The organism is Pseudomonas asuensis, from assembly GCF_014646755.1.
Classification (GTDB): domain Bacteria; phylum Pseudomonadota; class Gammaproteobacteria; order Pseudomonadales; family Pseudomonadaceae; genus Chryseomonas; species Chryseomonas asuensis.
This window is the reverse complement of record NZ_BMNW01000009.1, coordinates 170,571-223,156: the sequence shown is the minus strand read 5'-3', so window position 1 is coordinate 223,156 and position 52,586 is coordinate 170,571. Positions and strand designations below refer to the sequence as shown.

The following is a 52,586-nucleotide window of genomic DNA, read 5'->3' as shown; positions in this document are numbered from 1 at the left end:
GGGCTTGTCAACCACGCTTCCCTCCTCCGCTACCATCAGGTCTGGACCTGAACGCTACCAGACAGCTAAGTCATTGATTTACAAGACTTTTTGCCGTTCCGTTGCAGCGGAAGTGGGCGCACTATAGGCCCCTGAAGCAGCAGGTCAAGCTTTATTTGAAACCAAGCGGAAGTCCAGCTTTTCTGTAGCCTAGCCTAAACCTATGCCACCAGTGCCTCTAATGCGTGCTTTTTCTTATTTAATCGCCGGCCTTTAGCATGCTGGGCTTTCAGTCGGATCTAAAATCATTATAGAAAGCATCTCAATATAAATCTGGACCAGCATTAGTAGTCGTACCACTCATACTGTAATGCAAGGATTTCTAGCCTACCGTCTTTGAACACATAGAGCATATTTTAGCAATCTACAGTCAGGATGGTTTGCAGTCGAGCTAGGCATTCCCTTACGGAGTATCAGATGGCAAAGGACCAACAGTGGTACCTAGCATGAATGAAAGCGCTTAGAAGAAAATCAAAATTAGAGCAGTTGACAAGTGAGAGCAAATATATGAGACCGGTGATTACCTTAAGTTTCGGTCAATCGTGCGCATGACCTTAAATACTTGCTTGGCGAACGGCTTAAGGTAGTAGGCGTAATAGAGGACGACCGGAGGTTTTATAGGAAGGAAGCATCAAACGTCACTAATCATCTGTAAAGCTCGGGAATTTAATTAAAGTGGCAAACAGAGTGTCGGCGACTGACTCAAGCGGGCCCGCTTTGACAATGCTAAGAAGGAGGTCTGAATAAGGATGCGCCGCCCGCCCCTAAAAATGAAAAAAGCCTAGCGCGACCATAGTAGGCTCTGAGCATTGATCTTTGGTCGGGACGGAGTGATTCGAACGCTCGGCTCCTTGCACCCATGCCAGCAGGAGGTATCAAACCTAGCCAAACCGCAGTATCTACGGGCGCTCGCTGCAATCTGATGCCTATAGATGCCAACAAATGCGTGAGAATGTCACTCAAAAGTTACACAGCTCACTCTTGCGCCGACTCAAAATGCTGTTGAGCGACCTCTTCAGCATGTTCTGGTACTGACCGGGCTCTATGGCCATTAATCTGCTCATCAGCCCATGCCCTCCACTTTCCCCTCTTTACAGCTTTCTCGCCTACAACCCGGGTTAGCCTCTTCCCACGACCGCTCTACGTTGCTCCTATAGAAGACATAGGGTTCACCTCTATGCGATTCGATAGCGGCTCGTTCTTCCATTGATCTATTAGCATAAGTTGTGGCTCATGGCAGGTCTCCGCATTTGGCGACCATAAAGTACAAAGATAAATCTGAATGATTAGTCTTGACAGCAACAACTGGTTATCTGGGCGCTCAGCTACCACCTTTATATTCCTCATGAGTGGTGCAAACTGTATACCGCCAACTTACGTGAAGTGGATCACAAATGAGCAGTTGCAGCAAAGCCAAACAGGTTATTATCAAAGGCCTGTCGCCACTCAAGATCGAGTTCGATCAAAGGACTAGCGGTAGTCCTTTGATATTTGTCGCTTATGATATAGATGGGCAGCGGCTATTTGAATCGAATACCCTCCCTTCTTCCCTTTGCCAGAATTCGAAATCAGTTGAAATGTTAGTGGCAATGGCGAGGAAGGAATTAACGAAGCAGGGCTTCAAGCTTGGCCCCTAGGATGTAGTCATAAGTCTTAAACGCCTTGCTTGTTGGTCATGGACACAACGCAAGCATTTAAGATGAACAAGAAGATCCGCAACCTACTTCTCCTGTCTGCCGTCATTGGTCTATCGGCCCTCTCATTGATCAACAAGGGCCTGAGGAACGGCTGGTTCTAGATATACAGTTTTACGCTGGAGCAGTGTATCTCCGCGAAATCAACATCTAATGTAAAAATCTTCTGCTATACCTTTTCCCTAGCTGCAGCTCACAACTATAAGTCAACTTGCAATCTCAGGGAGAGCACATGCATAGCAAGCCTGCAGAATACGAAAAGTTCTACTTTTACAACGCATCGTTCGACGCCTTAAGCTTAGTCGAAAAGCATGCAGTATCGGAGCAGCAACCTACCGAAGAATGGCTTACTAATGCGTTCGGCGTATTGATAAACCCAAAGTACCTTCCTGAGATTCTGGCCGGAAGAGAAGGAACAGTAGAAGCACTTCCGATCCCTGCCAACTGGCATTCTGACCTTGCTGAGTTTGGAGCAGTTTTCAGGGCAATTGAGCTGGCCCCAGGCCCGAAATTCACTATGTTCGAGCTGGGATGCGGCTGGGGATGCTGGATGAATATATCTGGCGTAGTGGCGCGACGTGCTGGCCTTGAGTGTAGCTTATATGGAATAGAGGGCGATGAGGGCCATGTAGCTTTCGCCAAGGAATGCCTTGAGAAAAATGGATTTGATAAAACCCAGTCGAAGGTCGAATGGGGTATAGCAGCAGCTAGTAGTGGTTTTGCATTATTTCCTAAGCAAGAAAGAGCAGGCACATCTTGGGGCTGTGAGCCTATATTTGATAAGACTGAAGAGGAAGCAAATGAGCTTGTTGCTTCAGGAAAGTATGAACTTTTACCCCAAAAGTCTCTTGAGCAAGAAGCTCAGCACATAGATCGAATCGACCTTCTCCATATAGATATTCAGGGCGGCGAGCTTGATTTGGTTGCAAAGGCAATCTCTTTCATGAATGAAAAGGTTGCCTACGTCATGATTGGAACTCATTCACGTCAAATCGAAGGAAGCCTTTTTGACCATTTTATTCAGAATGGCTGGGTTTTAGAGATAGAAAGGCCTGCAGTCTTACAGGTTGGAGAGAAGCCGAATGTCCTTGTCGATGGCGTACAGGGCTGGAGAAATCCGCGACTAATATCAAATGCCTATTTGAATAGGGTCTCTGGCATTGGGGATATAACCATCAAGGAATATGCTGCAGAAGTCTCAGCTAGTAGTAGCTTCCAGCTAGAAGTTTATGTGCAGAACGCCTCCAATGATGCATGGAATGGTGATGGTGAATATCCAATCAACCTTTCCTATCACTGGCTTGATAATGAGGGAAATAAGGTTGTTTTGGACGGAGTGCGTACCAAGCTGTGCCGTTCCTGCATCAGTGCAGGCGACTTTGTCATTCAGACATTAACGGTTGACGCTCCTTCTGATCCCGGTGAATACCAACTACAGGTGACTGCAGTTCAGGAAGGCGTGCAGTGGCTTGAGGACTCAGGCCTGAAAACCCATCCTGTTCATATAAGCGTAGCCTAAACAAAAAAGTCTCAAGGAAGAGACTTTACGGCGACTCTAGATGCACTTCTTAGCTGCAGCCAGAATATCTTTCGGGCGGACCGGATTGTTAGCGGACCGCTCGTGAATGCTGATCGAAACTCCGCGTGACGTCCGGTCAACGAATATCACCGCTGCCGTCATGGGTGAGACGAACTGAGGCACAACGATCTTCTTGTGATCAACATTCCCTATCACCTCAACTTTTGCTCCTGGAGTCTTTCAGCTCAGGCACCACGCACTGCATATAGGCTTCTAGCGTCTTCCCTGATATAGCATCCATAGAAGGCGGGCGCTTCTCAATCCTCTCTTCGCTTGCGCATCCTGCAAGCGCTGCCGCACAAAAGATCCATAGGTAGCGCATTGCTATTCCTTAAAGATACCTAATGCTCATTAATGCCAGGCCCAGGTCGGCCTGATTCTCCTGCTTCCACTTGAACTAAATATGGACCTGCTTATCATCCCTTATTGCTTCGGCAGGGATATCAACTTTGTACTCTACAGGATTAGACCAGTCCATACGATCTGCATATATATCAGGTAGCTTCACATCGTTCATGTAGACTTCGAAGCTTCGATCTTTAATGCCGTCAAGCAGATAAGGAACAAGGAAAATAATTAGACTCCTTGGATCTTGAGCAGACTTAAACTTAAGGTTTGCGGGAGATTTACTTGCCCATACGTGATCACGCTCGATAGGCCACCAGCTAACATCCGTCATTCGTTGGGCGGTCGATCTGTTCTGTTTATCAGATCGAAACTTAATCCTTGTATCGGCAGGTATAACCGGTATTACCGATTTAAAATCATCGGCTACTAGATAATCTGGACCATCTATAACGCCGTCTTTCCTCATCCAGCTGAAGATTGGCTCATCATACGGAAGCTTTAAAACAGATCTAGCAATAAAATAGTTAATTGCCGGATGATCAACTTTCAGGTATGGAAGCATTTGGCCTGCGTATGGCTGGTTAAGCCCGTCTTCTGCGAGAATAGCTTGCGTAAGATCTATCTTTGGCGACAAGTAAGGATGCTGAACGGCAGTCAACAGCATCAGCAATATAATGGCATTCACTGATTTTGTTGCGGTTATAAAGCTTTTAGCTCTACTCATTACTAAGGTAAAAAATAGAAGCATCTCAGGTATGAATGTATATACCCACTTTGCAACTGGATACCAATTACCGCCTTTGACATGAGCGGTATAGGCGGCCACCAGAATTAATGGAGCAAGCGCTATAAACCCTGCTCCGTGCCAAACAGTCTGCTTGAAATCGATCTTCTTACCCAAGAATTGGACAACAAATAATGCCGCCATTAGCAAAAAAATCCCGATTGGCACGTTTACTATTGCGTCAACGTTAGCGAAATTTACTCCGCGTGCCACCAGCGCTCCGCCGGTTCCTGTGATCCGGAGAGCTGCCATTAAGCCATCAGATGAAAGAAGGACTGCAAAAGTAATGACTGCCCCTGCAGCCGCCAACAATAGACGGGTCGTAAGTTTCTCAGAAGGCAGCCCAATAGCCATACAAGCTAAAGTGGCCATGCACCATATAAAGCCGACCATATGAATCAGGGAGAGAATAACGGCAGACACAGCCATCATGGCAAGCAGGTGCCACTTACCATATCTCGACTGTGCTTTATAGATCAGTACCTGGGCAACTCCCAGGGAAGCTATTTGCGAAATAAAGGAATTTGAGACGATTAGATCTTTAAAACCAAAACACAGATATACAGAGCTAAACAGAAGCCCTAGCAAAACTATCACTTTGGTTGTAAACGATACCTCTCGCCCAGTCATAACCAGACAATATCTCAGGCTGAAAAATACACTAGCCAGAATCACTGAGAGCAGCGCAATAAGGGTAAGCCCCTGTAGATCGCTTATACCTGAAATCTTCGCAATCCAAGCGGATAACTGGTATGTCAGGCGGGGGTAGTATGCAAACTCTCCTAAAGTTTGCTTAATGTTCTCGCTAGAGAAGTCATCATTTACGTATATAGCGTGAGTAGTAGATGCGTGCGATGACCAATCGGCATGAATTGCTGGCATGAATCTGCCAGCTTGTGATTTATATATCTGAATGGCAAACAAGCCAATTACAAGGAGAATCGCAGTGATAAGAAGCGTTTTCCGACTTTTGCTTACCTGATCGAGAGCCTTTCTGAATTCCGTTTCTTTCTTGAGGGATGTCAATTTCTACTACTCGGATGTCAATATGCTGAGACAGGCGAGATGGTAGACGAAAGCGGCAGTCATGCAAAATCAAGTTGACGCATGACGGGCTTCTCACTAGTACCGAGAAGCCCGTCATGTTTACCATGCTCCGAATATTTTCGATGAGTACTCAATCGTTACATGAACAGCGCTGTTGGCCGCTGCGCCCGTTACGTAAGCTCTACTGCCATCTAAAGAGTTAACATTACAGCGGATCGCTTCAGAGCTATTGCCCTTATACGAATTCAGGAAAGCACTGGAACAAGCGAAAGGCAGGAAGCCGAGCAATACCTGATCCACCGGCTTGAGCAGTTAAGGCAGGAGAAGATCTACGGAGTACGAAGGGTACGAACTTGGCGGGATGCAGCAACACGCTTCTTAGTCGAGTTCAAGGATCAACCATCCATAAGCCTATCAGCCACCTACCTAGAACAGCTTGACCCCTATATCGGATACCTCCCCGTTACCCATATCAACGACACGACACTTGCTCCTTTCATCAAGGATAAGCAGAAGTTGACCGTGCTGGAGAGTGGAAAGGTAAAGCCGCCTGTGTCGAACCGGACAATCAACATCGCCCTGCAGCGGGTAGTACGGGTTTTGAACCTGTGCGCTCGGAAGTGGCGGGATGATGAGATGAGGCCCTGGCTGGATACGGTACCCATGATCACGATGATGGACGAGAAGACCAGCCGGAAGCCCTACCCCATGTCATGGGAAGAACAGTCGATTCTGTTCGCAGAGCTTCCGGCGCATCTTCAGACGATGGCGTTATTCAAGGTGAATACGGGATGTCGGGAACAGGAGGTTTGCAAGCTAAGGTGGGATTGGGAGATTGCGGTGCCGGAACTGGGAACGAGCGTGTTCCTAATTCCAGCAAACTTTGGAGGGAGGCATGAAAAGGCAGGAGTGAAGAATGGAGACGAGCGCCTGGTCATCCTAAATAGCGTAGCCAAGTCGATCATCGACAAGCAGCGTGGCCTGAGCAAGGAATGGGTATTTCCTTACAACGGCACCGCAATTCATCGAATGAACGACTCGGCCTGGAAGAAGGCACGCGTCAGGGCTGCCAAGATCTGGCAGGAAAAGAACTTGCGACCCGCTCACCCAGGGTTTCTATCGATACGGATCCATGACTTGAAGCATACGTTTGGCAGACGACTTCGAGCAGCAGGCGTAACAGAAGAAGACCGGAAGGTGTTATTGGGTCACAAGAACGGAAGCATCACAAGTCACTACTCATCTGTAGAGCTTGGACATTTGATGGAAGTGGCTAACAAGGTGTCGGCAACTGACTCACGTGGGCCAGCTTTGACGGTACTAAGAAGGAGGTCTGGATGAGGAAGTCCCGAAAAACTCCCTACAAATGAAAAAGCCTAGTGCGGCTACACTAGGCTCTAAGCATTGAATCTGTTGGTCGGGACGGAGTGATTCGAACACTCGACCCCTTGCACCCCATGCGCTTTTTTGGTGAATTACTGTAGATCAACATGGACTCTTATGGACTCACGAATCCTAGCAAATACGGGACTTACAGGCTATTCTGTTGTCCCATAGCGTCCAGTGCTATCCACCACCAGTCAAGCGATTCGGTGGGGTAAAAGTGGGGTAAAATTCTAAGGCAACCGAATCAGGCAAGGGGTAGAGAGTGGCGAAGTTAACGGCGAAGCAGCTAGACGCCCTTACTTCTGCCGATGACGGCAGAATCCTTCGGGAGGACGGCGGCCTGGTTGCCAGGGTTCGCGCAGGCGTCCGTGGTGTAACAGTGCAGTTTCGTTACGAATTCAAACAAGACGGACTGAAACGCGATCAAAGCCTGGGCAGCTGGCCAAAGAAGTCTCTTGCTCAGATTCGTGCCGAACGTGATGAGGTTAGAGCGACGGCCGCAAAAGGCATCGATCCAACCGCTGCCCGCAAAGCTGCCAGGATCGAAGCTCAAGCTGCAGTCGCAGCGACCATCGCCGAAGCCGAACGCCAAGCGGCCGAAAACAAGACGGTGGCGGACCTCTTCGACGAATGGACTCGCGACGGCGTCTCCCGCCAGGATGGCAATGCCGAACTGATCCGCAGCTTCAAGAAAGATGTCCTACCGCTGATTGGCCAGAAACCACTGCGCAACCTGACCGAAAAGGATCTGCTCGCAGTGCTGCGCTCAGTCAAAGCCCGTGGCCTGAACCGCACCGTCGTTATCCGCAACAACGACATTGGCCAGATGCTGCGCTGGGGTGAGAAACGCAAACCCTGGCGAGGCCTGATGACTGACGGCAATCCAGCCGACCTTATAGATGTCAGCAAGCTGCTCGATCACGATTATGAAGAACAACGCGACCGCCTGCTCTCCCCCGACGAAATTCGCGAGCTGCGTGACATCCTCGAACGCCTGGAGAAAGACTACGAGGACCTTCCCGCTGGCCAGAAGTATTCCGGCATTCGCCCGGTCAACACGCGAGTCCAGTGCGCTCTGTGGATATGCCTGAGCACCCTCTGTCGTATCGGCGAGCTGCTTAAGGCCGAGTGGCGCTACCTGGACCTGAAGAAAGGCACCTGGTTCATCCCCGCCGAGGCTACCAAGGGGCATAAAGGCAAACGCCAAGATCACCACGTATTCCTATCAGACTTCGCACTTAATCAGTTCAAGCTGCTGAAAAACGAAACAGGGCACACCCCGTTCTGCTTCCCTAGCAAAACCAACGAAAGCCATGTAGATACCAAAACGGTCAGCAAGCTAATCGGCGACAGACAGTGCCGCTTCAAGAATCGCAGCAAACCCCTTACCGGACGCCACCATGATGACTCGCTCGTACTGAGCAAAGGGTCTAAAGGAGAGTGGACACCGCACGATCTGCGGCGCACTGGCTCGACAATGATGCAGGAGCTCGGTGTTACCTTGGAAATCATCGACCGCTGCCAGAACCACTTGCTAAGCGGATCCAAGGTGCGTCGGCACTACTTGCACCACGACTACGCGAAAGAGAAAACCGAGGCATGGGGACTGCTTGGAAAACGCATCGAAACCATATTGGGCATTACATCTTTGCGTCAGTGCTCTTCTAGCCTTGAGCACCAACGACAAAGCTAGCTTTGACGGCGTCCGCCTAAGAGCTAGAAACTGGTTGCTGCGTCTGCCTAAAACGCTTGTGTCACATCTCTCGCTACCGCCACCCTTCCCGTCTTTAGAGTGCCTCGCCTGGATAACAAGGAGGTTCTCCATGTGTACGCAACGCCAATTACTCAACGCATTCTCAGCTCGCTTAGGTATTTGTTCCCTTCCTATGGAGCTATGGACACGAAGATGGAAGTGTTCGGCTCCGTCTCTATGAGCACGGCACGGTTCAAACCCGGCTCATCGCGCTGGCATATCATTTCGCACATCGCAACCAGTCGAGGGATGATTGCCCAGCTTATTCGCGAAATGCGGCACGAGCTCGATTTCATCACTTTCAAACGCTACTTACTCTGTATGGCTATCTCCCACCGGTTTCACATACGGGCTAAAACGCGGCTCAGTGAGCTCAGCATGATCAGGCATTATTTACACTGCACCAGCCAGAGCCGATCAATCCGTGTTGTGAAACTCTGACTCATCATGTCCCGCCGCATGTCCCACTCAAGCGCAGTCGTTACACATCCAGGCCTTTGCGTATTACGTTCCCACTTCGCGTTGATAGCATCGCTGTACTCGCCGCGTTGCCGCAGATCCATCAGAAACACCTCGGCTTTGCTAAACTCGATAAACATGCTCCAGGCCAGCGATAGCCGCACGGGTGATGTATCTGGTGTCGTCGGTGGAGTATGGCAGTTCGCAGATCACCCTTCTTGGCAAACTTGGGCCCATCTGGATTGAACATCTCGGTGCGGATGCTCAACCGTACGCGCTTGCACATGGAATGCTGCGCTCGTATTTTCTCGGCGGCCCGGGCGGCATACGCTACCACAGCCTCCTCGATAGGCTCGAGTTCAAGCAGCCGCTTACCAAACATTCTTGAGCAGAACCCTGCTTCGGCAGTGCGGCTTTTCCGAGACCGAGGCACGGCGTGCCGCGTAGTTCACGGTCCGTTTTCTCTACCACGACACTAAACTACTTACGCAACGTCCAGGCATCAGCAAGTCCAAATCCCAGCCGGTACGGATCCCCGGGAGTTCAGAACCCTATCATTCTTAGCCTACATTGCGCTCCGTCATTGTTCGGTCAATGAAACTGATGTCAAATTGACGCAAGTCTATGCCGCTAGGCCTTCAGCGTTGCGTACCAGATCCGTTCTCTGACCAAGCAAAAGGACGCACTATGACCGATGCTCTCGACACACTGGCCTCCGATTTCCGGCTTCATGAACTTTTTGGTGACGACCAGCTGGCTACCGCCACCCAGATCTGGATTCTTGAAATCGAACGCGCAGCGTCCGCGGAACTGCGGTTCCTCTACGGCCGATCACTGCCGGGTACCCACCAGTCTCACAAGTGGAGCGGCACCTCCAGTAGCAAAACGCCCGTGTATGATGGCTGCTCCGCCAAGACCCATGCCCTGGCGCTGTACACATCAACGCAGCGACTTAAGATCTTCCTGAAGCACTTCCTTTCTGGTGCGACACTGGATGCTGCCAGCCAGCTGGCCGATATCCAACTCGATGACAAACTGAACAGCAAGGTGGGGGCAACCCTGTGGCCCGCCCGGTCATGCACCTACCGACACGAGACTTCTTTCAGTTTCGTACCAGCCGCCTCAGCCCGACTAGCTATGCCAGCGTGGACAGCGCAGCCATTTCGTTCGACAGCAAGACAGAGACCTTCAACATGGCGGAGGGTTTGGATCGAAAGATCGCAGAAGCCGCATGCCAGAGCCTGAACGCAGGTACCGGACTGGACTTCGCGTCACTGGATGCATGGCGCATAGGGGATTTTGAATTCATCTGCATCCCCGGCCAAAATCGCGCGGAAAAGAGTAAGTACAACATTACGTTGAAGGGAGATGACGCCTCTCTCTAGCTTTCCGAGCCACTGACCCAAGACGCGTCCGACCTCTTGGTCGTAGTGAATGCTTATAGTGCCGACAGCGTACTGGCCACCCATACAGCTCGGCTGGACAAGCACGAAAAGTACCCACTGAAGCATGGCTTCAGGCTTGAAGCCTTCGTGAAGCAGATCTGTACATCATTCACCCTGGAAATCTACGCGCTCAGTGGCCTCGGCGAATCCTTCATGGTGCTACAAACCGGTAACTACTTCGTCCGTAGCATGAACCTCAACATGCAGATGGTCGAGCCTATCCGCTCGAATGAAAAGCTGAGCTGGTTGGAGAAACGCGTCCCGCCGAAAGATCAAGCGAAGCTTCAAGCCACCGCGCGAGTAGGCAGGGCGTCAAGAGATTCACGCTCACAGCTGGGAGGCCATACAGCTGACCCTTGGGTAGCTCTCAACAGCGCCACCGAAACAACCATGAAGCAGCTCTGCCCCAAGACTTCCAAGGGGCGCTTCTTCCTTACGCTTACCGACAGTGGTGGCACCAGCCGGATACAACTGACGGAATGGCTCCGTAAGATCTTCGAGAACCACCATGACGCTCAGATTGCCTGGTTCGATCCATTCATGGAGGACGTAGGCATCGATCTGCTTCATCGAATGGGCACCGCAGCAGGCGACTATCTCATCATCACGACCGAGAAAGAGTCGAAGGAAGATAGCAAAGCTGGCGCTGATCAGCCGAACCGCATTCAGAACCTTCTCAACCAGTGCGCTGGGTGGGGCAATGGCTATTTCGGCAATGTTCGCCTCAAAGTGCTCGCCGTACCTGAAAGCAAAATCCATGATCGAATGATCCTGATTCGATCAGCCAGCGGTCGCCCGCTAGCCGGCTATCAGCTTTCCAACTCGATACAACGCGCCAATGATAACTATCCACTGTTAGCAACACCTATCCCTCTGGATGTGATGCCGCACGTTTTCGAGTACTGCGACCAGATCATTCAAAGCACGCTTCATGGTGAGGGCAAAAATGTACCTACCGCCAAGCTAATTTTCGACTCAACTTCCTTCACTAAGTCCAAGAAAGAAGACGAGGAACAGGAGGGCTTGAACCATCGTTCCTGTTTCACTGACGCCCCTCGCGCGGGCGATGTGCTGGCTTGGTGGCTTGATGACCTGGAATTCGCAGGGTTGTCTGGTGCTGAATTGATGAATCAGTTGGAGGCCAAGGGCAAGGTCAAAGATGGGAAGCTCAATCCAGAAATGTTTGAGAGTATCCCTGCCAAGTTCTGGACCGAAGGTCTGCCTCTCGAAGATTTCCACTCGGCTTGGGATGCTCTTGGCTATGTGCTGGCGCACTGCCAAGGGGGTCAACTGTACACAGAGGAGCAAAAGCCCTTCCCGCAGGCGCTGCAGAGCGCCTTGCTCGAACACATTAATCCTGCACGCCAAGGTGCTTTACAGCCAAGGGTACGAAAGGCGCTGCTGGATCTTGAGCACTATCGCTCGCAAGACCTAACCAAGCTGCTGCTTTCCACTGATGATCCCAACGTGGCTTTCCGCTACTCGCCACCCGATACCTCATGGAGTGACTACTATGCCCTCAAGCTACTCTAGTCACATGCACCACAGGCGCTTGTCAACTGGTTGAGCGAAGTATGTGCGCAACCCGTCAAGGGCTTACGTCCTAACGTATTGGTCATTGAGGTCTTCAAGCGCATCTGTCTGTCGCTCGGCTTCGACAAGCACCCAGTACAAATAGAAGCCCTCCTGCACAGTGAGACGAGCATCGTCACCTGGGTAGGTCTGCATGCTTTCAAGGATGCAATCAACAAAGGCGTGTGGGGCGTTGAAACACTTGGCCTTATCGACCAGGTAACACCTGCCAGCGCTCATCGAACCATTCTTTGCTGGCTAATCAACGAAGCGAACTATGATGAGTCGGACGTCAAGCACCATCTGATTGCAAAGCTGACGCAATCACTTGAAAGACCACTGTCTGATCAGGAACTTCAGGACATCCTGCAGCCTGTACGCGGGCGTATTGGAAGGCTGCATCACTTCACGCCTTGGATTCTCGAGTCATTACTTCTTCCCATGCTCGAACAGAAGACAGTAGACACGGCTCAGGTCTCTAGAGAATGGTTCAGCGAGTTGACGAGCCAATGGCGCGGTTCACTGAAAGACAACAACAGCCTTTATTTCAAGCTGGAGGCAGACGGTGCTTTCACTGATGAACTTGCCACATTGACCCGCTATCTGGCTCCAGAAGATCAGAAAGCGATCGTCGCTGAGCTGTGGAAAATCTTCAATGCGCTGGCTCGAACGATTCGTCAACCTTTCAGCGCTCAGGTGAGCTGGCAATCGCACATTCGAGCGCATGAAGTGAACCTCTGGCTCTATGCATTGGCTCGACGTATCGACGCACTGGTTGATGTTGATGCAACCCCATCACTGGCTGAACTTCTGCTTGAGAGCGCTGAGATTATTGATCGGCTTCCCGATACATACCGGGACTATGCCACCAGCACCGAACTACTCACCTACATGAAGGGTGATCCTGACCAACTCAAATCTCATAGCCTGGGCCATACCATCACAAGGCTATTACTAGCGGCCAGTAAGAAGTAGCTGCACGGCAGGTGCCTCGCTCTACAGAGGCACTTACCTACCCGACGCACTGCAACAGCCCTTTGCACTCATTCCTCAAACAGTCAGCATGGGAGTCCGAAGCAATCAGAGTTCTGCTCCTCGGTCGCCTTCAAGAACCCCCGCGATGAACACCATCAGCACTGCCGCCGACGTGTGCCCGGTTAAAGCTGCCAGCCAGGCTCTGAGCACTATCGACGAAAGGTGTGGCCCCGGTGTCAATGGACACTGAAGATTGCCGACGACCACTCTGATCCGTATCAGAAATCGTCAATCGTGATCGATCACGCACCCACCGCGGCTGGCGTCAAACTTCGGAGCATAATACAAACATTCAGCTCTGAGACTACCGTAGTAGAGCCCTGTCAAAATGTTTTTGGGGATCCGGACAGCCTTTAACGGCTCGCCCCGAATCAACGCAGGCGCGTGATGCCGTGATCGGCTCGGCCCAAGGCGATCGGCATCGATCATCCACCTTGTCTGCCCAATGAACCATTCCACCTCGGCCAGTCCGACTAGCAGGACGTTAAACCGAGTGCATTTGGGAGCTTGGCCGATGGCGATACAGGATTTCCGGCCTTTGGATGAGCAGGTTAAGGCGGCGGACGTGCTTTCCGAGGAAGCTCCGCCGGAACACGCGCTGCACATCCCTAAGCTCCAGGTTGCAGCAGGGTAGAACTCAGTCAGCACATGAAATTGCTTTATTATTGATTTCCCTTCCTTATGGCCCTATATAGACAATGGGACGAAGGGTTAGGACGTCATCCACATATTTCATCGGGCCTCTAGGTCTATTCGTTTAACGAACTTACTGGTTCTGAAGAAACCATTCGGCGGAAGTCGTCAGGTGCTAGGCATTGGGTCGTAACGTTTAAAGACGAAACCCTTGATGTTGTTGCACGGGCTGGTGAGGTCGTTGCCTCTAGACTAGCCGTGGCATCACCGCTTGAAGCTTTGCTATCACCTGACACAGATAGAGGGCTAACCTACTGAAGGGCTCCAATGGGTCGACTGGCGCCTGTCGTGACAGGCAACACCCGGCTGATTTCTGCTGGTATCTCAGGGTTGCTTTGGGCCGGTAGGCGCCTGTCACGAGCGGCAGCAACCGACCCATTTCAGCCCTTCGGCACCGGCAGAAACCGGCCAGAAGCGGTCTATCAGTTCTTCAAATTGCGAACATCAGTTCGTCATATCTTCCAAGGTAAGACCAGAAGTCTCGAATGAAGCTTTGAGCTTAGTCCTGTTCTCTCTATTCCAGTCGGCTTCGGGGTGACGAATTATCAGTTCTTCTTCAAGGTAATTTCTGAGCGACTCAGTGTGGACTTCAATCCAAGCGATCTCTACCGTTCCACCGTCACATGCATGTGCTAACACCTGGGCCAACTTCGACCCTGTCTTCTCGTGCTTTCGGAAAAGATGGTTAGTGATCCTTTGTCGCGCTAGCTTCTTGGTAGTCTTTCCGAGATACCTGAGCGAACATTCTGCTGCACCGGATGCACCGGTAAAGATGGCGTATAGGTTTGCAGATCCTGAAACGCTGTCCAGTATCGACTTATTGATGCGAGCCAGCGCATCACCGTCCCAAGGTATAATTGCGGTGATTGGGAACGACACACTTACTCGCCGTTCTGGGTCTAAGAGACGTCTTTCAACTTGAGAAAGAAACTCTTCCAATGACGAAATCTGTTCGTAGTGCATAGCGACAATAAAGTCTCCTGAAATCTGAGGATTAAGCTAACGCACAGGCAATAACCCGCTCACGAAGGACAGCTTTGGGTCGCTTGTGCCAGTAGAGGCAGGCAGCTAACGACCCAGGCTGTATAAAAACGTTTTTGAGCGCAGAGACAGTCTAAAACAGGGCTCAAAACCGTGCTCCTGTGCGAAATTTGAGTATTCACCCGTCACTTAGCCTCAGATTTTGCGTAGGGGCGCGCCTAGCCCGATGATCACCGCTGCCAATCGATACAAACATCGCCTCTGGCTACTGCTGAATGCTCAGAGGTTCCATGCACGTTACGCCCTGCCGCTCCGAAACCCGGTCGAGCGCGCCACCCCCCATGATCCCAAGCGCTGTGAAGCTCAATCGCTTCGGCAGTCGGATGCCGAACTCGAGCCTTGCCGTGTTTGTTGTTCGGGCCAAACGAATAGACCAGCTTGGAATTCTTCGCTTGGGGATGCGGTATGGGAACATCGATGCTTGCGCTCCTAAGTCGCGCCCCATGATGAGGAACAAGCAAACCAATAGGCGCTTTTGCCTGAAGATGCTTAAAGAAGCGGTAATCACAATCACCCGGCAAAATAATGCTTTGCTCCACAGGTATGGAGCACTCTACTGCGGCCACAAGTCCGGAATCGTTCCTGTCCCGACCTGTTCCTTGCGCCCATCGTAAAACGCGACCTCCAGCAAGCGGAACTTCTTGAACGGCCGATGAAGGGGGACTCAGCAGAACCAGCCGCCCGCCATTCGCCTCAATATTTTTGGCGAAGGCGACGTGTCGTGGCCCGACGACCTGATCCGGCGCATACCATGTCTTCGTCAACAGCGAATCCGCCCCTGGACGCGCCAGCATAGCCCCAGCCCAGTGATCGGTATCCCAATGAGAGAGGAAAACCGCTTTCGCACCGCCAGCCTCCAACGAGAGGCCTGGCGGACGAGTGTTCTGATTGGCATAAACACCGGCCCCAGCGTCAAAATAGATCTCCGGCGTACCGCCTACTTTTGCAGCATGTGCGTTGCTTGAGATCGAAGCACTGGCACTACCCTGTCCTACGTCAAATACGACTACATGATCGCACTCAACATTAGCGAACAAAGCTAGATCAGCCGGCTCGAATTGCTTCTGACGAACGCCGGGCAAGGTGAAAATTTCGCTCAACATTTGTTGCTGCTGAGCCGCAAGCTGTAAGTGGACTCGCACCTTCTCAGGCTTTGAGAAAAGTCCACTGTAAGCCGTGGCTAGTCGGCCAACAGAATTAGAGCTTTTGACTATTTTAAACCAGCGGGAGGGGTCAGTATCACCGCCCTGACTGCTATCGCCGTATCTATCTGACCTTGATTTTCGCAGGAACTCAACGAGAATCGAGTAATTTCTGCATGAGTATGGATAGCATAGCTCACACGTAAGGTCACCACATCGATTGTCCCTTACCCGCCGCAGGTTCGTGGTCGAAAATACTACCTGCAAATGAAATAGAGGCATGCGATCAAAATCAGGAGTGGAATCGACGCGATAATCCCTTCCGCCTCTGGCCTTGCTGTGGTTCCTATCAATAAAATCTGCATCCACTACGTCGAAGCTGACACGTGCAGTTCTGCCGCTTCGACTGATTTCGACATCATCTACTCGGGCGTAACCAGCGCTTGGGAACTCGACAGCTTCTCCTTCCCCAAATCGATTGAAATGATTGTTCATGCGCCCTCAGATTATTTAGACAACACAGTCAAACTCACCGGTGGCAAGGATATACGAGTAGCCTTGGACATTGCTGCTTCGGGAATACGGACGCAGTACACGATGCTGGAACGAAGCTACGCCCCGCGATCTTTTTGCGAGATCTGGCTCGCGAGCCAATCGGTCCGATCGTTACAATTAGCTCAGATAATACGAGTGGTTCTACGTGCATCAGATATTCGCTCGGTCACAAGCTCTGACGGAAATCTCCCTGTGAGCCACACTGCTGCTAAGGAGTTTCCACATCTATCAAAGTTGCAATCGAAGCCGCCGTGGAAGGCAGCTATGGGTCGATTGCTGCCTGTTATAAGCACGCGCTACGAGGTAAGGATGTCCGGTCAGCGCCCCCAGCACATTGCTCATGTTTTACAGGTACGAGAACCAGTAGGCACGATCACATGCACCCTGGATACGCACTTCCGAGACTTGCCACTAGGCGTAGCGTTTTTTTGATCGATAGGCAAATTTCTCGGCAGTTGACTGACTAGCTTACGTCGCCACAAAATTCGCGTATTTACCATGAATAGGAAGGTACCAGCAGGTGGAGCAGAACGTCAAAAGTAAGCCGCATGCACCTGATCGCGTACGGCAATAACTTTTCTTCACACAGCGTCCGCCTGTCGCTACATTGCCATAAATTGCGTTCTTTCATCTGGACTCGAAAGAATCTCAGTCCTACATCACTGCAATGACATTGCCACCCTTGGAGTTTTAACCATGTCATTGCGATGCCCTTCCTGTAACTCAAATCAAATCGGCTCCCTTCGAATCGCTATGAAAGTCGGTGCCGCTGTCGGTACGATCGGCGGCGCAGCGCGCGGCATTAGTGGAGCGCTCGCCGGGTCTGAAGCAGGTGCTGCCATAGGCGCTATCGCTGGACCGATTGGTATCACTATCGGCTCGATATCAGGTGCCATACTCGGCGGACTTGCCGGCGGCGTTGGCGGCTGCGCGCTTGGTGCCAAGCTGGGCGATCAACTCGATCGCCATGTACTGGCTAACAACGTATGCCTTGAATGTGGCTATCGCTTCAATCAGTAAGCCAGACCTGCTCTTCTTACTTATCCCTTCTATTTATTAGGCAGAGGCTGCGCGAGGCGTGGCCTTTATGCCGTTACACATCTAAAGGATTACTTTCATGGCACATCTGATCGAACAAATGGCTTATGTTGGCGCTACTCCTTGGCATGGCCTCGGTAATCGCCTTACTGAAAAGCAACCGCTCGAAGTCTGGCAACGAGAGGCTGGAATGAACTGGCATATCCAGGAAAGCCCGGTTCACTTCAAGGCAGACGCTATCGGTGCGCTCGGCACTATCCATACCTTCCCAGAGCAAAAGGTGCTCTACCGCTCCGATACCAAAGCGGCGTTGTCAGTTGTTTCCAACCGCTATCAAGTCGTCCAGCCTCGGGAAGTCCTAGAGTTTTACCGGGATCTCACCGAAGTCTCAGGCTATGAACTCGAAACAGCCGGAGTACTTAAAGGAGGCCGCAAGTTTTGGGCGCTAGCCAAAACAGGACAAGCGGCAACACTGAAAGGTAACGATCTGGTCAGTGGCTACCTGCTCTTGGCTACCTCATGTGATGGCACCCTAGCGACTACCGCTACGCCCACCACGGTACGTGTTGTCTGCAATAACACCCTAACCATCGCACTGGACGGCACCGCTCAGGCCATCAAGGTTCCACACAACACCCGCTTTGATCCTAAAGTCGTCAAGAAGCAGCTGGGCATTGCTGTCTCCCAGTGGGATGAATTCATGTACCGCATGCGTCATCTGGCTGAACGCAAGGTGCAGTGGCATGAGGCGATGGGCTTTTTCATGAACGTACTTTGCGAAGTTAATCCAGCAAATCAGTTGCCTGAAACCCTGCCCAACGAGCGAGCCCTACGCAAGGTACAAAGCCTTTATGAGGGACAGGGTCGCGGAGCTACGCTTGAGTCTTCACGTGGCACGGCCTGGGGCTTGCTCAATGCCGTAACCGAGTACGTCGACCATGAGCGTCGTGCTAGGAGCAATGAGTACCGTATGGATTCAGCCTGGTTTGGCCAGGGGGCTCAGATCAAGCAGCGCGCGCTCGATACTGCCATCCAGCTAGTTGCCTAGAGGCGCTCGCCCCGCGCCTGATGAGCCTTTGCTCATATACCTGGTTCCTGCCGAGAGGCACCAGCCAGTGTTTACCTACTCTCTTCACTCACTACCTCTTTAGAAGCTTCAACGCGATTCGCCTCTAGAGGTAATCCCTTATCAAGAACACCATGACAGACAATGAACTGATTAAGCAGGCTGAACTGCTCTTAGCTAGCGCTAGGGAACTGCGTACCAGTGCGGCCTATGCTGATAACCGTACGGCACGTGACGCCGATCTCCTTGTAGCAGATAGATTTGAGCGGCGCGCCAATGAATTCATGGGGCGCAACAGTCAATACAAGAAAGAGGAACTAGAACGTTACAAGGCCTATTGGGCCAGGCAGCCCCATACCTTTCCCAAACCACCTGAGCATATCCGCCAGCGGCGCCTGGTTATTCAGGCTATGGGTAGACTTGAAGCATTCTTTGGGCAGCCGAGGAAAGCGTTATGACAAACCAAACGCTCGTTGCACTATTGAAGGAGATCCAGGGCGCTGCCCTTCGGGTGAGCTGTGCGGATCGCTATGTAGCTTTCGTCCACTATGACGGTAATGTTCAGTCACTGCTGATCCAAGTCCACCATTCCTGCAGACCTAATTTCGTAGCTGGCAAGCCGCCGCCCCTCATCTGGAGCGATGAAGTTTGGCTGGACCTGGACGATAACCCTCAAGCCAGACTGGAAACCATGCTCAGGCGCTTGAGTAACTTTCTTGAAGCAGTGACGGAGCAAGCCGTATGAGCGCCCAGATTCTTGTCTACCCCAAAACTCCTCCAGAGCTAATCGCTGCACGGAGCTTCAAAGGTCTAACCGCTCGCCTTGAGCGATTGGGATTCAGTTATCTCAAACAGATTCGCTTTAGGCGTCAGCCGTTTCAGAAGAATGGTTTATGGCGTGCCGAAGTGATCATATCTGCTCAACAGCAAGCGCAAGTGCATCTAGGTCTTGCCGAAAGAATAATTGGGCTAAACAACTGACTTTCCCCTAGCAAGCCAACCTCCTTCGCTCTCCCTGTACTCCCTAAACCTTAATTCATTTTCCTTTATGCAGCTGTTGCAGGCCTTCGGCTGCCTGGAGTAAACCCATGTTCAAATCAGAGTCCATAGCAGCGCTAGCCAAAGCACTAGCCGGCGCTCAAGCGGAAATTGAAAATGCCACCAAAAGCAGCGTGAACCCACACTTTCGTAACAAATATGCCGACCTGGCTGAAATCCTTAATACATCCCGGCCAGTGCTTAGCAAGCACGGACTTTCCATTGTTCAAATGCCCTTCTTCGAAGAGGGTAAGGTCGGAGTCGAGACTCTTCTCATTCATGAATCAGGCGAATGGATAGTTAACAGCTTACTCGGACCTTGCTCGAAGCTTGATCCTCAAAGCGTCGGGTCTGCCATCACGTACTATCGAAGATATTCGCTGGCAGCCTTTGCCGGTATTGCTCAGGAAGATGATGATGCCAACGAAGCAAGCGAGCAAGGCACTCCCAAGCGATCCGTGCCACCAGCGGTGACTAGGCAGCAACTGAACCACTTGGAAACGATATTGAATAACTGTAGCCCAAAGGTGATAGAGAAGTTTAGAAGTGATTATCCCGATACAGCTGAGATCACAGCAGACCTCTATGAAGGGCTAATTGTTAGCTTAGATGCGGCCGCAAAGAAGTATCGAGAGCGGCAAAACGCCGCATAATTGGAGATATGAGCTTTTTTGCAATCAGCGCTATAAATTGTCATAGACCCGGGTAGATAGCTTAAAAGCTATCTACCCGGGTCTATGACAATTTATATTTTTCTTTTATTTTAAATGCCATTGAAATTTTTCTAGGTTTAAAGCGATAGCGACGACAGGCCGCCGATTTATAACAACATTCGGAGCAATCTATATATTTTTCATGCCAACTATTCTGGCGGTGGCTATTCAGGAAGAATCTTAAAGTCAGTATTTTTGCTGTCCATAGGCTGGAACTGGACAATTCCAGGTATTCCATTAAGAGCTACGGAAGCTGGGTTAGATGAAAGCAAGAGACTTCGTAATGGCTGCATGATAACTTCCTTGACTGCCTGTTCATCATTTATTTGAGCGAGCCTTACCGTAAATGACCAAGAGGGATCTTCAGGATTGGAGTCCCACACCATAAGGGTATTGTGCTCTAAATGAGGTGGGTCCTCTTGATCAAGGGGGAATCCCATGCAGAATTCTTTATCACTGCTGAACGCCACCGCCCCATTCCAAAAGCCAATGTAGATTAAAGGCTCAGTGTTACCCGACGCATTGATTCTTTTGCCAGCAAGGCTAATTTGGAAAAAAACATGCTTTCTATCAGCTGACTCTCTTTTTTTATCAAACTCAGCCAAAGAATGCTCCCCAACAAATGCCACTTCTTGAGACCATGCTATTGAGTGCAGCATATGGCCGCCGTTAGGCGAGAGTTCTCGAGCGCTCTTCCAGTTCCCAATTGCCTGATATTTAGCTCTCATCTGTGGCTCTACTAACAGCTCGCTAAATTGCTCTTTGAGCTTTTCGCATAAATGATCACATTCCACGTATAGCAAATTTACATAAGCCATACAGTCACTAATCATCTTGGCCGTGCTAGACATTATTTTGGCTCTCTCTACAGCTGTAAAATGAGTTGCTCGGTTTATAACGGTACGATTAGCACTGGTCGGAGCCATTCTTCCAAAAGACCCAAAGAGGTGTTCCTTCTAATTGGGGCTGTTGAGCTGCTACAAAACCTGAAAATGGGGTGATTTGTAAACGATTGAGCAGAGCGCCTACCTGCTCGGCCCAGCGGCAGAGAAGAAGATCGTGAGTCAATTGGCTCGCTGCACATCCAACATCTGTCCATGTTCTTAGAAATAGTTGGCCATCGCTCCATGGAGCGTCATGTGCAGACTTAGCTTTAATCCCCTCGCTAATATCTAAGCCAAGGAAAACGTGAAGCGCTGTGGCTCTTTCATCAGGCATGAGATATTCCTGCCACTGCTTGCTAAGCTGTTCTCCATTGGTACCAAGTGTTCCGCTGCGCCACTTAACTTCAACTACAATTACCTGCCGTAATAGATTAGGCCATATAATTTCGACACGAATATCAGGCTCGATGCCATTCCGTCGAGACGGCCACAATGTCATACTTACTGAAGATGGATTGCCACCCTGCCAGGCTAGGCCTTGCGTTCCCTTTTTTAAAAGCTCTTTCCAAAAAGTAAAGATTGCAGCATCAGGCAAAAGCGCGAGGGATCCAAAAACAAGCGAGGTCATTTCATCCTCACCTGTAACACGTTCACCTAGTTCTCGCTGTCCGAGATATCGATGATATAGCGTTGTCTTAGATCTATTTATCGCATGAAGCATAGACAGTACCTTACAGCAATCAATAATTTAGTCGGCGGCACAACTTATACCCACCTAAGGTCACCAGTAAACTTGTAGTAATACAGCATAGCCTAGCCAAGCGCATCGTCAATTAAGTGATCAACAGAGACTAATTTAGCCTTTTAACTCTATAACTCATGAGTCCTAATTGAATTGCCAGTCAACTCACAGATAGAGCTAGCACGTTGACAAGTGGAGGCAATAATTCTCTTCGTCTCAAGGTCTCCACCGCGAACATGATAACGAAGAATGCCAAATTTACTTTTAACTTGCGTAACTTCTAAATTGAGATCAGGTTTTTTAGCAAGATAATACGAGAGATCTTTACTTAACTCTTGAAGCAAAGAGAACCAGCCGTCCCCGCATTCGAAACCCCAATGCATTGAACTTTCAGATTTTGGCTTGACATGTCCACAGTATAAATAAGGAAATTCTGTATATAGCTGCTCAGTCAGTCTTACATTCATAATTCAGCCTAAGATTATTTGAATATAGATAGAATATACCTGAAGTTACGGCCTGACATTATTTACTTCCTCAGACTATTAGGCAGTAAAATTACCTAGACTAGGTTTTATTTCGCTAAGTATATTTATTTTACCATCTTTTACCTGAATTACTTGCTCCACCCAAATAACCTCGCCGCCCCAATCTTTATCTAAGAAAATACGTATAACATGTCCTCTATCTTGCTGAAGCGCCAAGACTAACTTGATTGATAAAGAGTATTCGATAATAGGTGCATTTCGTGAAATGCGCACCTGAGGAAAGGAAATCACATAGCCCGTTTTTAGTCGATTTAAACAGCTAACAACCCATTCAGTTTGTTTTTCATTAAACCTATGGGCATCATCGACGAGAAAGCAGGATCCGCTCTCCAACTCATCATGGGTGACACTCATAAAATTTGTTAAATGGTCTAATATTAGAATCGGCCTCTCTGGAAATGCCGCTCTAAGTAGCATGCTTTTACCAACGCCACCACTGCCAGTAACTATCACACGCTCACTAAAGTTAACCAGATCAACGAGACGAGAAAGAAGTGGGCTATTTTCAAATAAAAGAGAAGCATTAAAACCTGATAAGACCTAGACATTAATATCTCTCAACAACAAAATAAATTATTACATAAAAACCAAACAAATAACAATTTAGCCAACTTTAATTATTTAACCCACCCTAAATATTATTCGCTTTTAATATATTTTAAATATGATAAATTGATTGATGAAAAAACAACTGAAGTGTGCGAATGCCTTTTTACCAAGCTAACTCCTCCCTATTCACAGCGCAGCTCAATGACTATGCAAGCCACTATAGAGCCAAGTAGATGAAGGCTTCAGACTAATCGTAGATATTACTTTTAGCAGATTGACTTTCTAGAAATCTATAGACCTTACCAGCCATGCCATTCCAAAGATAAATTTTTTCATTAAAGAAAATCTGAAAGCCAGCCGACACATGCACTACAAGACAAGGCGCGTTTGTTTCTTAGCGCGCTATGAACTTTATCGGTTTACCTTAGGATTTCGTATGGGCACAGCAATTACTACGACTAAACTTACTCAAGCACTTGAGTGGGCTTATGAAAAAGCAATGGATGGTATTCCTGGAACTGGTTCAGCAAAAGAGTTTGCCGAAGAGTATCGTCGTAACAATTCTACGCCAATGAGCGCGGCTAACTCACTCATTCGCTGGCAAAATACCAAAGCGGGAACTTCCGGATTCGTCACCGGCCTTGGCGGTGTTATTACTCTACCAGTTGCAATTCCTGCTAACGTAGCGAGCGTCCTTTACGTTCAGTTGCGAATGATTTCCGCTATCGCTTACTTGGGAGGTCATGACCCTAAAGATGATCGAGTGAAAGCCATGGTATTTACCTGCCTGGCTGGTAATGCAGCTAAAGATATACTTAAAGATGTAGGTATTGTTGTTGTTAATAAAGTAGCGATGAACTCGATCAAGAAAATTAGCGGTGAAACTATTAAGCGCATAAACCAAGCTGTAGGGTTTAGACTTGTTACCAAATTTGGTAGTACAGGTGTAATAAACTTAGGTAAAGCAGTACCAATCCTTGGCGGCTTGATTAGTGCCGGCTTTGACTCATTTACAACCAATACTGTTGGAAATGTAGCACGTGACATATTTATTGACTCTAAAGCCACATTTGATGCAAAGGCGCAAGCTTGAATAGCAGCATTTAAAGCCTAGCCGATTTATCGTCTACCTAAATCCAGTGGTTAGCCACCGCTCAGGCGATCTCGAGCCAAGCTAGGCAGATCGCACGTTGACTAACAAACTGAACGGCGCTAAATCAGGTCAGCTAGTAGACGCTTGATCAAATCGCAGTAGATCATGAAGACTGCGTATCGTTAGTAAAACAGGGTTATCTGTAGGAGACGAGCCAGGCTACTAATATGCATTTTCGCTTTACTCTTCGTGTTTGTAAGCATCCTTGCTGGCTGCTTGGCGATAATAGTGCTAGTGGTCCTGATGGCTCGCATTCCGCCACTGCTCGTGACTGTGCTGCTGACATACTGGATCCTGAGTCGGCTACAATAGAAGCTAATTCGATAAGCCACTGTTTAGGGAAAGCCGCATCCTAGCGGCTCTCCCTAAACAGATCATTAGATGTTCTTTTTTTGCCAGTGAGGCAGAATCCACCGCCTAATCGGACTACAGCCAAGCACTAATGAAACTGCTCAACACTTACGACGACCGCGATGAAGCTGAAGCAGCCGCCGAAAAGCTCAGCGGGGGAAAGCGTCTTGCCAGCGAACGCGACGCCACCATGGTGATCTACAACCTATTCGGCATACCGAGTTGGGGCAATTTTCATCGTCTCGGCATGTATAACCTGGGTGAGCTGAGAGGCTTACTAGAGCGCCGTGAGACCTGGATTCCGGCCGATCAGACACGGCATGCCGAGATTATCTCCACACTGAAGACCGTAGCGAAGAACTACGGAATAGATGTGCCAGGGCACTGGATGTAATCCGGAATAGCAGGAGCGTTCTAACGAGCGCGTCTATCACAAGCTTGCCTTGCCCTATTGGATCTATGGCGCCCGGCAAGCACAAAGATCGAGTAGCGACCCCTTCAGGGAGGAGCCATTGTATCGTCTCCCACAAGCCATCTTGCGCCCGAAGGCAACAGTCTAGCCAGTATCAGAACACAAGAAAGCAGCGACAGGTGCTAAACCTCGCCACTTGACATTCACAAAGCACCCAAGTAGCTCGTCATCATAAAGATCGCCATGCAAAATCACCATGCGTACAATAGATATACAATAGAACGCACCATATACTCTCTAAAACCATTAGCACGACCCCGACTCCAAAATGAGCCCCGCGAATGTCGAACGAACAGCTTGATGACCTAACACAGCCACAGCGCGATCGCCTCGCGTTTGTTGAGCTGCGTGTGCGGTTCATTGGGGATATCCGCCGCCAGGACCTGGTATCGCGCTTCGGAATTCAGTCGGCCGCTGCCACACGGGACCTGGCGATCTACAAGGAACTGGCGCCGAGCAATATCGACTACGACGCCAAAGCCAAGTCCTACGTGCTCGGCGAGCACTTCAAACCCGTATTCGACTACCAGCCAGAGCGGGTCCTGGCCTGGTTGACCCAGGGGTTTGGCGATGGCGAACCATCCCGGCTGAGAGCCTGGGTAGCCAGTGAGATCCCATTCAGCCTCACGCACCCGAATCTGGACGTACTGGCCGCCGTCACCCGCTCTATTCACCAGGAGCGACCGCTGGCCATCGAGTATCACTCCATTTCCAGCGGCCGAACACAGCGCGAAATCGTGCCCTTTGCCCTGATCGACAACGGGCTGCGCTGGCACGTCCGCGCCTTTGATCGCAAAACCCAGGAATTTAGGGATTTCGTGATTACACGGATAAAGCGCCCGACGGCTCCACGGGATGCCGGCGTGCAAGCCCACGAACGCAGCGACCAGGATATCCAGTGGACCCGCATCGTGGAGTTGGAACTGGTCCCGCATCCAGCACAGCCGCGCCCTGAGATCACCAAAATGGATTACAGCATGGATGATGGCAGTCTTCGCATGAAGCTGCGGGCTGCCACGGCGGGCTACATCTTACGCAAATGGAGCGTCGACTGTTCCCCGGATCACAGCCTGCGGGGGCCTGAGTATCGCCTGTGGTTGAAAGACCACCTTGCCATTTATGGCGTCAAGAGTGCTTTGCTCGCACCCGGCTACTGCTCATCGGAGCAGCAGCAAGCGGCCGAACTGGACTGAGGCCATAATGCTGGAGCAGCTCGAACAACGAATTAACGAAGTAGGCGCCCTGCAAACTAAGCTGGTCCTGCTGACTGGCCGCCCTGGTAGCGGCAAAAGTGCCTTGATCGGAGTATTAGCGAAGTATCACGGCATCCGTGTGATGAATGTCGGTGCCGCCTTGGGCCGCCAGTTGGCCGCGATGTCTCAGCGGCAGCGAGCACTACAGGCAAATGTGGTTCTGCGGGATCTGGCCGATGAACATGCCAAGGGCGACCTGCTGTTGCTCGACAATCTCGAGCTGCTGTTTGACCGCTCGCTCAAGCTGGACCCGCTGGACCTGCTCAAGCGCCACGCCCATGGCCGCCGCGTAGTCGCGGTGTGGCCGGGCGAGCTGCGCGAAGGCCGGCTCGTCTATGCCGAGATGGGGCATCCGGAATATCAGGACTACGGCCTGGATGGCCTGGTTCCAGTTGAAATTAAATCGTTGGGGTAAAGGGGAAGCACATGCGCTACGGGGATCTTATTCAGTTCGAGCCGATTGAGTCGGTCATTCAGCTGCTCGACGCCAATCGGCCCAACGAGGCCAAGAAGCTCGTCGCCACCTATGTCATTTCCGATGACATGGCCGAGCGCATTGCCAAGCAGATGATCCCGCAGCTCTCCTTCGATGAGTCGGTCGACCATAAGGGCGTGCTGGTGGTCGGCAACTACGGCACCGGTAAATCGCACTTGATGTCGGTGCTGTCGTTGATCGCCGAAGACGCCGCCTATGTGCCTATGGTTCAGCACCCCAAAGTCGCCGAGGCGGCCGGCAGCATCGCTGGCAAGTTCAAGGTGCACCGCATCGAGATCTCCAGTCAGATGTCCTTGCGCGACATCATCACCCAGGAGCTGGAGATCTTCCTGGAGAAGCAGGGCGTCAGCTACGCCTTCCCGCCGGCCGACAAAGTCGTCAATAACAAAGCGGCGTTCGAGGAAATGATGGCTGCCTTTGACGAAGTACACCCTGGCAAGGGCGTACTGCTGGTGGTCGACGAGTTCCTTGAGTTCCTGCGCTCGCGCAAGGACCACGACCTGGTGCTGGATCTGTCCTTCCTGCGCGAGATCGGCGAAGTCACCAAGCACCTGCGCTTCCGCTTTGTGGCCGGCGTGCAGGAAGCCATTTTCGACAACAGCCGCTTCCAGCATGTTGCCGACAGCCTGCGCCGTGTGAACGAACGTTTCGCCCAGGTGTTGCTGGCCCGTCAGGATGTCAGCTTCGTTGTCGCCGAGCGTCTGTTGAAAAAATCCGCTGACCAGCAGCACAAGATCCGCACCTACCTCACACCCTTCGCCAAGTTCTACCACAACATGAACGAGCGGATGGATGAATACGTGCGACTGTTTCCGGTGCACCCGGACTACATCGGCACCTTCGAGCGCCTGATATTTACCGAAAAGCGCGGCGCGCTGGTCACCTTGCGCGACCAGATCCAGGCCATCCTGGACGATGAAGTACCCACCGACCGCCCTGGCCTGATCGGCTTCGACAAGTTCTGGGAAACGGTCACATCCAACTCGGTATTGCGCTCAGACCCGAATATCGGCCCGGTACTCAATGTCGCTGAAGTGCTGGGCGAGCGCGTGCAAAAAGCGTTTTCTCGCCCCGCCTACAAGGCCATGGCCATTCGCGTCATCAAAGGCCTGTCCGTCCACCGCCTGACCACCGGCGGCGATATCTACGTGCCCGTGGGGCCGACCGCAGAAGAGCTTCGCGACACCCTGTGCCTGTACCAGCCCGGCATCGAGGACATGGGCGGCGAGCCGGCCGACGACCTGCTGACCGCCGTGCAAACCACCCTGCGCGAGATCGTCAAGACGGTGAATGGCCAGTTCATCTCCAAGGCCCCCGACACCGAGCAGTACTACCTCGACCTGAAGAAAGACGTCGACTACGACGCACAAATCGAGAAGCGCGCCGAAGCCCTGTCCGACGCCGCTCTGGATCGTGCCTACTACAGCGCCCTGATGCAGTTGATGGAGCACACCGAGGAAGACACCTACGTCACCGGCTACCGGATCTGGCAACACCAGGTGGAGTGGCAGGAGCGGCGTGTCGAACGCAACGGCTACCTGTTCCTTGGCGCCCCCAACGACCGGCCGACCGCCCAGCCGGAACGTGATTTCTACATCTACTTCATCCAGCCGTTCGAGCCACCACGCTTTCGCGACGACAGCCGCACGGATGAGGTGTTCTTCCGCCTGAAAGGCCTGGACGATGCCATCAAACGCTATCTGGCCTGCTATGCCGCAGCCCAGGAGCTGGCGTCATCAGCCAGCGGTGGCGCCAAGTCGGTATATCTGGACAAGGCGAAAGAAGCCCTGCGCGACATGAGCAAGTGGCTGCAAGACAAGCAGATGACGGCCTTCGAAGTCACCTACCAGGGCAAGACCAAAACCCTGCAGGAGTGGGCCAAGGGCGTCTCCATGCGTGACAAGCTGCGCCTGGGGCCGGATGAGCGCGCCAACTTCCGTGACATCGTCAACGTCACATCAGGCCTGGCCCTCGGCACCCATTTTGCCGACCTGGCGCCGGAGTACCCGACGTTCTCCGCCCTGGTCACCGAAGCCAACCGCAAGCAACTCATCGGCAATGCGCTGAAGGCACTTGCCGGCGGCACCCGCACCAAGGATGCCATCGTTATCCTGGATGCCTTGGAAATGCTCGATGGCGACCGCATCGAGCCGACCCGCTCCCGTTACGCCCAGGAAGTCCTCAGCCGTCTCACCGCCAAGGGCCACGGCCAGGTTCTCAACCGCGCCGAGCTAATCAGTGGTGCCACCGATGTCGAGTTCTTTGCACCGGTACGCTTCCGCCTGGAGCCCGATCTGCTGATGGCGGTGCTGGGTGGCCTGGTGTACTCCGGTGACATCGTGCTCGCCATCACCGGCGACAAGATCGACTCCGGTAAACTCTCCCTGCTGGTGGAGCGCGCCCTGGATGATCTGAAGACCTTCAAGCACGTTGAAGCCCCCAAGGAGATCAACGTTGCCGTTCTTCGCTCACTGTTCGAGCTGCTGGGCCTGCCAAGCGGTCTCGCGCAGATGGCCACCCAGGGCAAGGAAGAGCCCGTCAAGGAGCTGCTGGAAGCCGTTGCCAAACTGGTCAATCGGGTGCTCACCGTGGGCACCGACCTGCAAACCCGTCTGAGCTTCTGGGGTCAGTCCCTGCTGCGTGAGGAAGAGCTGCGTGATTGGCGCAGCCGCCTGGAGGCCCTCAAGAGCTTCCTGGAAAGCCTGTCCCCCTACAACACCGTGGGCAAGTTGAAGAACCTGCGCATCACCCAGGCCGACATCGAGGCACAGCAGAAGAACCTGGACGTGCTCTCCGCCGTTGAGAAGCTGCGTGATCTGGTTGCCGAGTTGGGTAGCGTGGCTGGCTACCTGTCCCAGGCGGAAATGGTCCTTCCTAATGACCACGCCTGGGTGCAGCAGGCTCAGTCGGCCCGCAAGGACATTCTCGACAAACTCGCCCAAGACAAGAGTGCAGCCCAGGCCGCCACCTACCGCCAACAACTGGCAGCGCTCAAGAAGGACTACATCAACGCCTATGTGGCCCAGCACAGCCAGGCGCGCCTTGGTGTAGCCGAAGACAAGACCAAGACCGCCCTGCGTCGCGATTCGCGCATCACCACGCTGCGCACCCTGGCGGGCATCTCGCTGATGCCTACCGGACAGCTCACCAGCTTCGAAGACAAGCTCGACAAGCTCAAAAGCTGCGCCTCGCTGGTCGAGGCCGAGCTGGCCACCAGCCCGGTGTGCCCGCACTGCGGTTTCCGGCCGGCCAACGAGCAAGCCGACCTGCTGCCGGCCGCCAACGTACTCAAGGCCCTGGATGAAGAGCTGGACCGCCTGCTCGAAGGCTGGCAGCAAACCCTGCTGGACAACCTCGATGACCCCATCATCCAGGCCAACTTCGAGCTGCTGAAGGCCAGCCAGCGCGAGCTGATTACCGCCTTCCTCGCGTCCAAAACACTACCCGACCCAGTCACGCCGGAATTTGTAGCCACCATCCAGGAGGCGCTGTCCGGCCTGGAGAAGATCCTGGTCACCGGCGACGACATCAGACAGGCGCTGCTGGCCGGCGGCTCTCCGGCCACGCCTGAAGACCTGCGCCGCCGCTTCGAGTCATTCATGACCGAGCGTTGCAAGGGCAAGGACGCGAGCAAACTGCGGTTTGTGGTTGAGTGATGATGCGTTGGGGAACCCATCGTGGCGAAGCTTGCATAAAGCTTAAGAATTCCTTGAGTGGACAGGCCATGGGCCTTACTGAGGCAGAATATGGACATTGAAACATCTGGAGCAATCAGGCTTTTCTTCCCCAACCCGTCATTAACGTTGGTGTATTTTGAAGCCGTTGCCAACGCTCTGGATGCCGGTGCAACTGATGTAAGCATCAATATTGATGTACAAGCATTTGATAAGCCAGACACACTCAAGATAACTGTTTCGGATAACGGCGACGGCTTCACCGACGAAAATTTCGAGCGTTTCAGAAAGCTACTGCGACCCAGGGACAAGTTCCATAAAGGCATAGGGCGCTTGGTTTTTCTCAACTACTTCAATCGTGTTGAAGTGACTAGTACGTGGGGAATGTGCCACAGGCACTTCATCTTCAAAGATTCTTTTGATGGCAATGCACCACTCGAAAATCTTGCAGCCGAGCAACCAGCCAAGACCACGTTGGAGTTCACTGGCTTTGCCAAAGACCGGGTTAAGTCCTACGACGACCTGAAGCCGGATGCACTAAAGCCGCTCTTGATCGAGCAGTTTTTGCCTACTTTGGACGCACGCAAGCGTGATGGAAATGTGTTCAGGATTTCCATCAACTTGAAAACCAATGAAAGCAATACGCAGAAGGAGTTCTTTCCACACGAAACTGCAATAACGGCAGACGATTTGCCGTCAATGACCAAGGTTACGATCCAGGACGATACCCTAGATGCCATCTCCAGCATCGACATGTACTACCACATTGAGTCAGTGGCAGGTAAGGGGCGCTCATTGACTGCGTTCAGTATTGATGGACGAACGATACCGGCCAATCTGATACCGCCATCGTCTTTTCCGGCGGGCTATCTATGTGTTTTTTTATTTGAGTCGGAAATATTTCACTCCAATGCGGACAGCTCAAGGCAAAAGCTTGTGCTGCCTGAAGGCATACAGGAAGCACGCCTGTACCGCGTAATGCGCAAGGAGCTTGGCAAGGTTCTTGCCGAACAGATTCCGTTAATCACAGAAAGAAACGCCAAGGTCAGAGCGAAATTTGAGGAGCAATTCCCTCACCTGCTCGGCTACTTCGAGACAGATACCGTCGGCTTGATTGACCGTGACGATGCTTTAACCATCGCACAGCAGCGTTTCTTCCGTGTTCAGAAAGAGATTCTTCAGTGCGAACATCTGAGCGAGTCAGCTTACGAGAAATCGCTTGAACTCTCATCCCGAACCCTAACCGAATACATCTTATACCGGGAAAAAATTATCGGCCGCATGAAAGAAATGACAGCCGATGACGCCGAATCTGAGATCCATAACCTCATCGTCCCTAGGTTCAAGGAGTTCTTACAGGATGAGATGCCGTCTGAGGTTTACCAGAACAATGCCTGGCTGCTAGACGACAAGTTCATGGTGTTTCGGACCATTCTCAGTGAGAAGAGCATGGATACCGTCATCAATGCCATACGACTTGATGAAGAAAAAATCGGCGACACGGGACGACCTGATATCGCCATGATCTTCTCAGCGGACCCAAACGATGATGTGCCGGTAGACGTAGTGGTGGTGGAAATAAAGAAAAAGACTGACGAGGAAAAGGACAATTTCTACGCAGTCAATCAGCTACTTGATCGCGCAGGAAAGCTTGTGGCGCACTGCCAGAACATTCAAAGAGTCTGGTACTACGCGATTATGGATATCAATGACACCGCGGCGTTTCGACTCCGGCAAATGAAGTGGACACCACTTTTTTCGAAGGGCAAGGTGTTTTATCAGGAATTTGAAACACCGCATCTAGGTGGCCGAATTATTCCTACGCCTACATTTGTGGTTTCTTTCGATGCGATCGTAGCCGATGCAGAGTGCCGTAATCACACGTTCCTTGAGATCCTGCGTGCCGGAATGAAGCAATATGCGGCTGATTCCAGAAGGGCTAGATTTCCGGCAGATGACTGATTAGGAAGACGAGTTAGCATGAATAACTTGTTTCATGACGAACGTTCCAAAGCAAAAAAACTAGTGAAGTGATAATGACCAAGGAAGAACTACTGGAGCGTCTTCAGTCCATCGAATGGGACGATATCGAGTTCAAGGAGGCAAGCTGGGCCATGCCCAAGGACGCCTTGTCGTCTGTCAGCGCCTTTGCCAATACCGCTGGGGGCTACCTGGTATTCGGCGTGAAGGAGGCTAACAGAACTTTCACTGTCACCGGTGTGATCGACGCAGACAAGGTACAGAATGACTTCCTCGGTCAGGTCAGGGACCGCAACAAGATCAGCATCTTTTTGCCGATCAGCGGCACGCTCCATGCCTTGGAAGAAGGTACCGTCATTGTCTTCCACATTCCAGAGGCCGGGCGCAACGAGAAGCCGGTTTACCTCGACGGCAACCCTAAGAAAGCCTATATCCGTCGCGGTGGCCGGGACGATACCTGCACGCCTGATGAGCTGATGCGGTTTATGCGTGACGCCGCTGCGGATCGCTTCGATGCAGAACCGCTAGACCTGGACCTTACCCAGTGCTTCGATCAGACTACCGTTAGTTGGTATCGGGAACGCTTTGCTGCAAGCAACCCCGGCAAGGATGGCGCGGATAACGACACCGCCTTCCTGCGAAGGTGGGGGTTCCTGGTGGAGCGCGGTGGGAGCCTGAGACCAACCAGAGCAGCAATTCTGGTGCTAGGTGCCGATGAATATGTACGGCAGGTACTGCCGCGCATGAGTGTTGATCTTCAGCTGTATCGCTACACTGCTGAAGAATACTCCCCTAGTATTCGCTGGGCCGACCGCCTCATGGTCGAAGAGAACCTGATCAAGTCCTGGCAGGCCGTGGTTGACTTCTACTTCCGGCACAGCGAGCGGCCGTTCTCAGTCGATGCCGCCACTCTGCGGCGCGATGACGACCCACCGGACTACATTTCCTTCCGTGAGGCCGCCATCAACCTGCTGATTCATCAGGACTTCGGCGATACCACACGGGTGCCAGCCATCCGCTTCTTTCGTAGGCAAACCGAATTCTTCAATCCCGGCGATGCCTTCGCCTCACGGGAGCAGCTGCTGGATCCAGGCGACAAAGAGGTTCGCAATCCTAGCATCGTCAATGCTTTCCGCCGTATCGGCCTATCCGACCAGGGCGGCACGGGCGTGGGTGCCATTTTCGAGAGCTGGCGTACCCTGGGGTTCATCCCTCCAGTCATCGAAAACAACAAGGCAGAGAAGAGCTTTCGCCTGCGGCTGTGCAAGGAAAAGCTCATATCCGAAGCCCAGATGCTGGCTCAGGCAAGTCTAGGGGTCAGCCTGTCTACGCACGAAGCGGCGGTATTCGCTTATCTGACACGCCAGGGCCAGATCGACCTAGCCGACATCAAGGGCCTCACTGGGCTGGGCAGCGCAGCAGCCCGGGCGCTGGCCCAGCGACTGGCTGTACAAGTAGTTCTGGAGGAAGCCGACAGCGCTCCCAATCAGTTTGTCTTGGCCGAGCACTTGCGTGCACGGTTCGGCCAGGGAGAAGCCCAGACGTACCCGGAAACGCAGCAAGTTACTGTGACCGGCAACGATCAGGGCGCGACTGAACAAGTACCTGAACAAGTTGTTCAGCTGGCTGTTGAACATGTTCAGACACTTGTTCAGTTGACCGATACCCAATGGCAGATCGTCAGCCACGCCGATGTGCCCCGCTCGCTGGCCGAGCTAATGGCGCACACCGGCTACACCCAGCGGCCCTACTTCAAGGCCCAGCATATAGAACCATTACTCACCGGCGGAATTCTGCGGATGACCGTGCCGGACAAACCCCGCTCATCCAAGCAGCGCTATGTGCTGACCGAGGCGGGCATAAAACTCAGAGCCTGGCATGCTGATCAGCAGGCCACTACACAACGGACGAATCACCATGAAAACGACTGACTCTTTGGATCTGAGATCAGAGGCCGCAGCTGGCCCGGTGGAGTGCCTGGGCCAAACCTTCCCTAGCGATCAGGCGCGCCGCGAGCATTATTTGAAGCTGCTGGCTGAAAAGCTAAAAGATCCGGAGTTTCGCAAACAGGATGGCTTTCCACTGGGTACCGATGAAGCGATTCTGACCATGTCAGATCCGCCTTATTACACCGCCTGCCCTAACCCCTGGCTGGCGAAGTTCGTTGAGCACTACGGGAAGCCCTACGACCCGCAACAGACGTACAGCCGGGAGCCATTAGCGATTGACGTGTCGGTCGGCAAGACAGACGCCATATATCGGGCACATTCTTACCACACCAAAGTGCCGCACCTGGCCATTGTGCCGTCGATCCTGCACTACACTCAGCCCGGTGACATCGTGCTGGATGGTTTTGCTGGTTCCGGTATGACCGGAGTTGCCGCCCAGTGGTGTGGAACCGCCCCGGCCAGCTACCGGCACGAAATCGAAATGGACTGGAAGCAGGAAGGTCGCAAAGCCCCTCAGTGGGGCACACGACGCGTCGTACTCAACGACCTGTCCCCTGCAGCCACCTTTATCGGTGCCAATTACAACATCCCATTTGATGTAAATGCCTTTGCCAAGGCAGGCAAGCAGTTGCTCAAAGAGGTCGAGCAGGAAATCGGCTGGATGTACGAGACTCTACACAGCGATGGCAAGACTGTGGCTCGCATCGACTATACCGTATGGAGCGAAGTGCTAAACTGCTCAGCATGCGCAGGTGAAATTGTGTTCACTGAAGCTGCTCTGGATGAAGAAACGAAAGCAGTAGCGGATGTTTTGACGTGTCCACACTGCGGCGCCCAAGGCAAGAAGGAACAGATGGATCTGCGTTTCGAAACCTTTATCGACCCCTCAACTGGAGCAACGGAAAGCCGCCCAAAGCGGATGCCAACGCTAATCACGTACAAAGTCGGTAAGACAGCGTACACCAAAAAGCCGGACGAGGCCGACTTAGAACGCATCGCGGAAATTGCCCAGCTACCAGTTCCCAAAGACCTGCCGGTTGATCGCTTCCCCGACTGTCAAATGACTCGGGTTGGCCGCATGAAAACAACAAACTCGGCTGCAATCCATTTCATGTTCTTGCCACGTGCGGCACAAGCAATGGCACTCCTCTGGAGCAAGGCCAAGGTAAGTTCGGACCCACGCACGCGAAACATGCTGCTGTTTATGGTTGAACAAGCTTTTTGGACTGCATCAATCCTAAACCGCTATAGACCAACAGGCTTCTCTCAGGTTAATCAGTTTCTGACTGGGGTCTACTACGTCGCCTCCCAAACCGCGGAGTGCAGTCCTTGGTATATTCTGAGCGGGAAACTAGATCGTTTGGTCAAAACGTTTCTCCCATTTAAGCAAGCACCTACTTCTGTAATCACGACTGGCACAGCCGCAAAGCTCCCCTTGTCGGGCAACTCGATTGATTACATCTTCACCGACCCACCCTTCGGTGAAAACATTTATTACTCGGATCTGAACTTCTTGGTTGAGTCCTGGCATGCCGTAAAAACGGACCCCAACCCCGAAGCCATCGTTGATCGCGTTCGTCAGAAAGGCATCGCCGAGTATCAGCACCTAATGTATAGCTGCTTCGCGGAATACTATCGGGTGCTCAAACCTGGACGCTGGATGACAGTGGTGTTCTCTAATAGCAAGGCTGCTGTCTGGAACACGATCCAGGTAGCCTTGCAACAAACAGGTTTTGTCGTCGCCGAAGTCACTGCGCTCGATAAGAAGCAAGGCAGTTTCCAGCAGGTTATGTCGCCGAACACGGTCAAGCAGGACCTGGTCATTTCCGTTTACAAGCCGAATGGTGGGCTCGAAGAGCGCTTGAACAAGCAGGGGGCGACTGTTGACTCTGCTTGGGACTTTGTACAGACCCATTTGCATAACCTGTCAGTTGTAAAAGCCCGCAATGGTGAGCTGGAGTTCATTGTTGAGCGCGATCCGCGCCGGATTTTCGACCGGATGGTGGCCTGGTTCGTACGCCACGATGTGCCGGTACCGATCTCCAACGATGAGTTTCTCTCTGGTCTGCGTAGCCGCCTCCCTGAGCGCGACGGTATGGTCTTCCTACCCGAACAAGTCGCCGAATATGACAAGAAGCGCGCTCAGGTGGCCCAAGCACCGCAAATGGAGTTGTTCGTCTCCGACGAGCGCAGCGCCATCGACTGGCTGGCTGACTTCCTCAAGCGCCGCCCTTCGACTTATCAGGAAGTTCACCCCGAGTTTACCACTCAGTTGGGCGCTGGCTGGAAGAAGCATGAAGCCAAGCCGGAGTTGATGGCACTGCTGGAAAACAACTTTCTGAAATATGACGGCAGCGGCGATGTGCCGAGCCAGATCCACAGCTACCTCTCCACCAATCACAAGGACCTGCGTGGCCTGGAGAAGAGCGATCCGCGCCTAATCGCCAAAGCCAAAGACCGCTGGTTTGTGCCCGACCCGAACAAGGCACAGGATCTGGAGAAGAAACGCGAAAAGGCGCTGCTCAAGGAGTTTCAGGTGTACCAGGCCTTCACCGGCCGCCGTCTCAAGGAGTTCCGCCTGGAAGTACTGCGCACCGGCTTCAAGGAGGCCTGGGGCAAGAAGGATTACCAGACCATCATTGCCGTCGCCAAGAAGATCCCCGACGAGGCGCTGCAGGAAGACGAAAAGCTGCTGCTCTGGTACGACCAGGCGCTGACTCGTACCGAGGATAGCTTGTGACCCACACGGCGATCCATAGCCAGCTGATCAGCACTACCCGGCATGCCCGGGTGGTGCTCGGCCCCCCCAGGGATCAGGTCGGGACCAAGTTGGGACCAAGTCGGGATCAGGTCACCGGGGAAGTTACCGGGCAAGCTCGCCAATGCAGTGAAGCGACGGCTGACGCGGTTAAGCACCATGAAACTAAACCAGTGCCGAGCCTGCGGATTGAGGACAGCCAATGACACAGCCGCCGCACGATTTTGCCATTGGCGATTGGTGCTGGTTCGTCCGGCAGGCGACCCCGTGCCGTGTCGTTGAACGCCAGGACGTGTGGGGCGAAGTGGCCTATCGTGTGTGGCTGCCGGCCAAGAATACGGTGGTGCGTGCCCGCGTCCAGGATCTCGATGATCTGGCAGCGGTGCGTCCGGCGATTGAGCAGATCCTGCATACGGCGGCATCCGCAAAGCTGCTGGATGCCCTGGAAGACAACCTGCTGCTGGCCCCTATCCAGTCCAGTGTGGTGCCGCTACCACACCAGCTGTACGCACTGAACCGGGCCATGAGCCGCGACCGTATTCGTTACCTGCTGGCGGACGAGGTGGGCTTGGGCAAAACCATCGAGGCCGGCCTGATCCTGCGCGAGCTGAAGCTGCGCGGCATGGTGCGACGGGTGCTGGTGGTGGCCCCCAAAGGCCTGATTCGGCAATGGCAGGCAGAGATGCGTTTGCATTTCGGCGAGCAATTGCGCTTTATTGAAGCCACCGAGCTGGCCGCCTTTCGCGCATGGCGCGCCGAGGGCGCCCAGAACGACGACAACCTCTGGGCCATGCATGACCAGGTGATTGTGTCGCTCGACTCGGTCAAGCCCATTGACGGCCGCCGTGGCTGGAGCCTGGAACAACTCAACAGCTACAACCGCGAGCGTTTCGAAGATCTGGTTTCCGCCGGATGGGATCTGGTGATTATTGATGAGTCCCACCGCATGGGCGGCAGTACTGACCAGGTCGCCCGCTACAAGCTGGGCGCCGCTCTGGCAGAGGCTGCGCCCTACCTGTTGCTGCTGTCCGCTACGCCACACCAGGGCAAGACTGATCAGTTCTTGCGCCTGATGCAGTTGCTCGACCGCGAGGCCTTTGTTGATGAGGGCAGCATACACCGTGACCGGGTGCAGCCCTTTGTCATCCGCACCGAAAAGCGTTCCGCCATCAACGCCGATGGCCAGCCCTTGTTCAAGCCACGCTCCACGCGGCTGCAGGCGGTTGCCTGGCAGGCACGGCACACGGCGCAGAAGCAGCTGTATGACGCAGTCACCGACTATGTGCGCCACGGCTACAACCAGGCCATGGCCGCCAAGCAGCGCCACATCGGGTTTCTGATGATCCTGATGCAGCGGCTGGTGACTTCCAGCACCGCAGCCATCCGTGCCACGCTGGAGAGACGCCAGGCCTTGCTGGATGCGCCACAGCCACAGGCTACGCTGTTTGATAGCGTGGACCTGGACGAGTGGGCTGAGCTCGACGGGCAGTCACAACTCGACGTGGCGCTGCAGGCCAGCAACTGGGAGCAGGAGAAAGCCGAAGTCGAGATGCTGCTTGATCTGGCTCGGGAAACCGAGCGGCAAGGCACCGATGCCAAGGCCGAAGCGCTGCTGGAGCTGATCTACAAGCTGCAACAGGAAGAGAACGACCCAGAACTGAAAGTGCTGGTGTTCACCGAGTTTGTGCCCACCCAAGCCATGCTGGCCGAGTTTCTGGAAAGCCGCGGGTTTTCCATTGTCCTGCTTAACGGTGGCATGGATCTAGAGGCGCGCACCCGCGCCCAGCAGGCATTTTCCCGAGAGGCACGGGTACTGATCTCTACCGACGCCGGCGGTGAGGGCCTGAACCTGCAGTTCTGCCATGTGATCGTCAACTTCGATATGCCCTGGAACCCGATGCGCCTGGAACAGCGAATCGGCCGTGTCGACCGCATTGGCCAGCCCCATGTGGTGCGCGCGATCAACTTCGTGCTGGAAGACACGGTGGAGCACCGGGTGCGCGAGGTGCTGGAGCAGAAACTGGAGATCATTGCCCAGGAGTTCGGTGTCGACAAAGCCGCCGACGTGATGGACTCCGTGGAAGTCGAGCCGCTGTTTGATGAGCTGTTTGTGTATGGCCTACAAGACCCAGACTCCATCGACAAGGAGTGCGACGCAGTCATCAACCAGGTACGCGAGAAAGTGGCCTTGAGCCGCGCCGATACGGATCTGCTGACCGATGATCACTCGCTGGAAGCGGTTGAGTCCCAGAAATGGCGGGACCATCCGGCGCAGTACTGGCTGGAGCGTGCGGTGACAACCGGCTTGCCCACCCGAGGTGGCGCAGCGGAGCAGTCAGACCATGCCTGGCGTTTAACGTGGGCGGACGGCAGTGAGTCTTTTCCGGTCTGCTTCGATGCGCGAACCGCTGAGCAGAACCCGGAGATGGAGTGGATCACGCTGGAAGACACCCGAGCCCGTGCGCTGATCGGAGATCTGCCGCGCTGCGTGGCTGGACAGCCGCTGCCTGTCGTACAGGTAACCGGGCTGCCTGACACCGTGCAGGGCACCTGGTCACTATGGAACGTGAGCCTGGCCGCCTCCAATAGCTCGGCCAACTTCACCCGGCGCCGCTTCCTGCCGGTCTTTGTTACCGATGATGGACGCAGCTTTGTCCCTACAGCCAAGAGGATCTGGGATCTGTTGCTGACCGAAGATGTGCGCCTGACGGCGGACCCGGACAGTGAGCATGCAATCGCGCTCTTTGAGCAATCGCTAACGGCAGCCAAAGGTCAGGGTGAACGGCTATTCTCCCAGCTGCAGGAAGAGCACCGAACCTGGCTCACTGAGGAGCGTGAGCGCGCCCGCTATGCCTTTGAGTCACGCTTTCAGGCCATTGGGCGAATCGGCCTGCCTGCCGTCCGCGAGCACCGGCGTAAGCGCCTTGAAACCGAACACCAGGCCCGTATGGCAGATCTGGCGGAAGCAGAAGCCTGCACGCCAGAACTGAATGCCGTGCTGATACTGCGCATTGGCTCGGCGGGAGGGGCCGCAGCATGACGTATTTATCCGAGGACAATGCCGCCAATCGCAGCACGCTGCTGGCTGATCGCATTCTGAAGGAGTTCCCATCCGATCTGGCCCGGCTGTGGATCGTGGCGGACCCGGACAATATGCTGCTGGACGAGCAGGTGCTGGCCGGGCTGCGTGAGCGTGGTTTCGAGGTACTGCCATTCGAGGACAGCATCGCCTTTCGGGCCGAGTACGAAGAACGCTACCGCGCTGCCTGGGAGGCTGGCGAGCCCCATGCACCCAGCGCCTTAGTCATTCAGGTTCGCGATTCCAGCACTGCTGAGCTGCCTTGGGATTATTTACGCCAAGCGCGCAAGGTCAGTCTCTCGCTCGCAGAACTGTTCCCAAAACTGAGCTATACGGTACTTAGGCAGCTGGGTAGTGAAATCCTGCCGTCACTATTCGAGGCGCAGGCGCGCCACGCGACTCAGGCGATGGGCGAAGCCGCCACCAAAGAATTTGTGCTGACGCATATCTACCGGGTAAGCCCCCACCTGATTACCCGACCAGAAGATCTATGGCGTGAGCTGCTGCGGCTGCACTACCGCGAGACGCTGCTACCTCAGACCCTGGCCGGGCATATCCACCAGGTGTTGGCCGACCGACCGGTGTTCGCCAGCAGCCCGATTACCGAGCTGTTCTCCAACAGAAGTTTTGCGCTGCGTGTGGTGCAGGACGCCTGGTACCGCTACCTGAACAAACTGGAGCTAATCGGCAGACGCACGGCGGAGCCGGTAGCGCCGGACTACATACCGCAGCTCGACATTCCCTTCGAACATCACGACATCCGCGTAATCGTTGATTCGATGTTCCTGGACGGCACGCTACACCCGCTGGCCATTCAGGGCGTGCCGGTCAGCTTGCCGCAATGGGCAAAAGCCGGGGTGGTGCAGGATCCGGCAGCTATGCGCAACCTGGTGCTGGAGGGTATCAAGAGTCTCAGTGAAGAGCTGCCTAGCGCCACATCGCCTCACAGGGACTGGACCCACTTTGCGCGGCGCCTCGGCGAAGTGATCTCGCGTTTCCACAGCCTGGATGCTGCGCGCGCAGAAGGCCTGAAGGCGGACATGAAGGACCTGGTGGCTCGCGCCGACAGTGAGCTGCAAACCTGGGTTCAGGCGCACTATGCTGACTTACCTTCCCTGCCCGCTGCCAAGGGTCCGGTGATGGTGCATCAGGTTCCCCGCTACCTGGCGATGCGTCGAGCAAACGGTGAGGAAAAAATTGCGCTGGTCGTCTTCGACGGGTTGGCTGTCGATCAGTGGACACAGATTCGCGAGAACCTTATCCAGCATGCGCCGCGTCTGATGTTTGATGAAAACGCCTGCTTTGCCTGGCTGCCCACGCTGACGTCCATTTCCAGGCAGGCGTTATTCTCTGGCCTGCGACCACGCGAGTTCGCCGAGCACATTGAAACAACCTCAAAAGAACCCCAGCATTGGACTCGGTTCTGGCAGGACCAGGGGTTACGTGCTAACGAGATCTTCTATCGAAAGGCGATCAAGCGCACCGATGAGCTGCCGGAGCTGCAGGAACTGCTCTCGAATCCCGCCTTAAAAGTCGCTGGCCTAGTGGTGGATACTGTGGATGAAATCATCCACGGTGCTGTGCTCGGCAAACGCGGAGTGGCTACGCAGATCAACAGCTGGTGCGAGTCAGGATTTGTTGATCGGCTGTTTGCAATGCTGCTCGACCAGGGCTTCCACATCTACCTGACCGCCGACCACGGCAATGCGGAAGCCATGGGCGTGGGTCGCCCGAACCAGGGGGTTGCCTCAGAGCTGCGTGGCGAAAGGGTGCGTACCTATCGCAGTGAAACCATGATTGCCGAGACAGCAACTGCGATACCGGACAGCTTTCGTCTCGATATCGCTGGCCTGCCGGCCAACTTCATGCCGCTGTTTGCAGGAGAGCGCGGAGCCTTTGTTCCAAAGGGTGGCCAGGTAGTGGTCCACGGTGGCATGTCCCTGGAAGAACTTATCGTGCCCTTTGTGAAAGTGAGTTACGTCAATTGAAAACGACCAATCCGCCTGCCCCCAAAATCGGATTCGACCGATACATAGCGCTGGACTGGGCATCAGCAGCGTTACGGGTGCGTGCCGGCCTGGCGGAGCCCGATGACTTGAATGCTCTGTTGGATGAGGCTGGGCTCGGCGTGGCGGCACGCAAGAAGACGCGCACCGTACTGAATCGCCTATGGCTCGAACCGCGACCGGAACTTGCCAGCTTCGCTGAACGCGGTATCGCCCTCTACAAGGCCAACCCTGGCGTTCCAGCCGCTGCCCTGACCTGGGGAATGGGAATCGCCAGTTACCCATTCTTTGGCAAGGTCGCCGAACTGGTAGGCCGCTTGTCCGCACTACAGGGAGACTGCGCCTCGACAGAAGTACATCGCCGCATGAGCGAAGTCTATGGTGAGCGGGAAGGCACCTACCGCATGACCAACATGGTCCTGCAATCCCAAGCGAGCTGGGGCGCCATTGAGCGAGTGGAAAAAGGTAAGCGCCTTATCCGCATGCAACCCGTCGTGTTCAACAACGAACAGATGGTTGCCTGGCTGATCGAGGCAGCACTGCGCTACGTAGGCAAGCCGCTATCAGTACCGGCCCTATCGTCCTTGGCAGTGTTCTACCCTTTCATACTCGATCAGCCATTGGGCTACCTTGCTTCAAAAAGCCCTAATCTGGTCATTCACACCCAAGGACCAGCCAACCAGGTCGTCAGATTAAAGACGCACGAGTGAAGCCAGGCAATGAGCTCAACCTGTACTCAAAATGGATTTTTAGCGACCCGTTGAGCTTATACGTCGTCACCAACGACACGCTCTGTTCTAGTATCGCCTACCCGTTTGCCCATCCACCAACACTGTGCCCGCAGCGGTCACATCATCCTAGATTCCTGGCCTGAGCCTAAACCACCGGCTGGCCAGGATTCCACAAGCATGGTGCTAGAACGCAGCAAGTAGGCAATTAGCCTCCTCTGCTGGTGCTGAATCATCGCTAACGATCCCCGTAGGACTCGATGGTTTTCTTACATAGGTAGCTGGCTCGGTAGAACAACTTTGGCAGCTTATCGACCTCGTTTCGAGAGATCTCACGATCGACTCGGTACTCAGCATTTTTCGGGATGTGAACCCTCCACTTGATTGACTGGTAGTAGCCCCAGCGCATCTACCTAGGACTTTTTTATACGACTGATCATCTCACCCCCTCTAAACCCACATGTCCTACTGTGTAATAGGCTCTCTGTTTAGCTGGATCAGCAGGTGATGGTGCTACCGACTAACCTACCTTATCTCTCTCGACCATACGTACCGGCCTTGTACCCTAGGCCATCCTATCTATACTCATACGCCACTAGTTCCTTCCTACTTTTAAACAACACCTAGTAGGCCCGACTTACGGTAGCCGGAGCTACCAGATGCGCACGTATACTGCCTTTTTCCAAGGAGGTGATTATGGGCTCCAGCATCCAGTCTTATGGCGAAGCGGTGTTTATCCGGGGGAAAGTGCACACGTTGTTGACGCGAGACTCCTGAAACAAGGTAATAGCATAACAATCAGTACAGGCCCTCTCGATAAGTCTAACGAAGAACGAGTAGCGACTTTCACTGCTGTAGTGCCCTGCCGGCTTTGAATTGCAGAGGGACTTAGCCTTCAAATTGATCGAATCAGAAGATTAAATAGACCATAGCGAAACACTGGCGTCAGGTAAACTCGCCAGCTTTTTCAAAGATGGTTCACCCATACCCTGCGGCAAGCGTCCCAGTCTATTTGCGAAAACAGCTTTAGGACGCATTCCTCACTATGATCGCTACAGGGGTCGTGCTATGCGCCCCATCCGTATACAACGGCTACCCGTAGGTTTTAGGCGTAGATGCTGGCCTTCTTTGGCCAAATACTGGATAGCTTTTAATACCTTATCCCGAGCGCAAGAGTCGTCCCGCCTTATAGGGCCGATGCCAACTTCACTCCCATACGACTCCTTGGCCTCATTACAGCTATGGTAGTAACCCCGTCCTTGAGTAATCTCCTTCCATAGGTCACCGATCTTTCTGGCCTTGAAGAAATCGCTACGCACCTCTGCCCCGTTGAAGAAGAAAGCGCAGTGAATGTGATAGCCCTTACTCTTGCCCTGCTCAACACTACAGATATAGCCGGTCTCATGATCAAAGATCGAATTACGCTCACGTGCCCTGATCAGTTTTTCCAGATCCCTAAACACATGTTCGATACGCAGCCTGACCTGAGCAAGGCTTAGGTAATGCAGATCGACCCTAACCACTACCGTACGCGAATAACGATCCAAAACCTGATTGATGTACTTTGCAATGGTAAGTTGGTGCTGCCCTGCTTCATACCGGCGATCACTTTGCCTACGTTGATACCACTGCTCATGTGTTAGCTGTCTAATCCTGGCTACCAGGACATTCATGCTGTGGTGAAAGTCCAAATACTCAGTGTTCTGCTCATTCAAGCATACTAGCCCCGATAAACCTCGCTCTAGGCCAATATCCTGACAAGCCATCCAAAATGCTTGAAGGTGCTCGCTGTAGATATAAGGGTAATTGCCTTCGAAGAGATTAAGCATCTGTTGAATAGAGTTGAAGTACTTGGATAGCCTAGTTGGCCAAACTCGTTCGTACCCAGATCGAGTTTGGCCTATTTCAAAGGCTGGTCTTTCTGTATTCTCAATGGCGTCTACAAGACTCTCAATTTGGATAGCAAGGTCGGATTGAGAGAAGGTGATTCTTTTGTTCATGTTGGGCTCTGGTTTGGGTGAATACATACCAGCACCCCTCTCGGTAACTTTTAACCCGAGCCTTATCTTTTCCTTCCTCTCGACAGGAGTTTTGTATATAGCAAGTCTCTATAGTTAGAGTTACTTTCTATCTCTATATGAGATATAGTTACTAATAGGTATCTACTAAAACAGAAAGAGCTGTATATTGAATATCAATAAAACCAGCTTTATGCCTGATGATTAGCCCAAGCCATTCAAAGTAATGGCAAGCAGATTCAACTATATTACACGGCATTTTAGCTATAGGTTTGCGAAGGGAATTATCTGAGATTCTCATGCAAACAATTGAATAGGCATAAAGCCATGACGAGGTGCTTATCTAGTCATGGCTTATAAGAAAGCTACTTTAAATACCTATGGCCCTAGCAGGCTCTCCTTGGCCAGATCACGCTCTTCAATCCTAGCCAAAATCCATTCCTGAACTTCACTTTCTACCCAACCAACGCAACGCTCTCCCAAGGAAACCGGCTTTGGGAATATGCCTTCTGAAATATACTTGTAGACTGTTGACCGTGCCAAGCCTGTCGTTTCCATAACTTCTTTCAAACGAATAATCCTCATGAACGGAGCTCCTCTTGTTCGTCCAGAGGAAAGGCGGTGTTTGTAAAAAATTACCGGCGGGGCGGCAATCACTAACCCTAAGCGACACCTCTTCACCCCTACCATGTTGGGAAGCTCGCATGACGAAAGAGCAGAGCCAGGATTCAAGCTGGATAGCTGAATATTCAGAATTTTCTGCAGAAAACCCTGCTATTCTCGCTAGGAATAGCAGAAATCGCGGAGTGATTATGGAAGATACCAATGAAAAACAAGTCGAATCATCCCGCACTGTTAAACCAGACTATGCCGATGGATGGCCACGCTTTCACGAGCACAGCTTGATCGAGGCTGCAGTGAGAGAGGCTGTACGAGAGCTACAGGTGTCTTATGAAATGGCTTATATGTGCGCGTTAGGATCGATCTCTACGGCCTGCCAGGGACGCATTGATGTAGAGATGCCTACTAGGAACAAGGTACCTGCCTCGCTAATGCTGCTCACAATTGCAGAATCCGGGGAGCGCAAAACTGCAACGCAGAATTATTTTTTTGCGGGTATCCATGCGCTCAACAACGAAGCGCACAGGGCCCACAAGGCTGCTCTTTCTGAGCATCGGATCCAGCACCAAATTTGGACAATCCGCAAACGCCTTCTAGAGCGGATCTACAACAAATCTGCGGTGGGAGAAGACGAACGCGCGACTCGCATTGCCCACGAAGCGCTTGAGGAACACGTGAGATCCGAGCCACAGCCCGCTACCTCGGGTGCGTTTCTATATGAAGATACTACCCCGCAGGCGCTTGTGCAGATGCTTGATGTAAACAATCCAAACGGATGTCTACTTACCAGTGAAGCGAGCAGCATATTTAGTGGAAAGGCGCTAGGCGAGCTAGATAAGCTAAACACCCTTTGGGATGGTGGTACCGTTAACGTCGATCGTGTTTCTAGGGGGAATATCAATCTCGAGGGTGCACGACTCACCTTGTCGCTAATGGCGCAGCCAAGCGTGATTGCCAAGTTCATGGCCAAGCGCGGTGAGGAGGCACGCGGCACTGGATTTCTGGCTCGCTTTTTAGTCGTCAAGCCCCGCTCAATGGCTGGGCAACGAGTTCACGTCAGTGGTCAGCAACATACGCAATTTCGCCAGCAAAAATTCAATGCTCGCATCCTCGAGTGTATGAAATTAACCGTTTCATCATCGGAGCGTCAGGTGCTACGCTTCTCAGAGCCAGCTGCGGATTTTTGGTACGAGTGTAGTCAGTACCTCGAACAAGAAATGCAAGAAAACGGCTTATATTACTACGCAAAGGATCACGCCTCTAAACTACTGGAAAACGTAACCCGTCTGTCTGCCATCCTGCATGCTTTTGAAAGATCTTCAGAGCTCGATAAAGACATAGACCGTGCCACTTTAGAGTTCGCTTGGAATTTCGCTCTAGTATGCTCGAAACACTTTATTGAAAACTTAGCTGGCGAGCCGCAGCTTGTTACTGATGCAAACAACCTCGCCCACTTTCTTATTAGATTGCTCCCGCCTGGCGAATCCAGACCTGCAATTCAGAGAAGAAGTAATTCCCTTCAGCCAAGTTCTCTATACGAGTCATTACCAAATAACTTAGTGAAAGGTGAGATGGTCAGCTTTACGCTGACTGACGTCAAACAGAAGGGACCTTCAGGTCTAAGAGGACGGGCTAATGCTGAGCGACTAGATGCGGCGATAAAGCTATTGAATAAACTTGGGCATGTGGAAAAAGTAAGAAGCCAGTACAAATTTTGTGAGACGATCCTACTCGAAAGAGGCGAGCCTAGATTAAAGAATGGTGAGATACTTACTATCAAAGAGTTGCCGCTATTCACAGAACAAGTGTACTGGTCACCCAAAAGAGCCCATGGGTTAGTAGATGGCGGAGGATACTACTTCAAAGTTAAATAACCGCTAAGGTAAGCGTCCGGCCAATACACCTACCTAATCCTTAAAATAAGGACGCGAGTATCCACCCATTTAAGTGGACTTCATCTTTAGCCCTTGTAAGCGGATGCTCATGCGTCAGCGAAACCCTTACCATAAGTCATTCAAGGTCCAGAATGTTTAGGAGCGCGTTCAACCAAACGCTTCGGCGGGCAGTGTCGCTTTGAGCTCCGGCATTAACGCCAATGTAATTCGCAGATGGTGACCGCTTTTTCTGTAAACGCCCCATAAATCCCATTTCGATGGGCAGATCGCCGATTTAATGTAGCGCTCTAGCCAGCTTTTAAGTTGAGCCAGCATCAGCTGGCTGTGCTGCTGATGGCCCTGGTAGTATCGTTCTACGCCCACCTCCTTGAGGTCGCGTTAGATGCCGTAAAGTTTGGTGATCAGGCTCAGCGCCACATCAGCCCGCTCGGCTTTGCCCTTGGGCTGCACCTTCTGCGCTTGATAGAACCTGTGCCACCAATGCGCGCAGCAGGCCAGGCGCTCGACGCCGGACTTGCGGCCACCGAGTTGTAGCTTGAGGCAACTCGGGCGTGATGTCGCCGATGTCGCTCTTATGGCCCGCAGTCTCTATGACTGGTGCCCTGAAGATCCGCTATCACAACCGCATTTCAACGCTCAGCTGTTGGATCCTGAACCCATGGATCCGAAAACGCTTCGTATCGCCTGGTCGGCAGATCTTGGGCTTGGCTTTGCTGTAGATACCGATGTGATGAAGGTCATGGTTGGTGAAGTCGACTACTTACGCCAGTTAGGCTGGACGATCGAAACGGTAAACCCAACTTGGCCGGAACGCATCGATGGTTATGCGCTCCCGGTACTTCAACAAGCCGCACTTGCCGCTCAGTTTGGAAAGGACTTGGGTACAAAGTGAGCGTTATTAGACCCAAATATCCTTGAGCAAATAGAGATTGGGCTGACACTCTCCGGAACAGCAATTGCTGAACTGCTGGAATTACGTGATGAACTGGCCCGAACACTTGCGCGGTTTTTCACTAAATATGATCTGCTCTTGTGCCCTACTACCCCGGTGGAAGCTTGGTCCATCGATCAGCTTGGTCCCGAAAGGATTGGCAGTGAACCAGCAGGTCCGCGTGGATACGCAGGGTTCACGCCCATTTTCAATTACTGCGGCATTCCTGCGTTATCGCCGCCCTGCGGATATGGGCGGAAGCGGTTACCAGTAGGTATACAAATTGTCGGCGAGCGCTATAGCGACGGACGGGTCATACAAGCTGCCGCTGCAATGGAGCAGGCGCTCGATCTTCATTTCGCTACACCCATGCTCATGTCTTAATCGTCAGGCTAGTCATGAACTGCCCTTCGCTCAGAAAGACAGCCTGGCGCCAGAGAATTTAATAAACACGCTGTTAGACTAAACTACCGGATACTAGCGCCGAGATTGCAAACGTCGGCTCTGGTGCGACAAAGCTTATCTTTAACCTCGCCACACTATGTACATTCGTCTTCAGAGAGGAACTGATGATAATCGCCTGGACGGAGAACTATCGGCTTCACCGTATGCACGTGCCCCTCCCGCCCAGCTCTAGATTTAAAAAATAGCCGCGCTAGGCCTTAACCCATTTGATCTGGCATGAACCTAGTAAATAGTCATCCAGATGGGTGAGCTGAGTAAAAATTTCATTAAATTTAATCGGTGGGGCAAAAAGTGGGGCAAAATTCAAAGACACCTAAAAATCACCGCGCATAAAAAAATCCACCCACTGCTAAGTGACTGGATTTTCTAAACTTTTTTGGTCGGGACGGAGTGATTCGAACACTCGACCCCTTGCACCCCATGCAAGTGCGCTACCAGGCTGCGCTACGCCCCGACTGTATCCCTTTCGAGATGGCGGCCATTTTAGGCTAAGGTTTTGATAAATGGAAGAATTTTTTTAATTATTTTTGCAAAACTCCTAAAACATCTTCTAATTCGCTAATCATTTGCTTTATGAGCTGACGATATTGAGTCGTATCATCTTTAGCGTCATCACTCGATAGCCTAAGACGCGCGCCACCAATCGTGAAACCCTGATCATAAAGCAAAGCTCTGATCTGGCGAATCATAATGACGTCTTGCCGCTGGTAATAACGACGGTTACCTCGCCTCTTAACTGGATTGAGCTGAGGAAATTCCTGCTCCCAGTATCTAAGAACATGAGGTTTTACCAAGCAAAGGTCGCTTACTTCACCAATAGTAAAATAGCGTTTGCCTGGTATAGCAGGTAGCTCATTGTTATGGCTTGGTTCCAGCATACGCTTCTACCCTGGCCTTGAGTTTTTGCCCAGGGCGAAAAGTCACCACGCGGCGTGCCGTGATTGGTATCTCTTCACCTGTTTTTGGATTGCGTCCGGGGCGCTGACGTTTGTCTCGCAAGTCAAAGTTACCAAAACCTGACAGCTTAACCTGCTCGTTTTGCTCTAAGGCGTTTCGAATTTCTTCGAAGAACAACTCAACTAACTCTTTAGCCTCACGCTTGTTCAGGCCAAGTTCTTCATAGAGACGTTCTGCCAACTCAGCTTTCGTCAGAGCCCCCATACACTATTTCCTTAATGTGGCGTTGAACCTTTCTTCCAGGGAAACGAGGATATTCTGTGTCGTTTCGTTGATTTCTTCATCAGTAAGAGTGCGTGATGGATGCTGCCAGGTCAAGCCAACCGCAAGACTTTTTCTAATCGGATCAATACCCTTGCCTTGATATACATCAAACAGCCTTAAATCGACTAGATGCTCACCTGCTTTATCTCGTATGGCTGATAAGACATCTGCCGAAGCTACATCTGCATCTACCAAAATTGCCAAGTCACGACGTACCTCTGGATAACGTGACAACTCCTGGAAGCGAGGTAGCTGATTTTGCTCCGCCTCACTTAACAACAGCTCAAAAACGTAAACTGACTGCTCTAAATCCAAAGCTTTTAACAACTCTGGATGTAATGCACCTATATAGCCTACCAACTGACCATCACGCTCGATACGTGCAGTCTGTCCGGGATGTAGCGCTGGATGTTCTGCCGGAGAAAAAGTAAAGTCGCTTTCGCTCTTATTACAGTTTAATAACGACTCAACATCTCCTTTTATGTCAAAAAAATCTACCTGCTCGCGGCTCGAATTCCAGCCTTCTGGGAAACGCTGCCCTGAGATTAGTCCTGCTAATACTCGCTCTTGAGCCAGATTATCCAACGAGCCGACAAAACGAAGCCCCGATTCGAACAAACGCACGCGGCTCTGCTGACGATTAAGATTGTGCTGCAGCGCCTTAATCAAACCAGGCCAAAGCGAAGCGCGCATAGCCGCCATGTCCTGGGAGATCGGGTTAGCCAATAGCACAGGGGCCAGCTCCGGCGAAAACAGTCGGAATGTCTTTTCGTCAATAAAGCTGTAAGTAATAGCTTCTTGATAACCACGAGCAACCAATTGACGACGGAAATTAGAGAGACTGGTACGTGACTCAATATATCCTTTGGGAGCTAAACGTGCTTGCGGAAACCGAACAGGAAGGCGGTTATAACCATAAAGACGGGCTAGCTCTTCTATTAAGTCTACTTCAATCGAAATGTCGAAACGATGACTAGGCACACCAACCTGCCACAGGCTTTCACCGGCAGGCTTAACATCCAAAGCAAGTCCTTTGAGCAGGCGCTCAATTTCTTCCGAATCCAATTGCAGACCGAGCACCTGCTCGACTCGCTGACCCCGTAAAGTAATCGGTGCCTTAACGGGGAGATGTGCAGCATTAGCGGCTTCTATAAGCGGACCTGGCTGTCCACCCACGATATCCATCAATAAAGAAGTAGCACGCTCCATTGCACGGCGAGGCAGCTCAAAATCTACTCCACGCTCAAAACGATGGGAAGAATCAGTATGGAGGCCATAGGAACGGGCTTTGCCAGCAACTGCAATAGGGTCAAAAAAAGCGCTTTCCAAGAACAGATCTGTAGTGCTAGCGCTTACACCGCTGTGCTCACCACCCATAATGCCAGCTATTGCCAGGGCGCGCTCATGGTCAGCTATCACCAAAGTATCGGAACGCAGGGCTACTTCTTGGCCATCCAGCAGGACTAACTTCTCTTCAGGCTGCGCTAGACGAACGCGGACGCCACCTTTGATCTCATTAAGATCGAAGGCATGCATAGGCTGCCCTAGCTCAAGCATAACGTAGTTAGTTACATCGACTGCAGCATCAATACTACGAACACCCGAACGACGTAAACGCTCTATCATCCACTGAGGGGTTGAACGGGATAAATCAACATTTTTCAGGACTCGCCCAACATAGCGCGGACAAGCAGAGGGTTCGAGTACCTCAACAGAGCGTGTGTCTTCAATAGCAGCTTGCACAGGCTGGATATCAAATGTCTGTACAGAGACGCCATAAAGCGCACCAACCTCGCGGGCAAGTCCTGCAATAGATAAACAGTCGCCGCGATTAGGTGTTAGATCTACATCAATTGAGACATCATCTAACTTTAAGTAGTCGCGAACACTTTGACCCACCGGCGCATCTAGCGGAAGCTCCATCAAACCCGCATTATCTTCTGATAGCTTAAGCTCGCTAGCAGAACACAGCATACCTTGGGACTCAACACCCCGCAGCTTCGCCTTCTTTATAGTGAAGTCGCCTGGTAGCCTAGCGCCAATCATGGCGAAAGGAACCTTCAAGCCGGCCCGCACGTTTGGAGCACCACATACGACTTGGAACTCTTCCTGACCATTACTAACACGGCAAACATTAAGTTTATCTGCGTCAGGGTGACGCTCGGTAGTAAGTACTTCCCCTACTATCACACCGCTGAACGGCCCTGCCACCGGCTCAACATCGTCAACCTCAAGACCTGCCATGGACAGTTGAGCAACCAGATCATCTTGGGACACCGGTGGGTTTACCCAAGATCTTAACCACTGTTCACTGAATTTCATTATGCACTCCCTTAAAGCTAGCGGAATTGCGCCAGGAAGCGCAGATCGTTATCGAAGAACAGGC

The 52,586-nt window shown here is 52.4% G+C and carries 39 protein-coding genes, 1 tRNA gene and 2 pseudogenes (1 of these 42 only partly in view); 27 read left to right on the top strand and 15 right to left on the bottom strand.

What is annotated here, in order from left to right; genetic code table 11:
• Positions 1-1,965 precede the first annotated feature (1,965 nt).
• Positions 1,966-3,252 (top strand): hypothetical protein, encoded by a 1,287-nt coding sequence (locus IEX86_RS19185; RefSeq protein ID WP_188867738.1) that lies wholly within the window; start codon positions 1,966-1,968, stop codon positions 3,250-3,252.
• A 457-nt stretch (positions 3,253-3,709) separates the two neighbouring features.
• Here the strand turns inward: IEX86_RS19185 and IEX86_RS19180 are convergent, their stop codons facing one another.
• Positions 3,710-5,470, bottom strand: coding sequence for a hypothetical protein (locus IEX86_RS19180; protein WP_188867737.1), 1,761 nt, complete (start codon positions 5,468-5,470; stop codon positions 3,710-3,712).
• Positions 5,471-5,695: 225 nt separating this feature from the next.
• On the opposite strand from IEX86_RS19180, the gene IEX86_RS19175 reads away from it, so the two are divergent.
• Positions 5,696-6,832 (top strand): tyrosine-type recombinase/integrase, encoded by a 1,137-nt coding sequence (locus IEX86_RS19175; protein ID WP_188867753.1) that lies wholly within the window; start codon positions 5,696-5,698, stop codon positions 6,830-6,832.
• A 307-nt stretch (positions 6,833-7,139) separates the two neighbouring features.
• Positions 7,140-8,570, top strand: coding sequence for a tyrosine-type recombinase/integrase (locus IEX86_RS19170; protein WP_188867736.1), 1,431 nt, complete (start codon positions 7,140-7,142; stop codon positions 8,568-8,570).
• A 449-nt stretch (positions 8,571-9,019) separates the two neighbouring features.
• Here the strand turns inward: IEX86_RS19170 and IEX86_RS19165 are convergent.
• Positions 9,020-9,625: pseudogene (locus tag IEX86_RS19165) on the bottom strand (DinB/UmuC family translesion DNA polymerase); the annotation flags it as partial.
• 151 nt (positions 9,626-9,776) lie between these two features.
• Between IEX86_RS19165 and IEX86_RS25100 the strand changes: the two are divergent.
• The 3 genes from IEX86_RS25100 to IEX86_RS25090 all read left to right on the top strand — a co-directional run bounded on the left by IEX86_RS25100 (position 9,777) and on the right by IEX86_RS25090 (position 13,081).
• Positions 9,777-10,334: a hypothetical protein gene (locus IEX86_RS25100; protein WP_229685418.1), complete on the top strand. Its 558-nt coding sequence runs from the start codon at positions 9,777-9,779 to the stop codon at positions 10,332-10,334.
• A 152-nt stretch (positions 10,335-10,486) separates the two neighbouring features.
• The gene (locus tag IEX86_RS25095) at positions 10,487-12,067 is read left to right on the top strand and encodes a VPA1262 family protein (protein ID WP_268239877.1); all 1,581 of its coding nucleotides are present in this window, start codon (positions 10,487-10,489) and stop codon (positions 12,065-12,067) included.
• A 30-nt stretch (positions 12,068-12,097) separates the two neighbouring features.
• Positions 12,098-13,081 carry a hypothetical protein gene (locus tag IEX86_RS25090; RefSeq protein ID WP_229685416.1) on the top strand — a complete coding sequence of 328 codons (984 nt, stop codon included), beginning with the start codon at positions 12,098-12,100 and terminating at the stop codon, positions 13,079-13,081.
• Between the two features lie 1,197 nt (positions 13,082-14,278).
• Here the strand turns inward: IEX86_RS25090 and IEX86_RS19155 are convergent.
• The gene (locus IEX86_RS19155) at positions 14,279-14,797 is read right to left on the bottom strand and encodes a GIY-YIG nuclease family protein (RefSeq protein ID WP_188867735.1); all 519 of its coding nucleotides are present in this window, start codon (positions 14,795-14,797) and stop codon (positions 14,279-14,281) included.
• A gap of 248 nt (positions 14,798-15,045) precedes the next feature.
• Entirely contained in the window at positions 15,046-15,978 is a 933-nt protein-coding gene (locus tag IEX86_RS19150; protein WP_188867734.1) for a ComEC/Rec2 family competence protein, read from the bottom strand.
• A 1,347-nt stretch (positions 15,979-17,325) separates the two neighbouring features.
• Here IEX86_RS19150 and IEX86_RS19145 point away from each other — a divergent pair.
• The 6 genes from IEX86_RS19145 (at position 17,326) to IEX86_RS19120 (ending at position 20,367) form a co-directional block, all read left to right on the top strand.
• Positions 17,326-17,592: a hypothetical protein gene (locus tag IEX86_RS19145; RefSeq protein ID WP_188867733.1), complete on the top strand. Its 267-nt coding sequence runs from the start codon at positions 17,326-17,328 to the stop codon at positions 17,590-17,592.
• Between the two features lie 97 nt (positions 17,593-17,689).
• Positions 17,690-18,658 carry a DUF932 domain-containing protein gene (locus tag IEX86_RS19140; RefSeq protein WP_188867732.1) on the top strand — a complete coding sequence of 323 codons (969 nt, stop codon included), beginning with the start codon at positions 17,690-17,692 and terminating at the stop codon, positions 18,656-18,658.
• Between the two features lie 152 nt (positions 18,659-18,810).
• Positions 18,811-19,134: a hypothetical protein gene (locus IEX86_RS19135; protein WP_188867731.1), complete on the top strand. Its 324-nt coding sequence runs from the start codon at positions 18,811-18,813 to the stop codon at positions 19,132-19,134.
• Positions 19,131-19,421: a hypothetical protein gene (locus tag IEX86_RS19130; protein WP_188867730.1), complete on the top strand. Its 291-nt coding sequence runs from the start codon at positions 19,131-19,133 to the stop codon at positions 19,419-19,421. Before IEX86_RS19135 ends, IEX86_RS19130 begins: the two co-directional genes overlap by 4 nt.
• Positions 19,418-19,657: a hypothetical protein gene (locus IEX86_RS19125; protein ID WP_188867729.1), complete on the top strand. Its 240-nt coding sequence runs from the start codon at positions 19,418-19,420 to the stop codon at positions 19,655-19,657. The genes IEX86_RS19130 and IEX86_RS19125 overlap by 4 nt, the downstream gene beginning before the upstream one ends.
• A 107-nt stretch (positions 19,658-19,764) precedes the next feature.
• The gene (locus IEX86_RS19120; RefSeq protein WP_188867728.1) at positions 19,765-20,367 is read left to right on the top strand and encodes an ERF family protein; all 603 of its coding nucleotides are present in this window, start codon (positions 19,765-19,767) and stop codon (positions 20,365-20,367) included.
• 224 nt (positions 20,368-20,591) lie between these two features.
• On the opposite strand, the gene IEX86_RS19115 is transcribed toward IEX86_RS19120, so the two are convergent.
• The 3 genes from IEX86_RS19115 to IEX86_RS19105 form a co-directional block, all read right to left on the bottom strand.
• The gene (locus IEX86_RS19115) at positions 20,592-21,278 is read right to left on the bottom strand and encodes a hypothetical protein (protein ID WP_188867727.1); all 687 of its coding nucleotides are present in this window, start codon (positions 21,276-21,278) and stop codon (positions 20,592-20,594) included.
• Positions 21,279-21,333: 55 nt separating this feature from the next.
• Complete coding sequence (locus IEX86_RS19110) at positions 21,334-21,939, bottom strand: hypothetical protein (protein WP_188867726.1); 606 nt, start codon at positions 21,937-21,939, stop codon at positions 21,334-21,336.
• A gap of 659 nt (positions 21,940-22,598) precedes the next feature.
• Complete coding sequence (locus IEX86_RS19105) at positions 22,599-23,054, bottom strand: hypothetical protein (RefSeq protein ID WP_188867725.1); 456 nt, start codon at positions 23,052-23,054, stop codon at positions 22,599-22,601.
• Positions 23,055-23,586: 532 nt separating this feature from the next.
• On the opposite strand from IEX86_RS19105, the gene IEX86_RS19100 reads away from it, so the two are divergent.
• The 12 genes from IEX86_RS19100 (at position 23,587) to IEX86_RS19045 (ending at position 43,031) form a co-directional block, all read left to right on the top strand.
• Positions 23,587-24,243, top strand: coding sequence for an EcsC family protein (locus tag IEX86_RS19100; RefSeq protein WP_188867724.1), 657 nt, complete (start codon positions 23,587-23,589; stop codon positions 24,241-24,243).
• Between the two features lie 502 nt (positions 24,244-24,745).
• Positions 24,746-25,048, top strand: a complete 303-nt coding sequence (locus IEX86_RS19095) for a hypothetical protein (protein WP_188867723.1) — start codon at positions 24,746-24,748, stop codon at positions 25,046-25,048.
• A gap of 359 nt (positions 25,049-25,407) precedes the next feature.
• Positions 25,408-26,319: a WYL domain-containing protein gene (locus IEX86_RS19090; RefSeq protein ID WP_188867722.1), complete on the top strand. Its 912-nt coding sequence runs from the start codon at positions 25,408-25,410 to the stop codon at positions 26,317-26,319.
• A 7-nt stretch (positions 26,320-26,326) separates the two neighbouring features.
• Positions 26,327-26,794, top strand: a complete 468-nt coding sequence (gene brxF, locus IEX86_RS19085; protein ID WP_188867721.1) for a BREX-3 system P-loop-containing protein BrxF — start codon at positions 26,327-26,329, stop codon at positions 26,792-26,794.
• An 11-nt stretch (positions 26,795-26,805) separates the two neighbouring features.
• Positions 26,806-30,531, top strand: coding sequence for a DUF6079 family protein (locus tag IEX86_RS19080; RefSeq protein ID WP_188867720.1), 3,726 nt, complete (start codon positions 26,806-26,808; stop codon positions 30,529-30,531).
• Between the two features lie 90 nt (positions 30,532-30,621).
• Positions 30,622-32,511, top strand: a complete 1,890-nt coding sequence (locus IEX86_RS19075; RefSeq protein ID WP_188867719.1) for an ATP-binding protein — start codon at positions 30,622-30,624, stop codon at positions 32,509-32,511.
• Between the two features lie 74 nt (positions 32,512-32,585).
• Entirely contained in the window at positions 32,586-34,460 is a 1,875-nt protein-coding gene (locus tag IEX86_RS19070) for an RNA/DNA-binding domain-containing protein (protein ID WP_188867718.1), read from the top strand.
• The gene (locus IEX86_RS19065) at positions 34,447-37,218 is read left to right on the top strand and encodes a DNA methyltransferase (protein ID WP_188867717.1); all 2,772 of its coding nucleotides are present in this window, start codon (positions 34,447-34,449) and stop codon (positions 37,216-37,218) included. Before IEX86_RS19070 ends, IEX86_RS19065 begins: the two co-directional genes overlap by 14 nt.
• Positions 37,215-37,442, top strand: coding sequence for a hypothetical protein (locus tag IEX86_RS19060; RefSeq protein WP_188867716.1), 228 nt, complete (start codon positions 37,215-37,217; stop codon positions 37,440-37,442). Before IEX86_RS19065 ends, IEX86_RS19060 begins: the two co-directional genes overlap by 4 nt.
• 98 nt (positions 37,443-37,540) lie before the next feature.
• Positions 37,541-40,276 (top strand): DEAD/DEAH box helicase, encoded by a 2,736-nt coding sequence (locus IEX86_RS19055; protein WP_229685415.1) that lies wholly within the window; start codon positions 37,541-37,543, stop codon positions 40,274-40,276.
• The gene (pglZ, locus tag IEX86_RS19050) at positions 40,273-42,303 is read left to right on the top strand and encodes a BREX-3 system phosphatase PglZ (protein ID WP_188867714.1); all 2,031 of its coding nucleotides are present in this window, start codon (positions 40,273-40,275) and stop codon (positions 42,301-42,303) included. Before IEX86_RS19055 ends, pglZ begins: the two co-directional genes overlap by 4 nt.
• On the top strand, positions 42,300-43,031 hold the full coding sequence (locus IEX86_RS19045) for a hypothetical protein (protein WP_188867713.1): 732 nt from the start codon (positions 42,300-42,302) through the stop codon (positions 43,029-43,031). Before pglZ ends, IEX86_RS19045 begins: the two co-directional genes overlap by 4 nt.
• A 1,070-nt stretch (positions 43,032-44,101) precedes the next feature.
• Here the strand turns inward: IEX86_RS19045 and IEX86_RS19035 are convergent.
• Together IEX86_RS19035 and IEX86_RS19030 are read right to left on the bottom strand one after the other, a co-directional pair.
• A complete protein-coding gene (locus tag IEX86_RS19035) occupies positions 44,102-44,764 on the bottom strand; it encodes a YagK/YfjJ domain-containing protein (RefSeq protein ID WP_308423908.1) in 663 nt (220 codons plus the stop codon).
• Positions 44,765-45,445: 681 nt separating this feature from the next.
• Positions 45,446-45,652 (bottom strand): helix-turn-helix transcriptional regulator, encoded by a 207-nt coding sequence (locus IEX86_RS19030; protein ID WP_188867711.1) that lies wholly within the window; start codon positions 45,650-45,652, stop codon positions 45,446-45,448.
• A 119-nt stretch (positions 45,653-45,771) separates the two neighbouring features.
• On the opposite strand from IEX86_RS19030, the gene IEX86_RS19025 reads away from it, so the two are divergent.
• Entirely contained in the window at positions 45,772-47,562 is a 1,791-nt protein-coding gene (locus IEX86_RS19025; protein WP_188867710.1) for a YfjI family protein, read from the top strand.
• Between the two features lie 303 nt (positions 47,563-47,865).
• Here the strand turns inward: IEX86_RS19025 and IEX86_RS25815 are convergent.
• Positions 47,866-48,093: pseudogene (locus IEX86_RS25815) on the bottom strand (IS66 family transposase); the annotation flags it as partial.
• Between the two features lie 25 nt (positions 48,094-48,118).
• On the opposite strand from IEX86_RS25815, the gene IEX86_RS19015 reads away from it, so the two are divergent.
• Together IEX86_RS19015 and IEX86_RS19010 are read left to right on the top strand one after the other, a co-directional pair.
• Positions 48,119-48,475: an amidase family protein gene (locus tag IEX86_RS19015; RefSeq protein WP_188867708.1), complete on the top strand. Its 357-nt coding sequence runs from the start codon at positions 48,119-48,121 to the stop codon at positions 48,473-48,475.
• A gap of 18 nt (positions 48,476-48,493) precedes the next feature.
• Positions 48,494-48,898 carry an amidase family protein gene (locus tag IEX86_RS19010; protein WP_188867752.1) on the top strand — a complete coding sequence of 135 codons (405 nt, stop codon included), beginning with the start codon at positions 48,494-48,496 and terminating at the stop codon, positions 48,896-48,898.
• 458 nt (positions 48,899-49,356) lie between these two features.
• Here IEX86_RS19010 and IEX86_RS19005 read toward each other — a convergent pair.
• The 5 genes from IEX86_RS19005 to pheS all read right to left on the bottom strand — a co-directional run.
• Positions 49,357-49,433 (bottom strand) — tRNA-Pro (locus IEX86_RS19005).
• Between the two features lie 67 nt (positions 49,434-49,500).
• Positions 49,501-49,857, bottom strand: coding sequence for a MerR family transcriptional regulator (locus tag IEX86_RS19000; RefSeq protein WP_010794557.1), 357 nt, complete (start codon positions 49,855-49,857; stop codon positions 49,501-49,503).
• The gene (gene ihfA / locus IEX86_RS18995; RefSeq protein WP_010794558.1) at positions 49,838-50,140 is read right to left on the bottom strand and encodes an integration host factor subunit alpha; all 303 of its coding nucleotides are present in this window, start codon (positions 50,138-50,140) and stop codon (positions 49,838-49,840) included. The genes IEX86_RS19000 and ihfA overlap by 20 nt, the downstream gene beginning before the upstream one ends.
• 3 nt (positions 50,141-50,143) lie before the next feature.
• A complete protein-coding gene (gene pheT / locus IEX86_RS18990) occupies positions 50,144-52,522 on the bottom strand; it encodes a phenylalanine--tRNA ligase subunit beta (protein ID WP_188867707.1) in 2,379 nt (792 codons plus the stop codon).
• 17 nt (positions 52,523-52,539) lie between these two features.
• On the bottom strand, positions 52,540-52,586 hold the end of the coding sequence (gene pheS / locus IEX86_RS18985) for a phenylalanine--tRNA ligase subunit alpha (protein ID WP_188867706.1). 958 nt of this gene lie beyond the right edge of the window; the window shows 47 of its 1,005 coding nt (coding positions 959-1,005); the start codon falls outside the window, past its right edge; the stop codon is at positions 52,540-52,542.

Bases quoted from the DNA above. Each gene is read 5' to 3' on its own strand.
- IEX86_RS19130 (WP_188867730.1), top strand. From the start codon at position 19,131: ATGACAAACCAAACGCTCGTTGCACTATTGAAGGAGATCCAGGGCGCT.
- IEX86_RS19185 (WP_188867738.1), top strand. From the start codon at position 1,966: ATGCATAGCAAGCCTGCAGAATACGAAAAGTTCTACTTTTACAACGCA.
- pheT (WP_188867707.1), bottom strand. From the start codon at position 52,522: ATGAAATTCAGTGAACAGTGGTTAAGATCTTGGGTAAACCCACCGGTG.
- IEX86_RS19120 (WP_188867728.1), top strand. From the start codon at position 19,765: ATGTTCAAATCAGAGTCCATAGCAGCGCTAGCCAAAGCACTAGCCGGC.
- IEX86_RS19155 (WP_188867735.1), bottom strand. From the start codon at position 14,797: ATGCACTACGAACAGATTTCGTCATTGGAAGAGTTTCTTTCTCAAGTT.
- IEX86_RS19000 (WP_010794557.1), bottom strand. From the start codon at position 49,857: ATGCTGGAACCAAGCCATAACAATGAGCTACCTGCTATACCAGGCAAA.
- IEX86_RS19095 (WP_188867723.1), top strand. From the start codon at position 24,746: ATGAAACTGCTCAACACTTACGACGACCGCGATGAAGCTGAAGCAGCC.
- IEX86_RS19075 (WP_188867719.1), top strand. From the start codon at position 30,622: ATGGACATTGAAACATCTGGAGCAATCAGGCTTTTCTTCCCCAACCCG.
- IEX86_RS19125 (WP_188867729.1), top strand. From the start codon at position 19,418: ATGAGCGCCCAGATTCTTGTCTACCCCAAAACTCCTCCAGAGCTAATC.
- IEX86_RS19110 (WP_188867726.1), bottom strand. From the start codon at position 21,939: ATGACCTCGCTTGTTTTTGGATCCCTCGCGCTTTTGCCTGATGCTGCA.
- IEX86_RS25100 (WP_229685418.1), top strand. From the start codon at position 9,777: ATGACCGATGCTCTCGACACACTGGCCTCCGATTTCCGGCTTCATGAA.
- IEX86_RS19065 (WP_188867717.1), top strand. From the start codon at position 34,447: ATGAAAACGACTGACTCTTTGGATCTGAGATCAGAGGCCGCAGCTGGC.
- IEX86_RS19140 (WP_188867732.1), top strand. From the start codon at position 17,690: ATGGCACATCTGATCGAACAAATGGCTTATGTTGGCGCTACTCCTTGG.
- IEX86_RS19030 (WP_188867711.1), bottom strand. From the start codon at position 45,652: ATGAGGATTATTCGTTTGAAAGAAGTTATGGAAACGACAGGCTTGGCA.
- IEX86_RS19145 (WP_188867733.1), top strand. From the start codon at position 17,326: ATGAAAGTCGGTGCCGCTGTCGGTACGATCGGCGGCGCAGCGCGCGGC.
- IEX86_RS19150 (WP_188867734.1), bottom strand. From the start codon at position 15,978: ATGTTGAGCGAAATTTTCACCTTGCCCGGCGTTCGTCAGAAGCAATTC.
- ihfA (WP_010794558.1), bottom strand. From the start codon at position 50,140: ATGGGGGCTCTGACGAAAGCTGAGTTGGCAGAACGTCTCTATGAAGAA.
- pglZ (WP_188867714.1), top strand. From the start codon at position 40,273: ATGACGTATTTATCCGAGGACAATGCCGCCAATCGCAGCACGCTGCTG.
- IEX86_RS19070 (WP_188867718.1), top strand. From the start codon at position 32,586: ATGACCAAGGAAGAACTACTGGAGCGTCTTCAGTCCATCGAATGGGAC.
- IEX86_RS19135 (WP_188867731.1), top strand. From the start codon at position 18,811: ATGACAGACAATGAACTGATTAAGCAGGCTGAACTGCTCTTAGCTAGC.
- IEX86_RS19025 (WP_188867710.1), top strand. From the start codon at position 45,772: ATGACGAAAGAGCAGAGCCAGGATTCAAGCTGGATAGCTGAATATTCA.
- IEX86_RS19100 (WP_188867724.1), top strand. From the start codon at position 23,587: ATGGGCACAGCAATTACTACGACTAAACTTACTCAAGCACTTGAGTGG.
- IEX86_RS19115 (WP_188867727.1), bottom strand. From the start codon at position 21,278: ATGTCTAGCACGGCCAAGATGATTAGTGACTGTATGGCTTATGTAAAT.
- IEX86_RS19080 (WP_188867720.1), top strand. From the start codon at position 26,806: ATGCGCTACGGGGATCTTATTCAGTTCGAGCCGATTGAGTCGGTCATT.
- brxF (WP_188867721.1), top strand. From the start codon at position 26,327: ATGCTGGAGCAGCTCGAACAACGAATTAACGAAGTAGGCGCCCTGCAA.
- IEX86_RS19090 (WP_188867722.1), top strand. From the start codon at position 25,408: ATGTCGAACGAACAGCTTGATGACCTAACACAGCCACAGCGCGATCGC.